This is a genomic window from Nonomuraea sp. NPDC004186 (genome assembly GCF_053603495.1).
On record NZ_JBSGFQ010000068.1, the window covers coordinates 1 to 56,884 of the forward strand.

Below are 56,884 nucleotides of genomic sequence, written 5' to 3' on the forward strand. Positions count from 1 at the left end.
AGCAGGAGCTCTTTTTCGTCGATGTTGTTCTTGGACGGCTCGATCAGCAGCCGGCGCAGTTCCCTGACGTTGCCCGGCAGCGGCACGATCGCCTCGCTGACCTCGCGCCCCGGCGGCGGCTCCGAGGCGTGGTTCGCCTACACCGACGCCGTCACGCCCCCCGAGGTCTGGCGCCACGACGTCCGCACCGGCGAGACCACCCTCTGGTCGGCCCCGCCGGGCCGCGTGAGCCGTCCCGCCGTGCGCAGCCACCACATCGAGTACGCCTCGGCCGACGGCACCCGCGTCCGCATGGTCGTGGTGGCGGGCCCGTCGGCGGGCGGCCCCCGTCCCACGATCCTCACCGGGTACGGCGGCTTCGGCATCCCCCTGCGGCCCGGCTACGCCGCCGACTCCCTGGCCTGGGTCGAGGCGGGCGGCGTGCTGGCCGTCGCCAACCTCAGAGGCGGCGGCGAGGAGGGCGAGGAGTGGCACCGGGACGGCATGCTGGAGCGCAAGCAGAACGTCTTCGACGACTTCGCGGCCGCCGCCGGCAAGCTCATCGCCGACGGCTGGACGACCCCCGGGCAGCTCGGCATCTGGGGCGAGTCGAACGGCGGCCTCCTCGTCGGCGCGGCCCTCACCCAGCGGCCCGGCCTGTTCGCGGCGGCGGTGTGCTCGGCGGGCCTGCTCGACATGGCCCGCTACCACCTCGGCGGCCTCGGCCCCTCCTGGACCGGCGAGTACGGCGACCCCGACGACCCCGAACAGCTCGGCTGGCTGCTCGCCTACTCGCCCTACCACCACGTCAGAAAGGGGACGGACTACCCGGCGACGCTGTTCACGGTCTCGGCGGCCGACACGCGGGTCGATCCGATGCACGCGCGCAAGATGTGCGCCGCCCTGCAGTGGGCGGCCGGCGGGGACCGGCCGATCCTGCTCCGGCACGAGCCGGACGTGGGCCACGGCGCGCGGGCGGCCAGCAGGTCGGTCGCGCTGGCGGCGGACGCCCTCGCCTTCCTGGCCGCGCACACGGGCCTGGAGGTGATCGGCCTAGATCCAGCCTGACTCCCTGGCGATGCGGATGGCGTCGATCCTGCTGCGGGCACCCAGCTTGGCCGTCGTCTTGGACAGGTAGTTGCGTACCGTGCCCTCCGACAGGAACAGCGACGCCGCGATCTCCCCGATCGACGCCCCGTCCGCGGCGGCCCCGATCACGTCCAGCTCGCGCGGCGTCAGCGGCGCCTCGGGCGGCCTCATGGCCGCGATGGCCAGCTCCGAGTCGATGACCCGCTCTCCCTCGGCCACCCGGCGGATCCCGTCCGCCAGCCGGTCGGGCGGGGCGTCCTTGGCCATGAAGCCCCGTACGTGCACGTCGAGCGCCTGCTTGAGCAGGCCCGGCGTGCCCACGCCGGTCAGGATGAGCACCCCGCACTCGGGCAGCTTCGCGTGCAGCTCGCCGGCGGCGGTGAGCCCGTCCTTGCCGGGTAACGCGATGTCGATGACGGCGACGTCGGGCCGGGTGGCCCTGGCCGCGGCCAGGATGCGATCTCCCCTGGAGACCTCGGCCACGACCTCGATGTCTTCCTCATAAGCCAGCAGCGCCACGATCGCCCCGCGTACCAGGTTCATGTCCTCAGCGAGCAACGTTCGAATCACCATGCGTCCTTGCGGTCGGCCGGCTTGCAACGTCTGCGGGCTTCCTAATCCTGACTTATTGACCCGGATGTGAAAAGTCCTGCCAAATAACCGTCAGGCCAAACATGCGCTTTTGTGGAATGGTCATGGACATGGAACCACGCGTACGCCCCCTCCCGCCCGAAGAATGGGACGATTTCACGAAGGCGAACCCGCAGAACGTGTTCACCACGCTGGCCCGCCACCCCGCGCTCTACAAGGAGTGGCTGGGTTTCGGCGGCGCGCTGCTCGACGGCACGCTGCCCGCCCGCGACCGGGAGCTGGCCATCCTGCGCACCGCCTACCACACCGGCAGCGCCTACGTGTGGGCCCACCACGCGCGCCTGGGCAGCGCGGCCGGGCTCACCGACCTGGAGATCGCCTCGGTGAGCCACCCGGACGCCCTCTGGCCGGTCGAGGACCAGCTCATCCTCCAGGTCGCCGACGACCTCCACTCCATCGGCGACCTGACCGACGCCACCTGGACGGCGCTCTGCGACCGCTACGACGAGCCGGGCCGGATCGAGCTGGTCGTGCTGGTGGCCCACTACACCATGCTGGCGCTCGTGCTCAGGACGCTCAGAGTGGAGCTCGAGGAGTGATCATCGTGACGCCCGGCACCGAGCCGATCGAGGCCAGCGCCTTGCCGGCGTCGGCCAGCCCGATCGTGCGGGTGACGAGCTGGTCGGGATGGAGGATCCCGGCCCTGATCATCTCCAGCATCGGCGGGTACGCGTGCGCGGCCATGCCGTGGCTGCCCAGCAGCCGCAGCTCATGGCCGATCACGCGGCCCATCGGCACCGGCGTCGGCCCTCCCGGCAGCAGCCCCACCTGAACGTGGCGGCCCTTGCGGCGCAGGCTCTCGATGGAGGCGGCGCAGGTCTGCGGGCTGCCCAGCGCGTCGATCGACACGTGGGCGCCGCCCCTGGTCAGCTCCCTGACCTGGGCCGCCACGTCCCCGGCCGAACCGTTGACGAAGTGCGTGGCGCCCGCCCGCTCCGCCAGGTGCAACGCGTCGGTGCTGATGTCCACGGCCACCACGCGGGCCCCGGCCGCCGTCGCGATCATCACGGCCGACAGGCCCACGCCGCCGCACCCGTGCACCGCGACCCACTCGCCCGGCCGCACCTCGCCGACCTGCGCCACGGCGCGGAAGGCGGTGGCGAAGCGGCAGCCGAGCCCGGCCGCCGTGGCGTAGTCCATGTCCTCGGGGATCGCGATCAGGTTGACGTCCGCGTGGTCGATGGCCACGTACTCGGCGAACGAGCCCCAGTGGGTGAAGCCGGGCTGCGTCTGCCGCTCGCACACCTGCTGGTCGCCGGTGGCGCACGACGGGCACGAGCCGCAGGCGCAGATGAACGGGACCGTCACCCGCGCCCCCGGCAGCCAGCCGCGCACGTCGGAGCCGACCGCCTCGACGACGCCCGCCAGCTCGTGGCCCGGCACGTGGGGCAGGACCTTGATGTCGGGGTCGTGCCCCTGCCAGCCGTGCCAGTCGGACCGGCACAGCCCCGTCGCCTCGACCCTGATCACCGCTCCGTGCGGGGCGGGGGACGGGTCTGGCAGCTCGCGCACGTCGAGCTCACCGCCGAAGATGTCAAACGCAACCGCTCGCATCTCATGAGCTTAGGGTCAGTTGCCGCAGGTCGCGCAAGGCCTGGTGGGAGGGTGAACCGGGTTCGGTGGTGTAGAGGACGAGGCGGAGGTCGTCGCGGTCGGGCACGGGCATGACCTGGCAGATCGCGTCGATGGTGCCGACCAGCGGATGCGTGACCTGTTTGCGCTGCTCCCTGCGGATCTCGACCTCGTACCTGGCCCACAGCTCGGCGAAGTGCGGGCTGAGCGCGAGCATCTCGGCCACCAGCGCCTGGATCTTGCGGTCGTCGGGGTAGCGGCCCGCGGCGGCGCGCAGGTCGGCGACGGAGGAGCGGGCGAAGCGGCCCTTCTCCTCGTCGCTGAGGTACTCGGCGATGTCGGGGGACATGAAGACCCAGCGGATGACGTTGCGGTCGTCCGGGCTCACGGTGTCGAGGCCGCCCATGAGCACGTTGGCCAGGGGGTTCCAGGCGCGGATGTCGTACCTGGCGTCCAGCACGTACGCGGGGACCTCCTCCATGAACCCGATCAGGTGCAGCAGGCTCTCGGGCACGTCCTCCCTGATCCGGGGCGTCTCCACCGCGTGTCCGGCCAGGTGGAGCAGGTGGGCGCGCTCGTCCCGGCCCAGCATGAGCGCCCTGGCCAGCGCGTTGAGCACCTGCCTGGACGGGTGCGGGCCCCGGCCCTGCTCCAGCCGGATGTAGTAGTCGATCGACATGCCGGCGAGCTGCGCGACCTCCTGCCTGCGCAGGCCCGGCGTGCGGCGCCGCTCGCCGCCCGGCAGGCCCACCTCGGCGGGGGTGACACGGGCGCGCCTGACGCGCAGGAAGTCGGCGAGTTCGTCGCGGTTCATGCCTCCATCCTCAGTGATGTCCGGCCGCGCTTGGGTGGTACCGGTGATACCAGCCTCTCCAGACCTCTCCCGGACCCGTTGTGACCTGGGCGAACGTGGACGCATGACGAAGATTGCCCTCATCACGGGCGCCAACAAGGGGATCGGCTACGAGATCGCGCGGCTGCTGGCCGAGCAGGGTGTCACCACGATCGTGGCGGCGCGCGACGAGGAGCGCGGGCGGGCCGCCGCGGAGCGGCTGGGGCAGCCGTACGTGCGGCTCGACGTGACCGACGAGGCGAGCGTGGCCGCCGCCGCGAAGTGGGTCGAGCAGGAGTACGGCCGGCTGGACATCCTGGTCAACAACGCCGGGATCACCGGCGGCTTCATGGACCCGAGTCCCAGCGCCACCCCCGCCGGGGTGCTCAGGGAGGTCTACGAGACGAACGTGTTCGGCGTGGTGACGGTCACCAACGCGATGCTGCCGCTGCTGCGGGAGTCGGAGGCCGGCCGGATCGTGAACATGACGTCCGAGCTGGGCTCGCTGACCATGGCGATGGACCGGGAGAGCCCCTTCTGGGACGTCAACATCATGCCCTACAACTCCTCCAAGACCGCGCTCAACATGGTCACCGTCAGCTACGCCAAGGAGCTGATCGACACTCCGATCAAGGTGAACGCGGCCAACCCCGGCTACTGCGCCACCGACCTCAACGGGCACAGCGGGTTCCAGACCGCCGAGCAGGGGGCGGCCATCGCCGTGCGGCTCGCGACCCTCGACGCCGACGGCCCCACCGGGGCGTTCCTGGAGGACAGGGGATCTATCCATTGGTGATGTGTCAAGCCTGGTGAATAGGACAGAAGGGGGTGATGGGACGAGATCTAGATAAGGAGCGGTTCTCCGAGGCGGAGTACGCCGCCTTCGGGGAGCGGATCCGGGAGCAGCTCGGCGTCCTGCGCGAGCTGCTCGCCACCCCCGGCTTCGGCCAGGGCCCGGCGACGGTCGGGGCCGAGCTGGAGCTGTTCCTGATCGACGAGCGGGGCCGGCCGCTGCCCCGCAACAGCCAGGTGCTCGAAGCCCTCGGCGACCCCCGCGTGGTGCTGGAGCTGGGCCGCTACAACGTCGAGGTGAACCTGACCCCGACGCCGCTGGCCGGGCGGCCCTTCGAGCGGCTGAGCGGCGAGGTGCAGGAGACGATCGTGAAGGTGGACGGGGCGGTGGAGGGCGGAGGCGCGCTGCCCATCGGCATCCTGCCCACGCTCGACGCCGAGGACTTCACGGTCGGCGCGATGAGCGACCAGAACCGCTACCGGGCCATGAGCAGGGGCATCAGGCGGCTGCGGCTGGAGCCGTTCCTCGTCAAGATCGACGACCTGGAGCTGTCGGTGGAGGACGTGATCCTCGAGAGCGCCAACACCTCCTGGCAGGTGCACATCCGCACGCCGCCCGACCGCTTCGCCCGGCTGTTCAACGCCGCCCAGCTGGCCATCGGCCCGGTGCTGGCCGCCTGCGGGAACTCGCCGTTCTTCCTCGGCAGGCGGCTGTGGGAGGAGACGCGCATCGCGCTGATGGAGGAGGCCGCCGACGACCGGGACGTGCAGCGGCGCGAGCGCAGGGACGGGCGGGTCACGTTCGGCTCCGACTGGGTGCGTGAGGGGGCTTATGAGCTGTTCGAGCGGTACGTGCGGGACTACGACCCCGTGGTGCCCGATCTGAGGGACGACGCGGAGCCGTACGAGGTGCCGGAGCTGCGGCTGCACCAGGGCACGATCTGGCAGTGGAACCGGCCCGTCTACGACCCGGCCGACGGCGGTCACCTGCGGATCGAGATGCGGGCGCTGCCGGCGGGCCCGTCGTGCGCGGACATGGCGGCCAACACCGCGTTCCTGCTCGGGCTCACGCTGTCGCAGGCGGAGCGTGACCTGACCGGCTTCCGGTTCGGGGAGGCGTACCAGAACTTCTACCGCGCCGCCATGCACGGGCTGGACGCCAAGCTCTCCTGGCCCGGCTTCGACGTCGACTTCGAGGCCGCCGACCTGGTGCTCCGCCTGCTGCCCGAGGCGCGGGAAGGGCTGCTCGCGGCGGGGGTGACGCCGTCGGACGCCGACGGCGCGCTGGACGTGATCGCGCAGCGCACCCGGCTGCGCCGCACGGGCGCGGCCTGGCAGCGGGAGGCTCTGGAACGTTTCCAGGGCGACCGGGAACGACTCGTACAGCGTTACCGTGAGCTGTCACTGTCGGGACTTCCGGTGCATTTGTGGCCCTGAAGGCAAACTTCTATCGCACTCCGTCCGTCAAACTAGGTCAAGGGACGGCAAAGCGAGGAAGTTATGGCGGCAACGGGGATGGTACCCACGAACAAGGCACCTTTCGCCTTGCGCAGGGAAACGGGCGACCTGGCCGAAGGGGCGGCGAAGCTGGCGGGGGAGATCGGCGGCGCCGGTGTCGAGGCGGTGCTGGCGCAGGCGAACAGGACGGCGACCCGCAAGGGGGCATCGGGCGCGCTCGGGGCGATGAGCCCGAAACCGTCCGAGTGGTACGCGTTCGACGTCAAGGACCAGGACACGGTCGACTGGTACCCGCAGGGGCTGACCTGCTCGGACGAGTCGGGCTCCATCGGGGTGCCGGCGTTCCTGGCATCCTGGTATTTCAAGCCGGAGGTGGGTGAGCGGGGCATCAGGGTGTCCTTTCTCAGCCCCAAAACCCTGAAATATCAGCATGCGCTGCTGGTCGAGGCGAAGCCTGATGGCTCGTACGGGCCCATCAACATCCACGCGGGTGGCATCGCGTGCGACGGCGACCTGGTCTACATCGCCGACACCAAGCGGGGGCTGCGCGTCTTCGACCTGAAGCATGTGCTCGACCTGCGCACCGCCCAGAACGACCTGGGCGACCCCACGCGGGTCGGGCGGCAGGGCGGCAAGTTCCACGCCTTCGGCTACCGGTACGTGATGCCGCAGACCGACTTCTGGAAGGTCGCGAAGCCGGGGCCGCTCTTCTCGTTCGTCTCGATCGACCGCAGCGGCGGCACGCCGCGGCTGGTCACCGGCGAGTACCGCGAGAACGACCCGGGCGGCTGGGTGGGCCGCTGGCCCCTGGGCCTATCCGGCGGCGAGCCCGAGGACGCCTTCGTGATGGGACAGCCCAAGATCCAGGGGGCCATCTCGTGGGGCGGCAAGTGGTACCTGAGCCAGGCGGCCGGCGCGAACGCCAACGGCAAGCTGCTCGTCCAGACCGACGGCAAGCTGGAGACGCGGGGATTCCCCATCGGGCCGGAGGACCTGACGGTGCAGGGCGGCAAGTTGTGGAGCGTCACCGAGTTCAGGAACCGCCGGATCATCTTCGGCGTGCCCCTCTGACGGTTTTCAGTCCTTGAGGTGCTCGTACAGCACCTCGCGGTAGTGGCGGTCGAAGTCGTCGTAGCGGGCGCGCAGCTCCGCGCCCGGCCAGCCGGTCGGCAGCAGCTCCCGCGGGAGCAGCGGGTCTGCCAGGAGGTGGCGCAGCACGGCGGCCGAGACCAGGAAGCCCTCGGCCAGGCCGCCGGCCCGGTCAAAGGCGCGGTCGAGGGCCCGCTCCAGCTTGCGGGCCTCGGCCGCCCAGCCGTCCAGGTCCCACAGCAGGGGAGTGGGGTCGTCGTGCGGGCGGCCGTCGATCAGCGTGCACTGCGCCGTGACGGCCTCCGGCCACGCGCGCACCAGGTTGGCGGGCCGCATCCAGGTGCCCTCGCGCAGCTCGGCCAGGCGCAGCGCGGTCATCATGGCCCGGAACGCGGCCCGGTCTGCGGGCGCGCGCCGCTCCGCCGTGACCACGGCGACCTCCCACGTGCCGTCCCACGGCCTGGTGTGCGGGTCGCGGCTCTCGTCCTGCCTGGCCTGGCGCTCGGCGAGCCGCTCCGACAGCGTGTAGAAGCGGCCGTCCTGGAGGAGGTCGCCGGCCGCGACCATGCGCGACAGCGCCACCCGTACGGTGCCCTCGGCGATGCCGAACAGCGCGCCGATGCGCACCAGCTGCCGGGCCGGCAGCCGCGGCGGGTGGCTGCCCAGCAGCGCGCTCAGCACGGCCGATCTGGCGCTCAGAGTGTTACGCTCTTCCATCGCGTGTCGAGTATATGTAACACTCGCGAGTATGGGGCGCTATCTCATCGAACCTGTCGACCGCAGCGACCGTTACGCCACCGAGCGCTACCAGGGCGCCGCCGGGCGCAACTGGTGGACCTGCGATCCCACGCTGCGCCTGCTCATGCGGCGCCACCTGGGCGAGGGCTTCGCCTGGGCGGAGCCGCGCCTGGACCGGCTGGGCGCGCTGATGGGCGGGCTCGTGGCCGAGTGCGCCGAGGAGACCGACCGCAACCCGCCGCGGCTGGAGAAGTACGACAAGTGGGGCAGGGACGTCAGCGAGGTCGTCATGCCGCCGTCGTTCCACGCGGCCCGGCGGGCGCTCATGGAGGACAACTTCACCTCTCCGTCCTTCGCCGCCGAGGCCCGGGCCCACGGGGCGAACCCGGCCGCGCTCGCCGCCGCCTGGACGTACCTGCTCGATCAGGCCGACATCGGGATGGGCTGCGCGCTCGGCACCGGAGGGGACATGGTGGTCTCCCTCGCCGAGAAGTACGCGCCCGAGGACGTACGCGATCGGGTGCGAGAGATCTTCGCCAACGGCTACTACTCCGGCGAGGCCGCTCAGATGTTCACCGAGCGGACGGGCGGCTCCGACCTGGCCGCGCTGGAGGCCACGGCGGAGCCCGCGGGCGACGCGTGGCTGCTGACGGGCTTCAAGTGGTTCGCCTCCAACGCCAACGGATCCGCGTTCGTGGTGCTGGCCAGGCGCCCTGACGGGAACGTGTCGCCGTTCCTCGTGCTGTGGGACCGGCGGGACGGAAGCCGCAACGGCGTGCGGATCCGGCGGCTCAAGGACAAGCTCGGCACCCGTGCGGTCGCGTCGGCGGAGGTCGAGTTCAGCGACGCGGAGGCCTTTCCGCTTTCGGGAGAGAGCTCCGGCTCCGGGCTCGGGACCATGATGAAGCTCACCAACGCCTCCAGGCTCGGCGTGGCCATGATGGGCGTCGGCGTGGCCAGGCGCGCGCTCGTGGAGTCGATCTGCTACGCCCGGTCCCGCGAGGCGTTCGGACGGCCGCTCATCGAGCAGCCGCTCATGCGCCGCAAGCTGAGCGAGCTGATCGTCGAGGTCGAGGCCGCCCAGGCGCTCGCCTTCGACGGCCTCGCCGGCCCCCGCCTGCGCATCGCCCCCGCCCTGATCAAGCTGCGCGCCGCCCGCCTCGGCGTGACGGCGGCGAGCGACGCGATCGAGGTGCACGGGGGCAACGGCTACATCGAGCAGTGGCCGGTGGCCCGCCTCCTGCGCGACGCCCAGGTCAACCCGATCTGGGAGGGCGGCGACAACATCCTCTGCCTCGACGTCCGGCGGGCCATGGTGAAGGAGCAGGCCCACCTGCCCTTCCTCGACCGCCTGCGCGACCTGGCCACCTCCGACCTGGTCCACGCCCGTATCGACGACCTCGCCAAGGCCGTCACGGCGTGGGCCGCGCTGGAGCCCTCGGTGGCGGAGGAGCGGCTGTATCCGCTGGCGCAGTTCATGGCCGACGTGTACGCCGCGGCCCTCCTGGAGGACCAGGCCGCCTGGGGGCTCGACGACGGCCGCAAGGCGCTGGTGGCCCGGCTCTACGCCGAGGCCCACCTCGTGGATCACGGCCCGCTGCGCGGCATCGACCGCCCGGCGGAGGGCTCGGAGCTGTTCGACGAGCTCGTTTCGGGGGCTGTCACGCTCTGACGACCGCTGGGGTGGGTCCGCTCACCCCAGCCGGCGATCACCACCAATTCGTGCAGCGAATGGAGGGCGGGTCGTGGCGGCCCCACCTCAAGCACGCTGGTGCGCTGTGCGGCGCTGGTCCTGGTCTGCCCGCTGGAGCTCACCTCGAACGGGCCGCACTGGAGCCAGGTCCTGCCACCGTCCCGGGTCCAGCCCATCCACACGGTGTCAAGCTACTGAGTGTCCCCACCCAGGTGAGCCCACCCGCGGGTGACGCCGGCGGTCACGACCTGGGTCGTGAGCAGTCCTGTGGCGAGCGCGAGGACCGGCCCTCGACGGCGAATACGCCTGTGTTCGAGCAGGTGTGTCCGCCACCCGGAGGGCAACGCCAGGCCGGTGAACTGCCGCCGCTCCAGCAACGACGTGGAAAGGGCGCCCACCGAGTGGCTGAAGCAGCAAGGTCACAACGGCATGGCGGAGATCGCCTTCGCCCGCGCGGATATCAGCGCCTTCCGGCCGTCTGCTTCAGACACTCGCCGCGGGTTGATCCAATCGCGCAGGCCGGGAGCCAGGCGGCAGGGCGCTGAGCTGTACGGCGGGAGCAGCCAAGATCGCGGATCGGTCGCGCTTGGACATCGGAGGGCGGCTCGGCAGGCGAAGACGGCGGTCGAGGCGGGCCACCAGGTCCCGGGGCAGGGCTGCGGTGTATCTCATCCATCGCCATGGTCTTCAACCGCGGGATCGGCTCTTGCCGGAGACTCGGGCACCCGTCACACTCGCAGGACGGTGACCTGGCGGCCGGACGGCGTGGTCGCCTGGTCGAAATCGCCCCGCTCCTTCCAGGGCGGGGCCTCTGGGCGCCGGTCGAAGACCACCAGCACGCCGGTGTCGAGGCTGAGCCGGTCCAGATACCGGTCGAGCTGCGCGAGGCCGTCGGGCAACGGGTCGTCCCCGCCTGCCCGCCAGACCTTCAGCTCCATCGCCTCGCGCTGCATCAGCCGTTCGCCTTCCGGGCCGGTGTAGGGCCAGCGGACCAGCACGTCCAGGCGCTTGGTGCCCGCGGCGTACTCCCGGTCGAGATAGCCTCCGCCGTTGACCAGCCGGTGGAGGAAGGCCATGAGGATGATCTGGCAGGCGGCCTCGTGGTAGCCCTCCTGCCGGATGAGCACCTCGCCGTGCTCGCGCCAGAACACGACGAACTCCTTCAGCAGACGGTCCAGGTCGAAACGGCCGTCCGGCAGTACGAAGCTGCGCGGCTCGGCCATCACGTACTGTTCCGACGGATCTCCCAGCACCCGCAGGATGACCTCCCGATAGATCGGGTTCGCCACCTCCAGCGGCGGTTTCTGCTTGACCAGGCCCAGATCGCGGACGTAGGAGAGGTCGTCGGAGAAGGTGGGATCGACGTTGGGGAACGACCCGGCGACCACGGGCTCCATCACCCGCTTGACCCGGGGATCGTGCAACCGGGCCACCAGCGCGTCCAGATGAGTGGCGCGCGCCCGGATCAACCGCTCCTTGGCCTCCTCCACCTGTCGGGAGGTGATGGCGCCGATCGCCCCAATCTCGAAGATGATCTCATGGGCGAGGGCGTTGACCAGCCACGGTTGTCCCTGGGTCAGCTCGAAGACCCGATCCACCGCGTCCTTGGTGAACTCCTGGCCGGTCGCCTGCGTGTGCTGGTCGTACAACTCGGCGATCTGATCGGCGGTGAAGTCGCCAAGGCGCAGCGACTCGGCGATGATGTTGAACGGGCCGGCCGGGTTCGACCCGTCAGGATTGCCGCCCGAGGCGACCTTGTAGTCACGCACGTTGCGCAACCCGCACAGCACGACGGACGTGGGGAAGGGACGGCCCTCGTGTCGCGCGTTGTGACCGTCACGCAGCTGGCTGAGAATGCTGATCATGCCGGTGCCCTGCAGGGCGTCGATCTCGTCGAAGAACAGCACCACCCGGCGCGGGCAGCGGTGGCACCACTCGCTCAGCGCCGCACCGAACCGACTGCCCGGCGTGACCTGGGGCCAGGGATCCGGCGGCAGCAACTCGTCCGGCCATCCCGACCGCTCGGCGGCCTCGCGGATGGAATCCAGCAGAAGCGACTCCGCCCAGCCGACGTCGTCACGAGCTGCCTTGGCACGCTCGCAGGAGAACATCAGGGCGGCGACGTCGCCCTCGGCGGTGAGCTCGGACGCCAAGGTGCGCAGCGCGGTCGTCTTCCCGGTCTGCCGGGGCGCGTGCAGCACGAAGTAGCGGTCCATGTCGATGAGCGTCCGTGCCTCCGGGAGCCGCTGCGCGGGAGGCACCATGTAGTGGTCCTGCGGGCCGCACGGGCCGGTGGTGTTGAAGTACTTCGCTCGGGGTGGCCGCATGGTCACATTCTGCCACCATCCGCTGGGCCTGTTGCGAGATTCCGAATCAAGACCGCCGAGGCCGTGCTCCGCGTAGCAGCTCGGCGAGCATGCGCCCGATCGCCCTGACGCACGCGATGCGAGCCAACGCGACCCGGTGCAACGGCTGACCGACTTCGCGGTTCGGCTCCGCCAAGACCTCACGCCGGCTGTATGGAAGGCAGTGACCGTCGCCATCCGTCTGGCGGGCTTCGAGGGTGCCCAGGTCGCTTTGATGGAACCTGTCCGTCTGGAGTCTCTTGGCCACCACTGACGGTGAGTTGCTGGCCGGGAACCCCGGCTTGGACGTACGCTCGGCCCGTTCCCCGAGGACTTCCCCGAGGAGGGCCGCATGACCGTACGCGTGGAGCGCGAGGGACCGGTCACCACCGTGGTGATCAGCAGGCCGGAGGCGCGTAACGCGGTCGATCGCAAGACGGCCGACGCGCTGGTGACCGCGTTCCGTGACTTCGAGGGCTCCGATGCCGCCGTGGCGGTGCTGTGGGGCGAGGGCGGCACGTTCTGCGCCGGCGCCGACCTCAAGGCACTCGACAACCACGTCGGCGAGGACGGCGACGGGCCCATGGGCCCGACCAGGATGCGCCTGTCCAAGCCGGTCATCGCCGCCGTGGCCGGGCACGCCGTCGCGGGCGGGCTGGAGCTGGCCCTCTGGTGCGACCTGCGGGTGGCCGAGGAGGGGGCGGTCTTCGGGGTGTTCTGCCGCAGGTGGGGGGTGCCGCTCATCGACGGCGGCACCGTACGGCTGCCCCGCCTCGTCGGCTCCTCCCGGGCGATGGACATGATCCTCACCGGCCGGCCCGTCGAGGGGCGGGAGGCGTACGAGTGGGGGCTGGCCAACCGGCTCGTGCCGACCGGCACGGCCCGGCGGCAGGCCGAGGAGCTGGCCCGCGAGATCGCCCGCTTCCCGCAGACCTGCCTGCGCGGCGACCGGCTGTCGGCGCTGGAGCAGGAAGGGCTGAGCGAGCAGGAGGCGATGCTGAACGAGCTGCGTCACGGGCTCGTCTCGCTGCCCGACGCGGTGGGCGGCGCCGCCCGCTTCGCCGCGGGCGCGGGCCGCCACGGTGACTTCGGCGACCTCTGAGACGTCCGGGTTCGCGCCCACATCTCGAAGAGCATCAGAGCCCACTGTCGCTGATGTTTTGTCGCCCTGCGTTGCTATAGATGGCGTCATCATCTGACATTTCGAGAAACAGGGCGTTCGATGGCATCAGTGATGTTTCGCGATGAGACGGCGACAGGCCGGGAGCTGGAGACGCGCACCGCTCGCAGGCTGGACTGGGAGAAGCAGGCCGACGCCGCGTTCGCCCGCAACGGATTCCTGCTGCTGGTGGGCGACCGGCAGATCGAGGACCTGGGCACCGGGATCGATCTGACCGTCGATCCGGTGGTGTCCTTCGTCAAGCTCGTCACCCTGGTCGGGGGCTGACGTGAACTACGACATTCTTAAGGACTCTCCACTCAACAACCACTACGACTTCGTCTATCTGGCCAATGACCACAAAGAGGTGTTCGAGCGGTTCGACTCCGCCTTCGCCGCTCATCAGGCCTTCAAGGTCGCGGAGTACGACGAGAGCGAGTTACGCCTCTTCGCCGTGTGGGCGCAGATGCGGCTCAGCCTCGGCTGGGACGGCGGCCACGATCACGACGAACGCCGGCTCGACGTCATCCGCGAGGTGATCGGCCACCTGCCGGAGGTTCCCAAGGCGGTGGTCACCCAGCTGTGGAGCGCGGCCAACGGCCTGATGACCTGGCGGCACACCAACTACGCCGAGCTGTACCGGCTGCCACTGGCCGCCACCGCCCGGCTTCCCTACCACGAGCGGCGCGTCGTGCTGAACTCCCTGCCCAGGTGGTTCGCCCAGTACTGGAAGCCCGCCTGGGAGGTCCTCCGCGAGCCGTTGGAGGCGCTGCTCACCGAACCGGAGGCCGGCGATCCCGGCGCCACGGTCCGCAACATCATGTGGGAGGACGACGCGTTCGCCACCCGGATGATCGCCGATCACGCCACCCGCCTCACCGCTCCCGAGGTCCTGCCACTGCTGCGGCACTGGACCACCGCCACCGCCTCCAGACCCAGCGCCAGGTGGACCAGGCGGGCTACCGAGCTGCTGACCCCGCAGGCCGCAGAACTGATCAAAGACATCCTCGGCCAGGTCATCGCCCATCGTGAGGTCACGCTCCGGTACCCCATCCGCGACGGCGAGTGGACCGAGACCGTCTTCCTGCGCGAGCGCACCGCCGTACCGCTGCGCGGCATGGTGTGGACCTGCGAGCTGATCGACAAGCCGTGGGTGACCGCGCTGCTGGGCGACGTCGCCGTGGCGACCGGCACCGGGATCGGCGGCTCCGGTGCCAACGCGCGCAGCGAGATGCTGGCCAACGCCGCGATAGGGGTGCTGGCCCGGCGCGGCGGTCTGGAGGTGGTCGCCCAGCTGGCCCGGGTGCAGGCCAAGGTGCGCAAGAAGACCATCCTGGCGGGCGTGACCAAGACCTTGGACGCGGTCGCCGAGCGGAGCGGGCTGTCGCCCGAGCAACTGCTGGAGCGCACGGTCCCGGCCTTCGGGCTGGGCACCGACGGCACCCGTACCGAACACGGCCTGCGGTTGGCCCTCGATGGCGTCGTGGGCTTCGTCGACCCCTCCGGCAAGATCCGCAAGACGATCCCCAAGGCCGTCCGCGAGGAGCACAAGGAGCTGCTGGCCGAGCTCAAGGCCACCGCCAAGGAGATCAAGAAGGTCCTGCCGGCCGAGCGCTTCCGGATCGAGCGCGCACTGGCCACCGAACGCATCTGGCGCTGGAGCGAGGTGTGCGAGTACTACCTCGACCACCCGGTCACCGGTTCCATGGGCAGGACCTTGATCTGGGAGATCCTCCAGGGACCGGCCGGGCGCCCGGTGCTCGTGGACGGCACCTGGGAGCTGACCGACCCGGCAGGGCGCCGCATCCAGCCCGACTCTGACACCCCGGTGCTCCTCTGGCACCCCATCTCCCACAGCATGGAAGAAGTGCGCGCCTGGCGCGACCACCTCATGGAGTACGGCCTGCGCCAGCCGTTCAAACAGGCATTCCGCGAGGTCTACCTGCTCACCCCCGCCGAAGAGGAGACTCTCGACCACTCGCGCCGCTTCACCGGTCATCTGCTGCGTTACGGTCAGGCGAAGGCGTTGCTGACCGGACGCGGCTGGACCGGGATGTCACTGGGCCACTGGGGCTGGGAGTACGGCTCCGACCAGGCCGAAGCCACCAAGGAGCTCCCCGGCGGCCTGGTCGCCCACTGGGGCTTTCATCTGGATGAGGGCTCGTTCGAGCGAGATGACCTGGGCACGGTGTCCATCTGCGTCAGCGGCGATCTCCACTTCACCGACGCCGGCGGGCGCCGAGTCCCGCTGGCCGAGGTGGCCCCGTTGACGTTGTCGGAGGTGCTGCGTGACGCCGACCTGGCTGTCGGCGTCACCTCCACCGGCCTGGACCCCGAGGGAGACGGTGAGTACTGGCAGTCCTACGGCTTCGGCGACCTGACCGAGACCGCCCGCATCCGCCGTGACGCGCTGACCCGGCTGTTGCCGCGCCTGGCCATCGCCGACCGCTGCACCATCGCCGACCGGTTCCTGCGTGTCCGCGGTGACCTGCGCACCTACAAGATCCACCTCGGCTCGGGCAACATCCTCATGGAACCCAACGACGCCTACCTGTGCATCGTCCCCCGCCGCGGTTCCGGCGACCCGGTCTTCCTGCCCTTCGAGGAGGACGGCGGCATGTTGTCGATCGTCCTGTCGAAGGCGTTCCTCCTGGCCGCCGACACCGCGATCACCGACCCGTCCATCACGCACCAGATCCGGCCCTGAGCGGCGCCGCCCGGCTCTACCCCAGCACGGGGAAGTTGGCTCGGATGACGCCGTGCGGGTCGCGGGAGCGCTTGAGGTCGCGGAGCCGGGCCAGCGACTCGCTCGGGAACGCCGCCGCGGCCTGCTCGCCGCCGTGCAGCATCGTGTACGGCCTGCGCCCGCTGCTGAACGGCACCAGCGCCTTGCCCAGCCGCTCCAGGCGCTCGGCCGTGGCCTCGGTGGGCGCGCCGATCGCGTAGATCAGGTACGGCTCGTCCAGGTGCCCCGCGGCGCCGCCCCCGTCGGCGGGCCTCGACAGCGCGCCGCCCAGGTGCCGGATCTGCACGCTGATCATCGGGTCGATCGGCTCGCCCAGCAGCACGCCGGCCACCTGGTCGTCGAGCCCGGTCAGCAGCTCGCACCGGCTGGTGCCGGGCTGGGGGTCGGTGGGTTCGTCGCAGATGGAGCCCAGCTCGGCGACCGGCAGCAGCCGCCGGTTGTCACTGAGTGCGCCGCCGATCAGCTCGAAGGGCCGCAGCAGCGTGCCCGGGTCCCGGCCCAGGTACGTGCTGTCGATCATGACGAACCCCGGCCCGCCGGGGATCTGCAGCAGGTCGAACCAGACCGTCAGCTCGTCCGGCGCGGTCGCGGTGACCTCGCGGTAGGCGGCCAGCACCTCGGGCGCCCGCTCGATCGGCCACGTGATCCGCCCGCCGTACAGGAAGGGGGCGGGCCGCAGATCGAACTCCATCGCCGTCACGACCGCGAAGTCGCCGCCGCCGCCCCGCAGCGCCCAGAACAGCTCGGGGTCCCGCTCGGCCGTCACCCGGATCCGCCGGCCCCCGGCGTCCACCGCGTCGAAGGCCCGCACGCTGTCGGCGGCGAAGCCGTACTTCCTGCTGAACCAGCTCAGCCCGCCACCCAGCGTGTACCCGGTCACGCTGACCACGGGGGAGCTGCCCGCGAGGCCGGTCAGCCCGAGCGGGCTCGCCGCCGCCAGCACCTCGCCCCACTTCACACCCGCGCCGACGCGCGCCACCCCGTTGTCGATCTCCACTCCGCCCAGGCCGCCGGTCCGCAGCAGGATCGTGCCCTCGGTGTCGCCGGAGGCGCCGTGGCCGCTCGGCTGCGCGGTCACCGCCAGCCCGTGCAGGCGGGCGTAGCCGACCGCGGCCGCCACGTCGTCGGCGTCGGCCGCTTCGACGACCGCGCGCACCCGCTGGTCGACGGCCAGGTTCCACGGCCTGCGCGCCTCGTCGAAACCCTCGTCGCCGGGGAGGAGCACGCGGCCGGTGGTCAGGTTCTTCAGTTCGTTCATGGATCAAGCATGCGTTTCGGCACTTGGGAACTATTTGAGGTTGACTTGGGGTTCGTGGAGTTCAGACTGTTCGGTCCGCTTGAGGTGGACGACGGCGACGGCAACCGGCTCGACCTCGGCACCCGCAAGCAGCGGGCGGTCCTGGCCAGGCTGGCGCTCGAGCCCGGCCGCGTCGTGCCGCTGGACCGGCTGATCGAGGAGCTGTGGGCGGGGGAGGCGCCGGCCAAGGCCACGGCGACGCTGCAGGCGTACGTCTCGCATCTGCGGCGGGTGCTGGAGCCGGACCGCAAGCCGCGTACGCCGCCCCGGGTGCTGCTCACCCGCGAGCCCGGCTACGTGCTGGACGTCACGCCCGGCCAGACGGACGTGGGCCGCTTCGCCGCGTGGGCCGCCGACGGGGCGCGCCTGGTCAGGCAGGGGCGGCACGCGGAGGGCGCGCGGACGCTCGACCGGGCGCTCGCGCTGTGGCGGGGGGAGCCGCTGGCCGAGTTCCCCGATCTGGCGCCGGCGGCGTCCGCGCGGCTGGACGAGCTGCGGCTCGTGGCCGAGGAGGACCGGCTGGAGGCCCGGCTGGCGCTCGGAGAGGCGAGCGTGCCCGACCTGGAGGCGCTGACGGAGGCGCACCTGTACCGGGAGCGGGCGTGGGGGCTGCTGGTGCTCGGGCTGTACCGGGCGGGCCGCCAGGCCGACGCGCTCGCGGCGCTGCGCAAGGTGCGCGCCCTGCTCGCCGACGAGCTGGGCATCGAGCCGGGGCCCGAGCTGAGGCGGCTGGAGCAGGCGGTGTTCGAGCAGGCACCCGAGCTCGACCCGGGCCCCAAGCTCAACCCGGCGCACATCCAGGACCCCGCTCCCGCGCCTGTCCCCGCAGGGCCGGGGTCCGACAGGCTCGTGGCCAGGGAGGGCGAGCTGCGGGTCCTGGAGGAGCTGCTGGCGCGGGCCCGACACGGCAGGGGCGGGCTGGCGCTGGTCACCGGCGAGGCGGGCATCGGGAAGACGAGCCTGGCCAGGGCCGTCGCCGACCTGGCCACGGCCAGGGGCTTCCGGGTGGAGTGGGGCCGCTGCCTCGACGGCGGCACGGCCCCCGCGTTCTGGCCGTGGACCCGCGCGGGCCTGATCCCGCCGTCCCCGCAGGCCGAGCTGTTCGACCTGTACGACGCCGTGCTGGCGGAGCTGCGGACCGGCCCCCTGCTCGTGGTGCTGGAGGACCTGCACTGGGCCGACGCCTCCTCGCTGAAGCTGCTCGGCCACGTCGCCGGCGAGCTGGCCAGGACCTCCGCGCTCGTCGTGGCCACGCTCAGGCCCGAGCCGGGCGACCACCCCGAGCAGCTGCGCGAGACCCTGGGCGCGCTGGCCAGGGAGGGCCGCCGGCTGCCGCTGGCGCCGTTCGACGCCTCGGGCGTGCGCGACTACCTGCGCCTGCGCGACGTGGCGGCCGACCCGCAGGAGCTGCTCGACCGCTCGGGCGGCAACCCGTTCTACCTGACCGAGCTGCTCCGCCTGCCCGAACGCGAGCGCCACCTCGTCCCGCCCGGAGCCCGCGACGTCATCGAACGCCGCCTGGCCCGCCTCCCCGAGCCCACCAGGGACCTGCTCAGAGCCGCCGCGGTCGCGGGCCGGGAGGTGGAGCTGGACCTGCTGACCGCCCTCGTGGACCGCCCCGTCGAGGAGGTCATGTCGCGGCTGGAGCCCGCGCTGGCCGCCGGGCTGCTGGCCGAGATGCCGGCCGGGGTCGCCGACTACCGCTTCTCCCACGCCCTCGTACGGCAGGCGCTCGACCAGGGGCTCACCCGGCTCGGCCGCGCCCGCCTGCACCTGCGGGCCGCCGGGCACCTGGAGACCCTGCCCGGCGCCGACCCGGCGATCCTGGCCGGCCACTTCGCCGCCGCGGCCCGGCTGGGCGGCGCGCCCAAGGCCGTCACGTACGCCGCCCGGGCCGCCGCGCAGGCCGCGGAACGCCACGGCTACCAGGAGGCCGTGCAGCTGTGGGAGCTGGCGCTCGACCACCTGCCGCCCGGCGACTCGCCCGAGCGCTGCCGCGTGCTCACCGAGCTGGGCCAGGCCCGGCGCACCACGGGCGACGCCGAAGGCACCTACCGCGACCTGACCGAGGCCGTCGCCCAGGCCCAGCGGCTCGGCGACCGGGACGCGCTGGTGGCGGCGGTCTCGGTCTTCGGCGGCCTGTCGGTGTGGAACTGGCGCCCGTACGGCATCGTGGACGAGGACATGGTCGCGATCCTGGAGGATCTCCTGGCGGGCGACCTCGACGACCGGTCCAGGGCCGCGCTCCTGGGCACGCTCGGCATCGAGCTGCACTACGGCCCCCGGCGCGCCGAGGGTGAGCGGCTGGCTCTCGACGCGGTCGGCCTGGCCCGCCGCTCCGGTGACCCGATGGTGCTGGCCAGGGCGCTCAACAACTACGTGATCGCGAGCTTCGTACCCGGCCGCAACCCCGAGCGGCTGGCGGCGGCCGAGGAGATGCTGGCCATTCCCGGCCTGCCCAGGGAGGCCAGGCTGGTGGCGCGGGTGCTGCGCATGGCGTGCCTGCTGCGCGCGGGCGAGCTGGCCGAGTGGAGCAGGGACCTGGCCCGCTGCGAGCAGCTGCTGCACGAGGTCGCCCGGCCCGAGCTGGAGGCCATGGTCCGCGTCGCGCAGACCGCCGACCACGCCCTGCACGGCCGATGGGCGGAGGCGGAGGCGCTGGCCGAGCACTTCCCCAAGATCTCCTTCGGGGCGAGCCTGTGGGGCCAGGAGGCCCGCCGCCTCGGCGTCCTCTACACCTGCCGGCGCGGCCAGGGCCGGGTGGCGGAGCTCTTGGACGAGCTGGTGGCCGCGGGCGATCAGCCGCTCATGAGCATGGTGCGCCCGCTCGCCATCCTGGCCTCCCTGGACGTCGGCCGCACCGAACAGGCGCGGCAACTCCTCGGGCGGTGGGGCGTGGACCTGCGGGAGGACTGGTCGGCCGACTTCTTCTTCCCGGTCTGGGGTCTGGTGGCCGCCCAGCTCGGCACCCCCGACCCCGGGGAGATGTACGAGCGGCTGCTGCCGATCGCCGACCAGCCCATCGTCCTGGGCACGGGCAGCGCGGCCCTGGGCTGCGTGCAGGACGTGCTGGCCGAGCTGGCGCTCCGGCTCGGGCGTACGGAGCAGGCGCTCGACCACAATCGGGCGGCCATCGCCAGGCACCGGCAGCTCGGCCTGGCCTACCTGGAGTCGCGCAGCCGCGCCCGCCGCGCCGAGCTGGCGCCCTGAGCCTTGTCGGTGGCCCCGCGTATCGTGACCGTATGCCTGACATCGAGGTCGCGGGTCACGAGGTCCGCGTCACCAGCCCCGACAAGGTGGTCTTCCCGCAGTCCGGCCACACCAAGCTCGACCTGATCCGCTTCTACCAGGCCGTGGGCGAGGCGGCGCTGCGGGGCGTCCACGGGCGGCCGATGGTGCTCAAGCGGTTCGTGCACGGCATCGAGCAGGAGGCGTTCTTCCAGAAGCGCGCCCCGGCCAAGCGGCCCGACTGGATCGAGGTGGCCGAGCTGAAATACCGCTCGGGGCTGAGCGCGGAGGAGGTCGTCTGCACCGACCTGGCCCAGCTGCTGTGGGTGGTCAACCTCGGGTGCGTCGACCTCAACCCCCATCCGGTGCGCGCCGACGACCTGTCCAGGCCTGACGAGCTGCGCATCGACCTCGACCCGGTGCCGGGCGTCGAGTGGGCCGACGTGCTGGCCACCGCGCAGGTGGCGCGCGAGGTGCTGGCCGACCACGGGCTGGTCGCCTGGCCCAAGACGTCCGGTTCGCGAGGGTTCCACGTCTACGCCCGCATCGAGCGGCGCTGGCCGTTCGCCAAGGTGCGCAAGGCGGCCGAGACGGTGGCCCGCGAGGTCGAGCGGCGCGCGCCCGAGCTGGCCACCAGCCGGTGGTGGAAGGAGGAGCGGCACGGCGTGTTCGTCGACTTCAACCAGAACGCCTACGACCGCACCGTGGCCTCCGCCTACTCCGTGCGGGCCGTGCCCGACGCCCGGGTCTCGACACCGCTGACCTGGGACGAGGTGCCCGGCTGCCGCCCCGAGGCGTTCACGATCGACACCGTGGCCAAGCGGCTGGCCGAGGCCGGCGACCCGTGGGAGGACATGGACCTGCACCCGGGCTCGCTCGACGGGCTCTTGGCGCTGGCCGAGGAGCTCGGGCCCGCGCCCAAGCCACCCAAGGGCACGGGGGGCCGGCAGCAGACCATGCCCGTCATCGAGATCGCGCGGGCGGAGCACAAGGAGGAGGCGCTGGCCGGGTTCGAGCGGTGGAAGGCCCGGCACCCGGCGGTCGCCGCCCGGCTGGAGCCCGCCGACGTGCTGGTCGACGGCATGCGGGGGCGCAGCAGCGTGTGGTATCGCATCCGGGTCAACCTCCAGCACGTGCCGGAGGCCGAGCGGCCGCCGCAGGAGCCGCTGGAGGTCGACTACGACCCCTGGCGCGGCACCGGGCCCTCAGAGCGCTGAGCACGTGCCGGGCCCCGGAGCGTTGAGCGGCGCCGGATCCCCGGAGCGTTGAGCACGCTCCGGGGGAGACGCGTCAGCGGCCGGAGATCAGGTTCGCCAGCCGCGCGAACGGCGACGTCGTGGTGCCGTGGTCGTTCTCCTGCCGGTCGGCGGCGCGGAAGAGCGCGTAGATGAGCTGCACTCCCGTCCACCGCAGCGGCTCGGGCTCCCACTGGCGCACCTGGCGGCCCACCCAGGGCAGGGCCGTCAGCTCGGTGTCCTGGCGCAGCACCAGGTCGCGCAGGGTGCGGCCGGCCAGGTTCGTGGTGGTGACGCCGCTGCCGACGTAGCCGCCCGCCCAGCCGAGGCCGGTCGCGTGGTCCAGGTGCACCGTCGAGCACCAGTCGCGCGGCACGCCCAGCACGCCGCACCAGGAGTGCTGGATCCGCGCGTCCGCCGCCGCGGGGAAGAGCTTGACCAGCATCCGCCACAGCAGCGCGACCGTCTGCGGCTGCGTGGCGCCCCGCACGTCGGTACGCGAGCCGTACCGGTAGGGCACGCCCCGGCCGCCGATCGCGATGCGGTCGTCGGCGGTGCGCTGCGCGTAGATGTAGGCGTGCGCCTCGTCCCCGATCAGCTCGTTGCCCTGCCAGCCGATGTGCTTCCACACCTCGGGCGGCAGCGGCTCGGTGACGATCATGGAGCTGTTCATCGGCAGCCACTGCCGGTGCTGCCCGGCCAGCGAGGCGGTGAAGCCCTCGGTGGCGCGGATGACGTAGTCCGCCGTGACGGCCCCGCGCGTGGTGACCGCCGCCGCCTGGCTGCCGTCCCGCCGCGGGATGATCTTCGTGACCGTGGTGTCCTCGAAGATGTCCACCCCGAGCCGGGCGACCGCCTCGGCCAGGCCGACGGCCAGCTTGGCGGGCTGGATACGGGCGCAGTGCGGCGAGTAGGTGGCCTCCAGGGTGCCCGCCACCTGCACGCGCTCGCGCTGCTCGTCGCGGTCCATCAGCCGCAGGTCGCCCTCGCCGTACCCCCAGGTGCGCAGGTCATCGAGCTCGGCGCGCAGCCGGCGCCGCTGGGCCGGGTTCGTCGCGACGTGGATGAGGCCGCCCTTGTGGATGTCGGCGTCGATGGCCTCCTCGCGGGTCACCTCGATGACCTCGTCCACGGCGTCGAACATCGCGTGCTGCAGGTCGATCATCGCCTGCCGGCCGCGCGCCTTGGCGTGCCGCTTGCGCGACCCGGCGAACTCCGCCGACAGCCACCCGCCGTTGCGCCCCGACGCGCCGAACCCGGCGAACTCCTTCTCCAGGATTGCGATCCGCAGCCCCGGCTCGGCCTTCTTCAGGTAGTACGCGGTCCACAGGCCGGTGTAGCCGCCGCCGACGATGGCCACGTCGTACGAGCGCGGCCCCGGCAGTGGGGGACGCCGGTCCGGCAGGCCGATCTGCCGGTACCAGAACGAGACGCCGCCGTTGGCGAAGTCCTTGGTGAGCGGGATGCCTTTCACGTGAGCACAGCCTCCACATCGGGCGAGTCGGGCAGCAGGACGGAGTCGGCGACGCGCCACGTGAGGGTGACCTCGTCGCCGCCACGGGCGTCGCTGAGGCTGCCGGCCTGCTCGCGCACCAGCGCGGACGAGCCGTCGGGCAGCCTCAGCTCCAGCTTCCTGCTGGAGCCCAGGTAAATCTCGCCGGTGACGGTGGCCGGCAGGGCGTTCCATTCCGAATCGGGGGAGAAACCCGCCTCGCGCACGGCCAGCCGCTCCGGGCGTACGACGAGCGCGCCCGCCTTGCTGGCCAGGCTGTCGGACGGGCCGCCGGGCAGGCTGCCGGGCGCCCGCAGCAGCCGCGCGCACACGCCGATGCCGTCGGGCGTGACGTCGCCGCGCAGGATCGTCGACTCGCCGAGGAAGCGGGCCACGAACAGCGTGGCGGGCCGCTCGTACAGCTCCTCGGCGGGCCCGACCTGCTCGATGCGGCCGCGGTTGAAGACCGCGATCCGGTCCGACAGCACCAGCGCCTCGTCCTGGTCGTGCGTGACGTACACGAACGTGGTGCCGAGCTCGCCGTGGATGCGCTTGATCTCGAGCTGGAGCCAGTCGCGCAGCTTCTTGTCCAGCGCGCCCAGGGGCTCGTCCATCAGCAGCACGCGCGGGCTGTAGACAATGGCGCGGGCCACGGCCACGCGCTGCTGCTGTCCGCCGGACAGCTCGCGCGGGTAGCGGTGGCCGTACTCGCCGAGGTGGACGGTGGCCAGCGCGGCCGCGACCAGCTCGGCGCGGCGGGCCTTGGGCACCTTGCGCTGTTTGAGCGGGTACGCGATGTTCTCGGCGACCGTCATGTGCGGGAACAGGGCGTAGTGCTGGAAGACCATGCCCATGTCCCGCTTGTGGGCGGGCGTCGCGGCGATGGCGGTCCCGTCCACGGTCAGCTCGCCGGTGGTGGGGTGGTCGAAGCCGGCGATGATGTTCAGCGTGGTCGTCTTGCCCGAGCCGCTCGGCCCGAGCAGCGTGATGAACTCGCCCGGTTTGATCGACAGCGAGACGTCGTCCACGGCGACGAAGTCGCCGTAGCGCTTGGTCAGTCCGGTCAGCTCGATGCCGGCGCCGCGGGCGGCGAGATCGTTACTGGTGGGCACGTGACCTCCTGGCGACGAAGAAGGTGGCGATCAGGACGAGGCTCGTGGTCAGCACGATGATCATCGTGGCCGCCGCGGCGATGGTCGGGTCGGTCTCGCGGGTGACGCTCGCGTACATCTTCACCGGCAGGGTCTGCAGGTAGGGGCTCTGGATGAACAGCGAGACGACCACCTCGTCGAAGCTCGTGACGAACGCGAACAGCGCGCCCGCGGCCACGCCGGGGGCGACCAGCGGCAGCGTCACGGTGCGGAAGGTGGTCCAGCGGCCCGCGCCCAGGCTGGCCGCCGCGCTCTCCAGCCGCCGGTCGAACCCGCTCAGCGACGCGGTCACCGGGATCATCACGAACGGCAGCGCCAGCACGGTGTGCGCCATGACGAAGCCCATGAGCGTCCCGACGAGCTGCAGCTTCAGGAACACGGCGTAGACGCCGATGGCCAGCACGACCCCGGGCACGATCATCGGGGCCAGCATCGACCCCTGGACCAGCGCGAGCCCGCGCATCCTGGCCCGGGTCAGGCCGAGCGCCGCCGCCGTGCCGAGCGTGGTGGCGACGACGGTGACCAGCAGGCCCACCTCGAGCGAGGTCCACAGGGCCGACATCCAGGCCGGGTCGCCGAAGAAGTGCTCGTACCAGCGGGTGGACCAGCCGTCCGGCGGGAACTTGAGCGACGCCTTCGAGGTGAAGCTGAGCGGCACCACGATCAGCGCGGGGGCCACCAGCCAGACGCCGACCAGCGCGCAGAATGCCCACAGCGCCCCGCGTCCCACCCGGGCGCTCATCCGGTCACCTTCTTCCCGGCGCGGCGCAGCGTGACCGCCAGCAGCGCGATCATGGCCAGCGTGAGCCCGAGCAGGACCACGCCCATGGCGCCGCCGCGCCCCCATTTCAGCAGGCCGTTGACCTGCGTGAAGATCTGCTGGGAGAGCAGCGCGTCGGTGGGGGAGCCGAGCAGCGCGGGCGTGACGTAGAACCCGAGCGCGCTGATGAACACGGTCAGGCACCCCGCCGACACCCCGGGCAGCGACAGCGGCACGTAGACGTCGAGGAACGCCTTGACGGGCCGCGCTCCCATGCTGCCCGCCGCGGTGAGCAGCCGCCGGTCGATCCCGCTCATCACCGCGTAGAGCGGCAGCACCATGAACGGCATCAGCAGCTGCACCATCCCGATCACGACGCCCGTCTGGGTGCGGATCAGGCTGAACGGACCCAGCCCGATGGTCCCGAGCAGGTCGTTCACCACGCCGGTGTCCTGCAGCAGGATCACCCACGCGAAGGTCCGCACCATCAGGCTGGTCCAGAACGGCACCAGCACCAGCAGCGTCAGCACGGCCCTGGCCCGCGGGCCCGCGATCGTCATGGCGTACGCGTACGGGTACGACAGGATCAGCGCGACCACCGTCACCCACAGGGCGGTGGTGAACGTGCGCCCGAGCACCCGCAGGTTCTGGGACTCGCTGAAGAACCAGGTGAAGTTCCCCAGACCGGGCACCGGATCGGTGAACGCGCTGATCACCATCGAGATCAGCGGAAACAGGAAGAAGACGGCGAGCGCCACCAGCGCCGGCAGGACCAGGAGCGCCGGGCGGCGCTCAGGGTCCGCCGGCTGCCTGGCGGCGGCGGGCGGGGCTACCGCCTGCAGGGTGGAGGCCATCCGCGATCAGCCGCCGAGCCAGGCCGACCACTTCTCGATCATCTCCGGCTGGTGTTCGGCCCACCACTTGGAGTCGATCTTGAGTGCCTTCTCCGGGACGCCCGGAGCGGTGGTCAGGAACGCCTGGCCGGTCTGGTCGAGGCTCGGCTTGGCGTCGGTGTTGATCGGCGAGTACGAGGTCAGCTCCGTCAGCTTGGCCTGCTGCTGAGCGCCCAGGTAGTAGTTGATCAGCGCCATCGACGCCTTCGGGTTCTTGGCGTTCTTCGGCACGGCCAGCGAGTCCATGATCGGCATCCACTGGTCCCAGGCGATCTGGAACGGCGCGCCGTTCTTGACGGCGGCGTAGGCCCGGCCGCTCCAGACCATCCCCATGTCCACCTCGCCGGACTCCAGCAGCTGCTGGGCCTCCGCGCCGGTCTTCCAGAAGACCAGGTTGGAGCGGACCGACTGCAGCTTCTTGGTCGCCCGGTCGACGTCCAGCGGATAGAGCTGGTCGGGCGCCACGCCGTCGGCGATCAGCGCGCCCTCGAACGGGCCGGGCGCCGAGTCGCCGGGGTTGCCGGAGATGGCGCGCTTACCGGGGAACTTCGTCGTGTCGAAGAAGTCCTTCCAGCCCTTGGGCGGGTTGGCGCCGAACTTGTCCTTGTTGTAGACGAGCACCATGCCGTACTGCATCGCGGGGACGGTGCACTGGGCGGACAGGCCCTCGGGGACCTTGGACTTGTCGATGATCGAGTAGTCCAGCGGCTGGAGCAGCTTGCCGCACTGGGCATCGGCCCAGATGGAGTCGGCGTCGATCACGTCCCAGGTGACGTTGGAGGAGTCGACCTGGGCCTTGATCTTGGCGTAGTCGGTCGGGCCGTCCTGGAGGATCTTGGCGCCCGACTCCTGGGCGAACGGGTCCACCGCCGCCTTCTGCTGGCCCTCCTGGTAGACGCCTCCGTAGGAGACGAAGGTCATGTTGAGGCCGCTCAGGGCGTCCTTCTTGATCGTGCCCGACTTGGCGGGCCCCGACCCGAGATCGATCGAGGCGGGCGCCGCCGAGCCGGCTCCGCAGGCGGTCGCGAGCAGGAGCGAAGCCGCGACGCCGGCCATGGCGGCCAGTCGCGCTGGGTGCTTCGGCATGGGTTACCCCCTAGGGCAGGTGTAGCTGGGGTTCAGGAGGATGTAGTAGGTGGGGCGACCACCCAGAGGACCTCGGCGGTCTCGTCACTCTCGTTGACGATCCGGTGGGGGACCGACGTGCGGTACTCCACGCTGTCCCCGGGCTCCAGCACGTGTGCGGCGGCGGAGCCGTTGGGTCCGAGCCAGAGAGTGATCCGCCCGCGGATGACCAGGAAGATCTCCTGGGAGTCGCCGTGGGTGTACGGTTCGTCCCCGGTGGACGAGCCCGGATCGAATTCCCCGGCGTACACCTCCACGTTCTGGAGCGGGCGCTGGGAGATCAGGAACTTGCGCGTGCCGGGAGCCGTGTGCAGCTCCGGACGCGCGTCGCGGCGCACCACCCGGTGGCCGACCTCGTCCTCCTCGTTGAACAGATCCGCGACCGTGAGCCCGAGAGCCGAGGCGATTCGCCTGAGCATCCCGATGCTGGAGCTGGTCTGCCCGCGCTCCAGCTGGCTGATGAAGCTCGCGCTCGCCCTGGCCTCCGCCGCGAGTGCGCGCACGGTCATGCGGCGCATGTTGCGGTAGGCGCGGATTCGCGCACCCAAGCGGGCGTTCTCCGACTCCGTCATCGAACCTCTCGATTGGCTGCACTGAACAAGTTGTTAAGTGGCAATGAAAGGACCGTACATAGGTAGCCGAATGCCCATCAAGGGGGCGTTACGTAACGACTACGTAAAGGAGTCAGCCGCGGGTGGGGCGCTCGTAGCCCTCGTCGCCTCCGTAGACGTGCAGGTCGGGGTCCTGCTCCGGCTGGTTGGCGGGGCTGGTGGGCGAAGCGGTGTGCTCCGAGGCGAAGTCGTCGGAAACCTCGACCGGCTGCGGGAAGAGGTGGTCGTGCCAGGTGATCCGGCCCTTGGGCTCGGCGTCGGTCAGCAGCTCGCCGGCGCGCTGGGCCGCGTACAGGCTGCCGGGGAAGCGCACGGGCAGGCAGGGGCGGTGCAGGCCCTTGGCCTCCAGCCAGGTCCTGACCAGTTCGTCCGTGTTGAGCACCTGGGGACCGCCGTACTCGATCTCGTCCATCGCGGGGCCCGCGGCGATCAGCTCGTTGAGGCGGGCCGCCACCTCGCCCGTGTGGACCGGCTGCCAGGGCATCGAGCGGTCCACGGCGAGCACGGGGAGCGACTCGAAGTCGCTCAGCCGCCGGTCGAGCGTCTGCTGGAAGTGGGTGGAGCGCAGGATCGTCCAGCCCAGCTCGCTCTCCGAGATCAGCCGTTCGGCCTCCAGCTTGTGCCGGAGGTGGCCGCTGGCCACGCTGTCGGCCCCGACGCACGAGGCGTACAGCAGGTGCGGGTACCCCGCCTGGCGGGCGGCGGCGACCAGCTTGCGCGTCCCGGCCACGTCCACGGCGCCGCGGCCCTTGCGGCCGCCGGTGGCCAGGTGCGCGATGACGTCCACGTCGCGTACGGCCTCCGCGAGACCGTTGCCGGAGACGAGGTCGCCCCACATCCACTCGACGTTCCCGCGGCTCTCGCGCTTGGTACGGCTCAGCGCCCGCACCCGGTGGCCCGACCTGAGCAATGCGGGCACCAAGGCGCCGCCCAGCGTGCCCGTTGCTCCCGTGACCAGAATGCGCATGACGCCCCTCTACCCGCGAATGCCTAGAAATGACAAGGAATCTGGTAAAAGCGTCTGCGACCTGCGGAGCGGGGTAGAGCGGCTCCCATGGCTCGAATCGCAGCGGAATCCCTGGTAGAGCGGCTCGCCGAGTGGGGTGTCGACACCGTTTTCGGCATGCCGGGCGACGGCATCAACGGCATCATGGAAGGGCTGCGGCGCCACCGTGACCGGGTGCGCTTCGTCCTCGTCCACCACGAGGAGGCGGCCGCCTTCATGGCCACCGGCTACGCCAAGGCCACCGGCCGGATCGGCGTGTGCCTGGCCACCTCGGGGCCCGGTGGCATCCACCTGCTCAACGGCCTCTACGACGCCAAGCTGGACCACGTGCCCGTGCTGGCGATCACGGGCATGCAGGAGACGTCCGTGCTGGGCACCGGCTACCAGCAGGAGGTGCACCTCGACCGGCTGTACGAGGACGTGGCCGAGTACAACATGATGATCACCAACCCGGCGCAGCTGCCCTCGCTGGTGGACCTGGCGATCAGGACCGCCTACGCGCGGCGCGGGGTCGCCCATCTCACGCTGCCCAACGACCTGCAGGTGGCCGAGGCGGGGATGGCCCCGTACCGGGCCGTGGCACCGGCGCGGCCGCCGGAGACCGCGCCCATCTACCTGCGCCCGTCCGGCCTGCCGCGCCAGGAGGACGTCGAATGGGCGGCCGAGGTGCTCAACAACGCCCGGCGCCCCGCCATGCTCGTCGGGCAGGGGGCGCTGCACGCCCGGCAGGAGGTGCTGGCCGTGGCCGAGGCGCTCGGTGCTCCCGTGGCCAAGACGCTGCCCGGCAAGGCGGTCATCCCGGACGACTCGCCGTACACGACGGGCGGGATCGGGCTGCTCGGCACCCGGCCGAGCGAGGAGCTGATGGACGAGGCCGACGTGCTCTTCATGGTCGGCACGAACTTCCCCTACTCCAAGTTCCTGCCGGAGCAGGCGCGGGTGGTGCAGTTCGAGGCGGACCCGACCAGGGCAGGGGCGCGGATCGCGACCGACGTGCCCGTGGTGTGCGACGCGAAGGAGGGGCTGCGGGCGCTGCTGCCACTGCTCACCGCCCGGGACCGCCACGCCCACCTGCGGAAATATCAGGAGATGATGGACAAGTGGCGGGCCGACATGGACGCTCTGGAGAACCCGGACCGGGCTCCCATCGCGCCCCAGTACGTCGTGTCCATCATGGACGAGCTCGCCACCGACGACGCCATCATGACCTGCGACAGCGGCACCATCGCCACCTGGGCCGCCCGGCACTGGACGATCCGCGGCGAGCGCCAGTTCTACCTGTCCGGGACGCTGGCGACGATGGCCCCCGGGCTGCCGTACGCCATCGCCATGCAGCACGCCTATCCCGGACGGCAGGTCATCGCGTACGTCGGCGACGGCGGGTTCACGATGCTGATGGGCGAGTTCCTGACGGCGGTCCAGCAGCGGCTGCCGGTCAAGGTGATCATCAACAACAACAACTCGCTCGGGCAGATCCTGTGGGAGCAGATGGTGCTCGGCTACCCGGAGCACGGGGTGCGCTTCCCGGAGCCGGAGGCCGACTTCTCGGCCTGGGCGAGGTCGTGCGGCGGGTTCGGGGCCAAGGTCACCAAGTCGGAGGACGTCGCCATGGCGATCGGCCAGGCGCTCGCGCACGACGGCCCGGCGCTGGTGGACGTGGACGTGAACCCGAACGAGCCGCCCATGCCGGCCAAGGTCACCTACGAGCAGGCGAAGAGCTTCGCGCAGGCGTTCCTCAAGGGGCAGCCGCACAAGGCGGCCATCGCCACGACCCTGTTCAAGGACCGGATCCAGCGGCTGGGGGAATAGCCGCCGCGATCGCCGCCGCGGTGCTCAGCAGGGGGTCGATCAGCTGGGGCAGCTCGCGGGCGCGCCGCGAGGACAGCACGATGCCCAGGGCCGCCACGGGCCGCCCGTCCACCAGGATCGGCGCCGCCGCCGAGCAGGTGCCCAGGGTCATCTCCTCGTACGTCAGCGCGTACCCCTGGGCCCGCACGACGGCCAGCTCCCTGGCCAGCCGGCCCGGCTCGGTGATCGTGTGCGGGGTGGGCCGTTCGAGCTTGCGCGCCAGGTAGGACTTCACGAACCAGTCCGGCTCGTACGCAAGCAGCGCCTTGCCCACGCCCGTCGGGTGCATCGGCAGCCGGCCGCCCGTCCGCGACACGATCGGCACCGCCCGCCGGCCGTACACCTTGTCCACGTACAGCACCTCGAGCCCGTCGCGCACGGCCAGGTGCACGTTCTCGCGCGTGGTCGCGAACAGCTCCTGCAGCCACGGATGGGCCAGGTCGTGGAGCCGGCCGGGCGCGAGCTGGCCCAGCTCCCACAGCCGCAGCCCGACCCGCAGCCGCCCGTCGGGCGCGCGGCTCAGCGCCTGCCACTCCTCCAGCTCGGCGACCAGCCGGTGCGCCGTGCTCAGCGGCAGCCCGCTACGCCGGGCCACGTCGGTCAGCGTGAGCTGCGGATGGGCGGAGTCGAACGCGCCCAGGATGGCCAGCACCTTGGACGTCACCGAGCGCCCGCCCTCCCGGGCCCCGCCTGCCATGGAGCCATTCTTCCACTGAGTGGAAGGAGAATCTCGGCCAAGCGCGGTCGAGGCAGGATGCTTCCCTCATGCGAACTCAGGTCGGGATCATCGGGGCAGGCCCCGCCGGGCTGCTCCTTTCCCACTTGCTCCACCTGCGCGGCATCACCTCCGTGGTGCTGGAGAAGCGCAGCCGCGACTACGTCGAGCGGCGGGTGCGGGCCGGGGTGCTGGAGCAGGGCACGGTGGACACGCTGGTCGAGGCGGGCGTCGGCGAGCGCCTGCTGCGCGAGGGGCTGCCGCACCACGGCATCGAGCTCAGGTACGGGGGCGCGGGCCACCGCATCGCGTTCGAGAAGCTCGTGCCGGGCAGGTCCATCACCGTGTACGGGCAGCAGGAGGTGGTGAAGGACCTGATCGCGGCCAGGCTGGCGGCGGGCGGCGACATCAGGTTCGAGGTCGAGGACGTGGAGGCGCACTCGCTGGAGCCGGAGCTGGATTCCGGGCCCTATCTGACTTTCGGCGGCGAGCGGCTCGACTGCGACGTGATCGCCGGGTGCGACGGCTTCCACGGCGTGTCCAGGCCGGCCATCCCCGAGGGCGTTCTGAGCGTTTACGAGCGGGACTATCCCTTCGCCTGGCTGGGCATCCTGGCCAGGGTGGCGCCCTCGTCGGAAGAGCTGATCTACACCAGGACCGAGCGCGGCTTCGCCCTGCACAGCATGCGCTCGCCCACCGTCAGCCGCTTCTACCTGCAGGTCCCGGCGGACGCGCGGGTCGAGGACTGGCCGGACGAGCGGATCTGGGCCGAGCTGAAGGCCCGGCTGGAGAGCGTGCCCGGCTTCACGCTGACGACCGGCGAGATCATGGAGAAGGGCGTCACGCCGATGCGGGCGTTCGTGGCCGAGCCCATGCAGTACGGGCGGCTCTACCTCGCCGGCGACGCCGCCCACATCGTGCCGCCGACCGGCGCCAAGGGGCTCAACCTGGCCGTGGCCGACGTCCGCGTGCTGACCGAGGCGCTGGCCGCGTACTTCGCCGACGGCTCGACCGGGCTGCTCGACGGCTACTCCGACGCGTGCCTGAAGCGGGTGTGGCGGGCGCAGCACTTCTCGTGGTGGATGACGACGCTGCTGCACACGTTCGAGGACGAGGACCCGTACGCGCGGCGGCTGCAGCTGTCGTACCTGGACTACGTGACCTCGTCGGAGGCGGCGGCGACCACCCTGGCCGAGAACTACGTGGGCCTGCCGTGAATGATGGCTTGACTGAGGAGGTGGACCGCGTGGGTTCTGACGGCGGCTTGCTCGCCCCGGTCTGGGCGGGGACGCGGGCGGAGGCGATCACCTCGGACGCGGCCTGGCTGCGGGCCATGCTGGAGGCCGAGGGGGCGCTCGCCCGCGCCCAGGCACGGCTGGACCTCATCTCTTCTGAGGCGGCCGCGGCCATCGACAGGACGGCCGCCACGCTGGTGCTCGACCCGGCCGACCTGGCCCGGCGGGCCCGCCAGTCGGCCAACCCGGTCGTGCCCCTGGTGGCCGACCTGCGGCGGGCCGTGCCGGGCGCGGCGTCGTCCGTGCACCGGGGGGCGACCAGCCAGGACATCCTGGACAGCGCCGCCATGCTGGTGGCCACGCGGGCGATCCGCGGCATCGTGGGCGATCTGAGCGCGATCATGCGGGATCTCAGCGAGCTGGCCGAGCGGCACCGGGACACGGTGATGGCCGCGCGGACGCTGGGGCAGCAGGCGGTGCCGACCACGTTCGGGCTGAAGGCGGCGGGGTGGCTGGCCGGTCTCATGCGCGCCCGCGCCCGGCTCCGGGAGCTGCGGCTGCCGGCCCAGCTGGGCGGCGCGGCCGGCACCCTGGCCGCGTTCGCCGAGCACGCGGGCGCGTCTTCCCCGGCATCCGGCGCGTCTTCCCCGGCAGCGGGTGCGCGGGGTGCCGATGCGGGCACCGCGCTGCTGCTGGCCGAGGTGTTCGCCGAGGAGATCGGGCTGGCGGCGCCCCCGATGCCGTGGCACGTGGAGCGCTCTCCCGTCACCGAGCTCGGCGCGGCGCTCACCGCCACGGCCCGCGCGCTCGGCAAACCGGCCACCGACGTCGTCCTCATGGCCCAGACCGAGGTGGGGGAGGTGGCCGAGTCGTCGGCCGGCTCCTCCTCGGCCATGCCGCAGAAACGCAATCCCGCCCTGTCCGTCCTGGTCCGGTCGGCCGCGTTCCAGGTGCCCGCGTACGCGCAGATCCTCGGGCAGGTCGGCGAGCACGAGCGGGCCGCGGGGGCCTGGCAGGCGGAGTGGCTGCCCCTGCGCGAGGCGCTGCGCCTGACGGGTGGCGCGGCCGAGACCGCCGCCGAGCTGGTGGCCGGGCTGCGGGTCTTCCCCGACCGGATGCGGGCCAACGCCGAGCTGACCGGAGGCCGGCTGCTCGCCGAGCGCCTGGCCGCCCACCTCGACCGCAAGGCGCTCGACGAGGCCCTGTCCGCGGAGGGCCCGCTGCAGGACCACGCCGAACTGCTCGATCCTGCGGCTTACCTGGGGGCGGCCCCCGAGCTCGTTGATCGCATCCTCGCCACCTACCGGGAGCAACCGTGAAACTCCACCACCGCATCGACGGCCCGGCCGGCGCGCCGCTGCTGGTGCTCGGGCCCTCGCTCGGCACCACGATGGAGATCTGGCAGCCCCAGCTCCCCGCGCTCACCGAGTCCTGGCGGGTCCTCAGGTACGACCTGCCGGGCCACGGCGGCTCGGCACCGGCCGCGGCCGGGTTCACCATCGACGACCTGGCGCGGGCCGTGCTGGAGCTTGTCGGGGACGAGCGGTTCGCGGTCGGCGGCGTCTCGCTCGGCGGCGCGATCGCCTCCACCATCGCCGTCAAGGCTGCGAACCGCGTGCGCAGCCTGGTGCTGTGCTGCACGTCGGCCAAGTTCGGCGAGCCGGGGCCGTGGCTGGAGCGGGCGGCGCTGGTGCGCGGCAAGGGTCTGGCGGCGCTCGTGCCGACGCTGAGGACCCGCTGGTTCACCCCCGGCTTCGACGGCCAGGGGGTGTTCGACCGGTTCGTGGAGGTGGACGCCGAGTCGTACGCGGCCTGCTGCGAGGCCATCGCCGCCTTCGACCTGACCGGCCGCCTGGGGGAGATCACCGCGCCCACGCTGGTGATCGCCGGCTCCGAGGATCCGGCCACGCCGCTCGATCACGCGCTCACGCTGGCCGGCGACATCCCGGGCGCGTCCCTGACGGTGGTGCCCAGGGCCTCGCACCTGGCCAACGTGGAGCGCCCCGACGCGGTGACCGCCGCCGTCCTGGGCCACCTGCGCCGCGACGAGCCCGCCGAGGACGCCTTCGCGGCGGGCATGCGCACCAGGCGGGAGGTGCTCGGGGACGCGCACGTCGATCGGGCGGTCGCCGCCACCACCGACTTCACCCGCGATTTCCAGGAGCTCATCACCCGCTACGCCTGGAACGACATCTGGAACCGGCCCGGCCTGGACCGGCGCGCCCGCAGCTGCGTCACGCTCACCGCGCTCGTGGCCAGGGGGCAGATGGAGGAGCTCGCCATGCACGTCCGCGCGGCTTTGCGGAACGGGCTCACGCGCGAGGAGATCAAGGAGGTGCTGCTCCAGACGGCCGTCTACTGCGGGGTTCCGGCCGCCAACGCCGCCTTCGCGGTGGCCCGCCGCACGCTCGCCGACATCGACGCGGAGGGCCGCTGACCTTGGGAGATGCTTTAAGGTTGTTTGGTGGTCTTTGAGGAGGGTTGGGCGATTTCGCCCCTGCGCTGGCTGATGAACACGCTGGGCGACGCCCAGCTCGCCCGGATGGACGGCGACCCCGGCCTGGTCGCCGCGGTCGACCAGCACGCGGCGGTGCTGCGCGACGCCATCCCGCTGGACCGGGAGACCCTGGGCGACTACCTGCTGGGCTTCCTCGACGAGCTGCGGGAGCGCGACTGGGTCTTCACCGGCGAGCCGGACGCGGCGGCGCTCCGGCTGACGGCGGTCTGCTGGCTGGCCCGCGAAGCGGGTTTCCTGGAAGACGGCCTCCCCGCCTGACCGATCGGCCCGGGTCAGGCGGGCGGACGGTTCAGTCCGGAGGCATCTCGGAGCGCGGCGGGGTGCTCGGGGTGGTCGGAGCGCCCGGAGCTCCCGGGGTCGCCGGGGTGGTGCGTACAGGCTCCCCCGCCATCGTGCGGGCGTCCTCACGCCCCCGCTGGTACGCCTCCGCGTGCGCCCTGGCCTGCGGGGCCTCCCGCTCGATCCGGCTCAGCCAGCGCTCCCAGCGCTGCTGCATCGGGCGGACGAGCCCGCCACCGATGCCGATCGCCACGATCGCGCCGATGGTGGCGAGGACCGTGATCAGCACCGGGGTCGTGACCGTGGTGGCCACCCCGATCTGGTTGAGCGCGGCGATGATGCCCAGCGCCCAGATGAAGACCGCTGCGGCGGTCGCCACCCAGCGACCGTAGGTGAGCCCGCCGAGCGCGCCGGCGATGATGTCCCTGACTCCCATGGCGATGGCGCCCGCCACCACGATGATCACGATGGCGACCAGGGCCGCGGGCAGCCAGCCCACCACGCTGTTCAGCATCGACGAGATCGGGTTCGGCCCGAACACGCTGAAGGCCAGCTGGAGGGTGACCAGCAGGATCGCATAGTAGACGATCTTGGCGAGCAGGCTCCGGGCGGTGTACTTGCTCTGCTCCAGCCAGCGCCGCACGCCGCTGCGCTCCACCGCCCGGTCGAAGCCGACGCGCTCGAGCACCTTGTCGACGATCTTCTGCAGCGCCTTGGCCACGATCCATCCGATGATGAGGATGACCAGGAACGCGACCAACTTCGGAACGAACGTCGCTATCTGCCGCCAGGCGGCCTCAATGCCTTGGCCTATGTTGATGTCCACGGTTTCCTCCTCCGAGGAGCCACTCCAACGGCGCTACCCGGACATATGCCGTTTATGCACACAGAGCAGTCGAAACTTCGCATAAGGCGACATTTCGGACATGTTCTCCCGGGCTAGGATGATCGACATGCATCGCAGCCGGGTCTATGCCCTTCTGATCGACACCCCCGCGTCCGAGGCCGAGCAGGCGTCGGCGTTCTGGGCCGCGGCGCTGGGGGCCAGCGCGCACCCGCTTCCCGGGTACGAGCAGTTCACCTCGTTGCACGGTGCCGTTCCCGGCCTCGACGTGGCGGTCCAGGCGGTGGACGACGCGCCGAGGCTCCATCTCGACATCGAGACCGACGACGTCGAGGCCGAGACCCGGCGGCTGCTGGCGCTCGGCGCGACGGAGGTGTCACAGTGGCAGGAGTGCCGCATCCTGCGGGCGCCCGGCGGGCACCTGCTCTGCGTGCTGCCCGCGGAGAGCGACCGGTTCGAGGCGGAGGCGAGGACCTGGCCCTGACCCCGGGTCAGGCGGGCTCACCCACCCGTCGCCCATCTGGGTGGTGACGCGATTGACGCCCGCCCCGAACCAAAGGTGCTCGCTTCGCTCGCGCGCTTTTCCAGGCGGGCTGAAGCCCGCCCCCTGTTCGTCCTTACTCCGCTCGGGCGCCTTCCAGAACGCTTTCGCCCCCTGATTGCCCGACAGGAAGCCGGAATTTCTCGGCGATGCGAGGCGAGGCGAGGCCGGCTGGGATCGGCGAAGCGGTCACGCTGGCGCTTGTGGCGGGAGCCTCGGTTGGGATCGTCTCTGGTCTCTTTGCGAAGGTGTGGTTCAAGGACACGCCTGGACGTGCCCATCTCGGTCTCCGAGGAGAAATTCCATCCGGCGCTCATCGCGTCCGAAAGGAGATCATTTTTGGTGCCCGGTTCGGCCTTCCGGTCGGGTCCGTAAGCAAGGCCCGGCCGAATATGGTTCGTCCCGGCCGTTAGGCGACGGATAGGGTGTCTGCCGTGCAGGACGAGGTCTACCACTACAACGAGGACCGCTGGGAAGCCCTTGTGGAGGCGGACGCGTTGTTCACCCGTCCTATGCTCGACCTGGACGCGGAGAAGGCCCAGGCCTATCTGGGCCTGGAGAGGCTGGGTGTCGCCGGCGACCTGGCGGGCCGGAAGGTGCTCTGCCTGGCGGGAGGAGGCGGGCAGCAGTCGGCGGCCTTCGCTCTGCTCGGAGCCGACGTGACGGTTCTCGACATCTCGTCCGGGCAGTTGGAGCGGGACCGCTTGGCCGCCGAGCACTACGGCGTCGGCATCCGTACGATCCAAGGGGACATGCGGGACCTGTCGGCCCTCGACGACTCCTCGTTCGATCTGGTCTGGCATCCGTACTCGCTGACCTTCGTCCCGGACTCCCGGATCGTCTTCCGCGAGGTCGCGAGAGTCGTCGACGAAGGCGGCTGTTACTACCTGATGTGCGCGAACCCATTCTTCTCCGGGCTCACTCACCACTCGTGGAACGGGGAGGGCTACACGCTGAAGCACTCCTACACGGACGAGGCCGCGACCAGCTATCCCGACCAGGCCTGGGTCTACGACCGCAAGCAGGCCAGCCGTCGCATCCACGAACCCAGGGAGTACAGGCAGACGCTGAGCCGGATAGTCAACAGCCTGATCCGGGAAGGCTTCACGCTGACGTTCCTTTCCGAGGTCAGCGGTGACTACCCCGGTGCCGAACCGGGCAGTTGGGCGCACTTCACGGGGATGGCTCCGCCGTGGCTGGAATTCGTCTGGCAGTACTGTCCGGCGTTCTCGGAAGATCAGGGCGTCCGGGGGTAAGCACCGCTCAGCCGCAGCCACGTGTTCAAAGGCATGCGGCGTGGTCCTTTGCGTATCCGATGCCGATCTCGGAGGAGCCATGAAGAGCGTCTATGACAGCGAACGGCTGGCCGCAAGCTATGCCTTCGACCGGCCTCCGGTGCATCAGCAGATTCTCAAGTCGGCTCGCCTGAAGCGCCCGGTCGGACGAGCACTGGATATCGGATGCGGTGCCGGCGTGTCCACTGCCGCGCTCGCACCATTGGCCGAGTATGTGATCGGCTTGGAGCCGGTCCCGGCGATGCTTGCGCACCGACGATCCGTCGCGCCGTCCGCTCGATTCGTCATCGGCGCAGCGGAGGGGCTGCCATTCGCCGCGGCGTCGTTCGACCTGGTCGCCGCCGCCGGCTCGCTGAACTACACCGATCTTTCGTCGGCCCTTGCCGAGGTGGCCCGCGTACTGACTCCAGACGGAACCTTTCTTCTGTACGACTTCTCGCAAGGCCGGTATTCGCGGACAGGCGACGCATTGGCGACGTGGTTCAAGTCGTTCCAGCAGCGGTTTCCATCAGTATCCGGATGGCGGCCGCTGGTCGTACAGGAGTTGCGTCTGGAGGGGACGGGGTTGCGCCTGCTCGATTACGCCGACATTGAGATCCCGATACAGATGTCACTCGGCGACTACCTCCGTTATGTGTTGGGCGAGGTCAACGTCGACAGCGCCATCGCACGCGGGGACGACAGCGCCGAGCAGGCGCGCGACTGGTGTCACCGCACGCTTGCGGAGGTGTTCCGGAACGGGGAGATGACCGTGGTTTTCCGAGGTTATCTGGCCACGCTGGCCCCGACCGGCAACGGCTGCTCCCACGTATGACTTACCGCGAACAGGTGAAACTCCTGCGCCGCCGCAGGAGTCCTTCACCTTCCGGGCGCCCCCCACCGACCGAGCGCGCGGGCTGGGCCGCACCGTCCGGAGGTTCCGCCCGGCACCTTGGCCGACGCCGGCGATGAAGGCCTGTCAGTGGTGGTGGTCGTGCCGGCCGAGGGTCTGCGCGGGGGTCGCGCCGGGGCGGGTCCACTGCGGCACGGGGCGGCTGGTCGGGCCCCAGACGGCGTTCCCGTCCGCGTCCGAGCGCCAGCTCCAGGACGGGCTGCGCCCCTCGGGCCGGCCCTCGGGGTTGTCCTCCCACGCCTCGCCGCGGCCATAGGGCGTCATGTCGAGCAGGCCCAAGGAACCACTGACCCGCTCGTTGCCACGGCCCGTCGTGGAGTAGGTGAGGAACACGCGGTCGCCGTCGCGCAGGAAGCAGGTGAGGTAACCCATGCTGCCGCCGACCGGCTCCTCCACACCGCGCACCGAGTACCAGGGCTGGGTGTAACCCATGAACTCGACGTAGGAGGCCACCTCGTCCCAGCGGCCCGTGGTCAGGATGGCGAACGAGACGCCGCGGGCGTTGAGGTAGACGGCGTCCTTCAGGTGCCAGGCCGTGGTGGTGCAGCCCTCGCACTGCCCCTGGTGCGGCGCGCCGTCGTACCACATGTGCTTGTAGACCACGAGCTCGTCGCGGCCCTGGAACAGGTCCAGGAACGGGACCGGGCCGTCGGGGCCGATGACCTCGACCGTCCCGTCGAACTCCACCATCGGCAGCCGGCGGCGGGCCGCGGCGATGGCGTCGCCCTCGCGGGTGTGGGCCTTCTCGCGGACCAGAAGCTCGTCCCGGGCAGCCTGCCAGGTGGCCAGGTCGACGATGGGCGGGCGACCGGGCAGCGTGGTCGTCATGGGGTCCTCCGTGGTGTCTCATGCTGGGCGCGTCGTAAGACGCCCAACGACGGTCACCAGAACAGACCCGCGGCCAGACCGGAACTCATCGCGGCAGGGGCGCCCGGGGAGCGGCGGTGAGTTTCGCCGGTACGCCTTGCCATCGCCACATGGCAATCACCGTCACGGCCCCTGGCATGTCGCCACCGTACGGCGATGGCGCAGGCACGGTGAGAAATCCCTGGGGCGGCTGTCATCCGGTTCGGGCTCCCCGGCGAGTAGTGATCGGTGATGGAAGGATTCGCTGAGTATGTGACAGCCCGGTCGGGGCGGCTGCGACGTACCGCCTATGTGCTCACGGGTGACTGGGGCACGGCCGAGGACCTGGTGCAGACGACGCTGGCCAGGGCCTGGCAGGTGTGGCGGCGCATCGAGGGCGATCCCGACCCGTACGTCTATCGCATCTTGACCAACACGCACGCCTCCTGGTGGCGCAGACGATGGCGCGGCGAAGTGCCCACGGAGTCGCTTCCCGACACGACCGCCCGCGGCGACTTCGCCGGCGAGCTCGGCGAGAAGGACGCGCTCTGGACGGCGATCAGGGGGTTGTCGGACCGGCAGCGCGCGGTCATCGTCCTGCACTACTTCGAGGACCTGACACTGCCGCAGTGCGCCGACGTGCTCGGCTGCTCGCTGGGCACGGTCAAGACGCAGCTGGGGCGGGCGCTGGCGCGGCTGCGGGTGCAACCGGCGATCGAGCTGATGGAGGTGGAGCAATGAACCATACCGAAGACGACCTGCGCGAGCTGCTCGCCGAGCGCACGGCGTACGGACCGGGAGGGGACGTGGACGTGGCCGAGATCGTATGGAGGGGCAGGCGCGGCAGGCTTGCCCGGTGGGGCGCGGGCGCGGCACTGGCGGGGGCCGCAGCGACCGTGGTGATCTGGACGCTGCCCGGGACGGCGACGACCCCTGCCGCTCCGGTCACCTCGTCGAGCGTGGATTCCGCGGCACCGTCGCGCGCGCCCGATCTGCCGGCCAGTATCGATGGCCTGACCAGGATCGGGGCTGTGCTCACCTCGATGTCCGCGACCGGAATGGACATCAAGGTCAAGCCGGCCAGCCATGCCACCACTGTGGTCGTCACCTGCGCGGACCCGCAGTCGTGGGTGGTCACGGCCGTCGAGGGCGGCCGCGCGGGGCAGGTCAGCCGGTGCCAGGGCGGCATGGCTCGGCACGCCTACGACCGGGGTTCGCTCCCGTCCACATGGTCGGCCGGGCGCCAGTCCATCCGCGTGTGGGTCTTCCCTCCCACCGAACTCATCGGACAGGCGTCACTGGACGGCTGCGCCGTGGCCGACAAGCGGAAGGGAACCTGCGACGGCAGGTACGTGGCTCAGGAGCTGGTCAGGTACGACGTCGCCCTGGAATTGGCCGCCGACCTGGGCGCCAAGCCCGGAACCTGGGCCGCGGGAGTCTATGACGGGAGCTCATCTTCAGGGTGAGGGCGGCAGGCGGCTGAGCCGGGCCGGCGCGGACGTGGCCCAGGCTCGGCCCAATGACTGACCACCAACCGCCCCGGGCAGAGCGGGCCTCCAACAGCGCCGGGCGCATCTGTCCGCCACACGCGTTGGCCGCCGGCCCGCGACGGGACGGCCTCTCCTTGCCATGCGGCAGACGGCCGGACCGCTGGAGGCGACCGCGGTCTCCTGCCGGTCCGCCATCGCGCACCCGGGCCATGTTGCGAACCCCCAGCCCTGCCGAGGCCGGTCGACCCGGGCGTGATTTGATCGACTCGCAGGATCGAAGTCAGCGCGTACCCGGAGCAGTAAGAAACCCCGGATGCTGATCGCACCCGGGGCTTTCTCATGATGGTGGACGATACTGGGATTGAACCAGTGACCTCTTCCGTGTCAGGGAAGCGCTCTCCCGCTGAGCTAATCGTCCATATTGAGTTAGAAACTCAGAGCGGAAGACGGGATTCGAACCCGCGACCCTCACCTTGGCAAGGTGATGCTCTACCACTGAGCCACTTCCGCGTGGTGCTGCCTTTACTTTAGCGGATCCCGAGGGGTCCGCCGGTCGCCGAGGTGGAGACGGGATTTGAACCCGTGTAGACGGCTTTGCAGGCCGCTGCCTCGCCTCTCGGCCACTCCACCCTGGAGTCTTGCTCCGAGCGGAAGACGGGATTCGAACCCGCGACCCTCACCTTGGCAAGGTGATGCTCTACCACTGAGCCACTTCCGCGTTAACCCCTGGCGACGTGCGCCGGGCTACGGGAAAACCATATCGTCTTCCCGGAGTGCCCGTGCGCACTGAGTGGCCCGCGGGGCGAAATTCAGCGGATCAGGCGCACGTCCTTGGCCATGACGAACATCACCCGGTGACCGAGCTGGATCTGGTAGTAGCGGGTTTGTCCGGTCGTGGTGACGTGTTTGGCCGGGCTGAAGGCGCCCGCGGCGTAGTAGGAGCCGGTGATCGTGTCGCCCACCGTGTACGTCTGGCCGGGGCCGATCTTGTACTGGAGCGGGGCCAGCGGCTGGTACGACGCCAGCTTGTAGGCGGACTGCTCGGGGAACGCGCGGCCGTACACCCTGGTCCTCGGCCTGAGAGGAGTCACCAGCGGGCCCCTGGCGGGGACGGCGGTGGGGTCGGAGGGCGGGTTGTGGAACCAGGCCTTCTGGCCGAGGTACCAGATGGCCGTCCAGTCGTCCTGCCGGTCCGCCACCGCGAAGCGCTGGCCGGTGGAGGCGCGGGCGCTGTGGTCGTACACGCTGTACGTGCTGGGCTTGCCCGGATGTTTGCCCTGGTCGTTGACCAGAGGGGACGACTCGCGCGGCTCCTGGTGCAGCCAGACCGTGGCGGCGCCGTGCTCCGGGCACGCCTTGTCCGGCTTGACGGCGACGCAGCCGGTGAAGCGGGGCCGGTTGGTGTCGTACGAGGGCCGGATCATGATGGAGTTACCGCTCTGCACCCCCTTGAGCGGCTTGCCCAGCAGGTCGAAGTAGTGGGACCAGTCCCAGTACGGTCCGGGGTCCTCGTGCATGCCCGCGACCATCTTCGGGGTGGTGCCGGGGACGTTGTCGTGGCCGAGGATGTGGGCCCGGTTGAGCGGGATGCGGTACTTGCCGGCCAGGTATCTGACCAGCTTGGCCGACGAACGGTACATCGCCTCCGTGTACCAGGTGCCCTTGGCCAGGTAGCCCTCGTGCTCGATCCCTATCGAACGGGTGTTGACGTCCCAGTTGCCCGCGTGCCAGGCGATGTCGTTGGTCGCCACGTGCTGGGCGACATGTCCGTCACGGGAGCGGATCGTGTAGTGCCAGCTCACGTACCTCGGGTTGCGGATCAAGGACGGGATGCCCTGGTAGGAGCCCTCCGTGTCGTGAATGACGATGTAGTCGACGGAACGGGACCGGCTCAGGCGGTCGTGGTTGCCGTAGTCCCGGTTCTTCTTCCTGCCGAAGCGCTCGTAGGCGGCGGGTATCCATTCGCAGGAGAGCGAGCTGGGGCACTCCACCTGCCTGCCGCTTCCGGTCTTCTCCACATTTCCGGGCTCCGTCCAGTTCCCGTCCGGGTCGGTCTGATCGTCCGTCCCGGCTTCCTCCCCGAAGAAGGTGTCGTACTGGTCGTCGTACGGGGGCGGTGGGTCGTTGTCGGTCTGCTCGTTGACCACGGGCGGGGCGGCGGCGGAGTCCTTGGCGGTTGCGGGGTCCTTGGCGGTGGCGGCGACGGGGTGGGGGAGGTTGGGCACGGGTTCGAGGCGTACCAGGTGGCCGTCGTCGGTACGCCGCCGCGCCCCCTCCCGCATCACCGAGAACACCTCGTCGGCGAACTCACGTGCCGCGGCCGCGTCCTCCGCGCCCGAGTAGCGGGCGACGGCCGCGTACCAGTCGGCCGGGTTGCCGCTCGGGCGGTCCTGGTACGAGGCCAGGAGGGCGGCGCCGCCCCTGATGTTGGCGGCCGGATCGGTGCGCAGCCGGGCGGGGTCCGCGCCGATGAGGCGCCCGGCCTCGGGCAGCGTGGCGGGCAGCGGCGCCGCGCTCGGCGCCGAGGCGGGAGGGGCTTCGGCGAACGTACGGGGCAGCGGGCGGGCGTCGTCCCCCCGGGCGTCGCCCAGCGCGTCACCGATCGGCCACGCGTGCCCACCCCCGGCCGATGGGGCGACGGCGCTCAAAGGGCTGAGCGTGTCGGCGGGGAACGCGTCCACCAGGTGCATCGGCCCGTAGCCGCCCGCCGTGCTCGGCGACCCGCCGTTCGCGTCCCAGCGGGACTCCAGGTACGAGACGCCGAGCAGCACGCTCTCCGGCACCCCGAACTCCCGGGCGGCCGCGGCGAACTCGGCCTGCCGCCCGGAAGGGTTTGCGGGAGGGAGGGCGCCGGTCCGGCGGCCGGGCGCGCCCCAAGCGAAGAGGCCGGGTGGGCCCGTGAGGGCAGGGGCGGTCCGGTGGCCGGAGCTCGCGAGGGCGAGGCCGGGCGGTCGCGCTGGGGCAGAGCCGGATGCGGGCATGTCCGCGGGCGCGGTGAACGTGCCGGCGGTCAGGGCGGCGGCGAGCCAGAGGCGCATGACATCTCCCCCAGGAAGGTCACGATACGACTACTCACCGTAACCTTTCCCAGAAAGGGATGGGTCAGACGGGTCGGATGATACGCATGAGATCCGCCAGATCGGCTGCGAACTCGGCATCCCAGTCATCAGGCGTCAGATGCCCGGCCAAACGGCGGTGGGCGGGCGCGTCGGCACCGCGGCTGAGCCTGATCTCCCGGGAGGCGTCGGAGAAGCGCCCGCTCACCTCGGAGAGCGCGAACCCCATCACGAACGTGCTCACCAGCCGCTCGATCCGGGGGACGTCGGCCTCCGGCACGCCCGCGTCGAGCAGCGCCTGGTAGAGCTGGTCGACCACCTGGACCCCGTCGGGCGTCGCCGAGGTGCGCAGCAGCAGGAGCGGGAAGATCGACGGGTGCTCGCGGGCCAGTCGCCGGGTGGCCCAGGCGACCGCGCCCAGGCGCTCCTGCCAGGTCTGCCCGGGATCGCCGGGCGCGAGCCGGTCGAGCAGGCGGCCGACGAGGCCGTCGAGCAGCTCATCCTTGTTCCGGAAATATCCGTACAAGGCCATGGGTGTTACCCCGACCCGCTCGGCGACGGCCCGCATGGACAGGGCTTCGAGGCCGCGCTCGTCGGCGATGGCGAGGGCCGCGTCGAGGATTTCCGGCTGCCGGGAGGTCTTGAGCTTCCGCACCGCGCCAGTCTACAGTGTAGAGCAGTCTACGTCGTAGACTGAGGGAAGGAGGACGCATGGGCGGGCTGGTGGAGGCGGCCGGGCTGGTCAAGCGGTACGGCGACGTCGCCGCGCTGGACGGCTTCGACCTGCGGGTGGAGCCGGGCGAGATCGTCGGGCTGGTCGGCCACAACGGCGCGGGCAAGACGACGTTCTTCGAGATCGCCGCCGGGCTGACACGCCCGGACGCCGGGCGTGTCGTGGTGCGGGGCGAGGTGGGGATGGCGCCCCAGCAGCTCGCCCTCTACCCCGGCGTCACCGTACGGGAGACGTTGCGGCTGTTCGGCGGGCTGGCCGGGCTGCGGCGGCGCGCCCTGGCCGGGGCCGTCGAAGCCGTGGCGGAGGAGCTGGCGCTGACCGCGGTGCTCGACCGGCGGGTGAGCGTGCTCTCCGGCGGCCAGCAGCGCCGCGCGCAGGCGGCCACCGCCCTCCTGCCGGACCCGGACGTGCTCCTGCTCGACGAGCCCACGGCGGGCGCCGACCCCGAGACCCGCAGCGCCCTCCTGGCGGCGGTGCGCCGCAGGGCGGACGGCGGCGCGGCGGTCGTCTACTGCACGCACTACCTCCCCGAGCTCACCGAGCTGAAGGCCACGATCGCCGTCGCGCGGAGCGGGCGGGTGATCGCCAGGGGTACGGGCGCCGAGCTGCTCAAGGGGCTGCCGGGCGAGGTCCGCGTCACCCTGGACGACGACGAGATCACGGTCGCGACCACCGACCCCACCGCCACCCTGGCCGACCTGCTGCGCGACCTCGACCGCCCGGTGCGCGGCATCGACATCCGCCAGCCGTCGCTCGACGACCTCTACAAGGATCTTCGCAAGGAGCCCGCAGATGCCGCGTGAGACGTTGCACCGCATCGCCGTCCTGACCGCGCACAACGTGCTCCTGCGCCGGCGCGACCCGGCTCACCTGGTCAGCTACCTGGTCATGCCCATGGTCCTCATGCTCGTCTTCAAGTCGATGCTGCGCGAGCCCGCCCAGGTCGTGACGGGACTGCTGGTCATGTTCTCGGTGCTGTCGATGGCCGACGTGGCCACGGCCGGCCTCGCCGAACGCACCTGGCACACCTGGGACCGCCTCAAGGCCACCAGGGCCCGCGTCCCGGAGATCATGATCGGCAAGGCCCTGCCGGTGTTCGCCGTGCTGGTCCTCCAGCAGGTCGTGCTGCTCGCGTACGGGATGATCGCGGTAGGGCTGCGGCCGGCCGGGACGGCGTGGCCGCCGGCCCTGGGCCTGGCCGTGGCGGCGTGGTGCTTCGCGCTGCTCGGCGTCGGCACGGCCCTGGCCGGGGTGGTGCGCAGCCAGGGGGAGCTGAGCACGCTCTGCAACATCGCCGCGCTGTCGGTCAGCGCGCTGGGCGGTGCGCTGGTGCCGTACGCGATGATGCCCGCCTGGGCGCAGGCCATCGCGCCGATCTCGCCCGGATACTGGGCGACCACCATGCTCCAGGCCGCCGTCAGGGGTGACGTCGCGGGCACGGTCCGTCCCGCGGCCGTCCTCGTCGGGCTCGGTCTCGTCGCCGGCGCCTTCGCCTGGTGGCGCTTCGGCAAGGGCTGGGGCCGCGGCAGCCTGCTCTAGACAGGCGTTCGAGTTAATTCCTGCCCGATTTCGGGCAGGATGTTGAAGTGTCTCGTTCCAGATGCGTAATGTCCTCGTCTGTGTCCCCGGCACGACATCCCTACGAAGACCTCATCGTCCACCTCACCGAGACGAGCCCGCTGGGCCCGGGTGAGGCGGCGAAGGTGATCGCCGACGTGCTGTCGTACTTCTCCGAGTCCGTCGAGGAGTACGTCCGCCGCCGGCACGCCGAGCTGAAAACGGTCGGCCACACCAACGACGAGATCTTCCCCAGGATCGCCGCCGAATTACGCGGTCGGCGGGTCGCGGCACCGGAGCTGTCCCTGCGGCAGCTGCGCAGGATCGTCTACGGATGAAGAGGAGACCTCGATGTGCGGAATCGTGGCCTATGTCGGCCCACGGGACGCGGCGCCCATCCTGCTGGAGGGCCTGCAGCGTCTGGAGTACCGGGGGTACGACTCGGCCGGGGTCGTGGTGTCCAACCGGGGGCTCAAGCTACGCAAGGTCAAGGGTCGTGTGGCGGACCTGGCCAAGGTCGTGCCGGCCAGGTTCAAGGGCACCCTGGGCATCGGGCACACCCGCTGGGCCACGCACGGCGTGCCGAGTGACGAGAACGCCCATCCCCACCTTTCCTCCGACGAGCGCATCGCGGTCGTGCACAACGGCATCATCGAGAACGCCGGCGAGCTGCGCGCGAAGCTGGAGGCCGACGGCGTGGTGTTCGCCTCCGAGACGGACACCGAGGTGCTCGCGCACCTGATCGCGCGCGCCGCCGACGAGAACGACTCCCTGGAGGAGGCGGTCAGGAAGACGCTCAAGAGCATCGTCGGCACGTACGGCATCGCGGTCATCGACCGCGAACGCCCCGGCGAGGTGGTCGTGGCGCGCAACGGCAGCCCGATCGTGCTGGGCATCGGCGAGAAGGAGATGTTCGCCGCGTCCGACGTGGCCGCGCTCGTCCGCTACACGCGTCAGGTCGTGCACCTGGAGGACGGCGAGCTGGCCGTGCTCAAGGCCGACGGCTTCCACACCTTCGCCAGCGACGCCCGCGAGACCGCCAAGGAGCCGCTGACCGTCGACTGGGACGCCGGCCACTACGACACCGGCGGCTACGAGCACTACCTGCTCAAGGAGATCTCCGAGCAGCCCGAGACGATCACCCGTACGATGAGCGGCCGGCTCGACGAGCGCTTCCACGTGGCCCACCTGGGCGGGCTCAACATGGACGCCCGCGAGACGCGGGGCTTCCGCCGGGTGAAGATCATCGGCTGCGGGTCCGCGTACTACTCGGGACAGATCGGGGCGCAGCTCATCGAGGAGCTGGCCCGCATCCCGTCCGACGCCGAGCCCGCCAGCGAGTTCCGCTACCGCAACCCGGTCGTCGACCCCGACACGCTCTACGTCGCCATCAGCCAGTCGGGCGAGACGTACGACACGCTCGCCGCCGTGCAGGAGCTCAAGCGCAAGGGCGGCCGCGTCATCGGCATCGTCAACGCGGTCGGCAGCGCCATCGCCCGCGAGGTGGACGGCGGCATCTACCTGCACGCGGGTCCCGAGGTCTCGGTGGCCTCGACCAAGGCGTTCACCTCGACGTCGCTGGCGTTCGCGCTGCTCGCGCTGCACCTGGGCCGGGTGCGCGACCTGTCGCCCGCCGACGGGCGGCGCATCGTCGACGGCCTGCGCAGGCTGCCGGGGCAGATCGAGGAGATCCTCACCCAGAGCGACAAGATCGCCGAGCTGGCGCAGAAGTACGCCAAGCACCCGAGCATGATGTTCGTGGGCCGCGTGCGCGGCTACCCGGTGGCCAGGGAGGGCGCGCAGAAGCTCAAGGAGATCTCGTACGTGCACGCCGAGGCGTACCCGGCCAGCGAGCTCAAGCACGGGCCGCTCGCGCTGATCGGCCCCGACATGCCGACGGTCGCCATCGTCCCCGACGACGAGCTGCTCGACAAGAACCTCACCACGCTGGGCGAGATCCGCGCGCGCGGCGGGCAGGTGCTCATGGTCGGTCACCGCGAGCCCGACGTCAAGCTGGCCGACGACGTGATCGTGATCCCCAAGAACGAGATCGAGCTGGACCCGATCCTGCTCACGATCCCGCTTCAGCTGCTCGCGTACTATGCCGCGGTGGCGCTCGGCCGGGATGTGGACAAGCCTCGCAATCTCGCCAAGAGCGTCACGGTTGAATAAACAGGCTAATTTGGCCTCAAACCTCGTTATCTTGCTGCGGACGACATAAATTCGATACGTGCGGCAGTTCGACGCTGAGAGGCCCAATCTCGCACGCATGTACGATTACATGCTCGGCGGGAAGGACAACTTCGCGGTCGACCGCCAGGCCATCGAGCAGCTCGCCGAGCTGATCCCGGAGGCGGTCCCGCTGGCCCGCGCAAACCGGGCCTTCCTCCAGCGTGCCGTGCGCTACGTGGCCGCCGCCGGGGTACGGCAGTTCCTCGACCTCGGCAGCGGGCTGCCGACCCAGGGCAGCGCGCACGAGGTGGCGCCCGAGGCCCGGGTCGTCTACGTCGATCGCGATCCGGTCGTCGCAGCACACGCCACGGCCCTGCTCGGACACTCGGGCAGGGCCGCGCTCGTCGAGGCGGACCTCCTGGATCCCGACGCGGTGCTGGCGGGAGCGGGCGGGTTCCTGGACCTGCGCCGGCCGGTCGGGGTGCTGCTCGTGTCGATCCTGCACTTCCTGCCGGATTCGGCGCGGCCGCAGCAGGCTCTGGCGACCCTGCGCGAGCGGCTGGCGCCGGGCAGCTACCTGGTGATCACCCACGCCACCTCGATGGGCCGTCTGGAGGACGGGCAGCGCTACCGGGGCGCCTCCTCGGACGATCCGAGCGGCGGCACCGACCGCACGCCCGCCGAGATCCGCGCCTTCTTCGGCGACTTCCCGCTGGAGCCGCCGGGCCTGGTGCAGGCCGTCGACTGGCGTCCCGACCGGCCCAAGCTGGTGGGGGACTGGTCGCTGCCGTCGTCCCTGATGGCCGGGGTCGGCAAAAAGCCACTATGAGAGATATGTGTATCTCTGCGTATTGTGTCGATAACTTAGAGTGAGCGATGACTCGCGATGCTCGGGGGAGAGGCACATGCGCCGTCGGCGGTTCTTCGCATGGGGGCTGGGCCTGGCCGCGTGCGCGGCCGGCTGCGGGACGGAGCGCTTCGCCGGGACTGCGGCGGGCCTGCGCGCCCGATACTCGATCGGCCCTCAGGGGCGCCGCTGGGAGCGCGTCGGGCAGGCGTTCGCCGGCGCGGCCCGGACGGCCGGATACGAGACCGGCGCGGGCACCAGGATCATGGTGAGCGGGCTGCCCGCGCTGGCCGCCGCCGAGCTGAACAACGGCCAGACCCTCCTCGACACCGCGACCCCCCTGTCCAGGCTCACCGGCGAGGTCGAGGTCGTGGTCGTGCCCGTCCACTCGCCGTTCGGGGACTTCGAGGCGTTCGGCGCCCACCTGCTCGCCAGTCCGGGCCAGACGCAGCTGGCGGGCGGGCCCCAGGGGGAGCCCGACCACCTGCTGTTCGGCCTGATCGCCAGGGGGCTCGGCGCCGACACCCGCCAGCTCGAGTACACCGGCTACCCCAGCAGCCAGGAGGCCGTCACCGCGTTGCTGTCCGGCAAGGCCGCGGCGGCCGCGGGCCCGCTGGCCGACTGGCGCGCGAGCATCAAGGCCGGCCAGGTCAAGGCGCTCGCGGTGTCCTCGGCCAGGCAGGTGCCCGGCCTCGACGCGCCGACGCTGCTGGAGTCCGGCGTACGGGTCGACTTCGTGGACTGGGCGGCGGCCTTCGGGCCCGAGCGCATGACGGATGAGAGCCGCGAATCGGCCATCCGCATGTGCGAGGACGTGACCGGATCGGCCGACTGGGAGGCGGCCTGCCGGTCCGCGGGCTGGATCTCGATCCCGCTCAGCGGCGCCGACTTCAAGCAGTGGCTGGGCTCCGAGGTCGAGCGCACCCGCGCCGTCCTGCGGGATCTCGGTCTGCTCGGCACCACCAAGGCCACAACATGCTGGGGTAGTTGCGGGAACGGCCACTAGATGTAGGATCCTGCTCGTCGCTGGTTCGCCTCTCCGGAGGCGGAGCAAAAGGGAACCCGGTGTGATTCCGGGGCTGCCCCGCAGCGGTGAGCGGGAACGACCGCCGTCAGGTGCACTGGAGCGATCTGGGAAGCGACGGCCAGTAGGAGCGATGCGCGCGCCCGCGAGCCCGAAGACCTGCCAGCGGTGTGCCCGGGCCGCCCGCCCGGCACGAAGTGACCATGGCCTCGCGGGAGGGCCGGGGAGCGAAACGGCCGGGGGATGATCCGTGCCGCCGTGCTCTCGCGCGCCCTCACGGGGGACGAGCTCGCGAGGAGAGAGCACGTGACGCAGATCATCGAGGTCGATCGCCGCCTGGCCATCGAGGAGGCCGCCGCCCGGGTCATCACCGACCCGGCCAACTCCCGGGTCGCCGCCCGGCTCCTGGCCGAGGAGATCGCCGACGAGGCCGCCGCGCACGGGGTGCGGACGTTCTCCGAGTCCATCGCCGCCACCCACGCGGCCGGGCTGATCCAGGACGGGCTGGCGGAGTTCGTCGCCGCGCACGCCGCCGAGCTGGACGCGCTGGTCTCCGTGGCGGCGGACGACCGGTTCGAGTATTTCGGGTTGCGCACCGTCTATGACCGCTACCTGCTGCGCCACCCCGAGACGCGGGCGGTGCTGGAGCGCCCGCAGCACTTCTTCCTCCGCGTGGCCTGCGGCCTGTCGGAGTCGGTGGCGGAGGCCGCCGAGCTCTACGCGCTCATGTCCACGCTGTCGTACCTGCCCAGCTCGCCCACGCTGTTCAACTCGGGCGCGCGCCGCCCGCAGCTGTCGTCGTGCTTCCTGCTCGACTCGCCGCGCGACGAGCTGGAGGCGATCTACGACCGGTACGGGCAGGTGGCGCGGCTGTCGAAGTACGCCGGAGGCATCGGCATCGCCTGGACCCGGGTGCGCTCGCGCGGCTCCCTGATCCGGGGCACCAACGGCCACTCCAACGGCATCGTCCCGTGGCTGCGCACGCTCGACTCGTCCGTCGCGGCCGTCAACCAGGGCGGGCGGCGCAAGGGCGCGGCCTGCGTCTACCTGGAGACCTGGCACGCCGACATCGAGGAGTTCCTGGAGCTGCGCGACAACACCGGCGAGGACGCCCGCCGCACCCACAACCTGAACCTGGCGAACTGGGTGCCCGACGAGTTCATGCGCCGGGTGGAGGCGGACGAGGTCTGGTCGCTGTTCGACCCGAAGGAGGTGCCCGACCTCACCGACCTGTACGGTGACGCGTTCACGCGGGCGTACCGCGCGTACGAGGCCGCCGGGCGACATGTCCGGCAGATCCCGGCCAGGACCCTGTACGGCCGGATGATGCGCACGCTCGCCCAGACCGGGAACGGCTGGATGACCTTCAAGGACGCCGCCAACCGCACCTCCAACCAGACCGGCCGCCCCGGGAACGTCATCCACCTGTCGAACCTGTGCACCGAGATCCTGGAGGTCACCAGCGACGCCGAGACCGCAGTCTGCAACCTCGGCTCGATCAACCTGGCCGCCCACCTCCTGACCGGTGACCTGGCCGGTGACCTGGCCGGTGACCTGGACTGGGACCGGCTGCGCGGCACCGTGCGAACGGCCGTGCGCTTCCTGGACCGGACCATCGACCTGGGCTTCTACCCGACGCCCGAGGCCGAGGCGGCGAACAAGCGCTGGCGGCCCATCGGGCTCGGCGTCATGGGCCTGGCCGACGTGTTCTTCACGCTGCGGCTGCCGTTCGACTCGCCCGAGGCGCTGGAGCTGTCCACCAGGATCGCCGAGGAGATCGCGCTGGCCGCGTACGACACCTCGGCCGACCTGGCGGCCGAGCGCGGCCGGCACCCGTCGTACGCCGAGACGCGGGCGGCCGGGGGAGTGCTGCACCCGGACCACTACGTCACGAGCACGCGGCGCTGGGACGCCGTGCGGGAGAAGGTCGCCCGCACCGGCCTGCGCAACTCGCTCATGATCGCCGTCGCGCCCACCGCCACGATCGCCTCCATCGCCGGCTGCTACGAGTGCATCGAGCCGCAGGTGTCCAACGTGTTCAAGCGCGAGACGCTGTCGGGAGAGTTCCTCCAGGTCAACCGGTATCTGGTGGCCGATCTGCAGGCGCGCGGGCTGTGGACGCAGCAGCTGCGGGACGACCTCAAGCGGGCCGACGGCTCGGTCCAGACGGTCCCCGGCATCCCCGACGACCTCAAGGTGCTCTACCGCACCGCCTGGGAGCTGCCGCAGAAGGCGCTGATCGACCTGGCCGCCGCGCGCCAGCCGTACATCGACCAGTCCCAGTCCCTGAACCTCTTCATGGCCAGCCCGACCATCGGCAAGCTCTCGTCGATGTACGCCTACGCCTGGAAGCGGGGCCTGAAGACCACGTACTACCTGCGCTCCCGGCCCGCCACCCGCATCGCCCAGACCACCGTCCAGGCGGTCCCCGCAGAGGCCGCCGCGGAGGCGATCGCCTGCTCCCTGGAGAACCCCGAGACCTGCGAAGCCTGCCAGTAAGGAGACTGTTGTGCTGCTCGACCCAGGTATGGACCTCACGCTGCGGCCCATGCGCTACCCGGACTTCTACGAGCGCTACCGCGCGGCCATCCGCAACACGTGGACCGTCGAGGAGGTGGACCTTCACACCGACCTCGCCGACCTGGCCAGGATGACGCCGCAGGAGCGGCACCTGATCAACCGGCTGGTCGCGTTCTTCGCCACCGGCGACTCCATCGTGGCCAACAACCTCGTGCTCAACCTCTACCAGCACGTCAACGCCCCTGAGGCGCGCCTCTATCTCAGCAGGCAGCTGTTCGAGGAGGCCGTGCACGTCCAGTTCTATCTGACGCTGCTGGACACGTACCTGCCGGATCCCGCCGAAAGGGTGAAGGCCTTCGCCGCGATCGACCACATCCCCTCGATTCGCGACAAGGCGGAATTCTGCTTCAAGTGGATCGACTCGATCAACGAGCTGCAGCGCCTGGAGACGCGGGACGACCGCCGGCGTTTCCTGCTCAACCTCATCTGCTTCGCCGCCTGCATCGAGGGCCTGTTCTTCTACGGGGCCTTCGCGTACGTCTACTGGTTCCGCTCCCGGGGCCTGCTCGGCGGCCTGGCCACCGGGACGAACTGGGTCTTCCGCGACGAGTCCATGCACATGGAGTTCGCCTTCAGCGTGGTGGAGACCGTGCGGGCCGAGGAGCCCGACCTTTTCGACGATGAGCTGGGCAAACAGGTTACCCTCATGGTGGAGGAGGCCGTGGCCGCCGAGCTGGCCTTCGCCGAGGACCTCTGCGGGGACGGCATGCCCGGCATGGGGGTCGCACAGATGCGCCAATACCTGGAATACGTCGCCGACCAGCGGCTGGCCAGGCTGGGCCTGCCCACGAGGTACGGCTCGGCCAACCCCTTCGCGTTCATGGAGCTGCAGGACGTGCAGGAGCTGGCCAATTTCTTCGAACGGCGTGTCTCTGCGTATCAAGTGGCAGTTGAGGGCAATGTGACCTTTGACGAGACTTTCTAGACATTGGGGGCATAGGCGTGCAGTCTCCAGCAGGCTGGCCGATTCTCGTAATCTCGGTGATCGGCTCGATCCTCCTGGTTGAGCTGGTCCGGAGGGTGCTGAACAGGGCCGGACGCAAATGGGCGTTCCCCCGGCACCTGGTGGAGCACTGCACGTGGTCCGCCTTCACCGTGGCGGTCGTGGCGGCCTTCAACCTGGCGTTCGCGCCGGGGATGTTCGGCGCGAGCGCGGACGCTAAGGCCGTCGCGGCCACCGTCAACCGGGTGCTCGGCCTGGCCACCATCGCCGCCGTCACCTGGCTGATCGTGCAGGCCACGTACGCGCTGACGGACGTGGTGCTCGACCGGCTGGTGCTGGTCGAAGGGGAGCGCAACCGCCGGGCGCGGCGGATCATGACGCAGATCGGGCTGGTCCGCCGCATCGCCGCCGCGGTCATCGTCGTGATCGCGATCGGCGCGATGCTCTTCTCGTTCCCGCAGGTCCGCGCGCTCGGCGCGGGCATCCTGGCCTCGGCGGGCATCGCCGGCGCCATCGTCGGCATCGCCGCCCAGCCCACCATCGGCAACGCCCTCGCCGGCCTCCAGCTGGCCTTCAGCGACGCGCTCCGGCTCGACGACGTGGTCGTCGTGGAGAACGAATGGGGCCGGATCGAGGAGCTGACCCTCACCTACGTCGTCGTGCGCCTGTGGGACGAGCGCCGCCTGGTCCTGCCGGTGTCGTACTTCACCCAGAACCCGTTCGAGAACTGGACCCGGCACGGCAGCCGCGTCCTCGCCGTCGTGTTCCTGCGCGTGGACTGGTCGGTGCCGGTGCCCAAACTCCGGGAGGCGCTGTACGAGTTCCTGCAGGGCAACCCGCTGTGGGACCAGAAGGACTGGACGCTCCAGGTCACCGACGTGCTGCCGAACGGCCTGGTGGAACTGCGCGCCCTGATGAGCGCCGCGGACTCGCCGTCCTCGTGGGACCTCAAGTGCGACGTACGCGAGTTCCTGGTCAACCACGTCAGGGACAACTACCCCGAGTCCCTGCCCCACTTCCGCGTGGAGACCCCGGAATCGCGCGCGCAGAAATAAATATGTGGCACCGCCGCCGATCATTCCTTTACCGTGGACATTGTCCAGCCGCACGAAAGAAAGGCAGCGAAGTGAGCTACCCCCGACTGTGGCAAGGGCTTTCCGGATAACCGAGCCGATTATCGGAAAGCCGTCTCGGAGTGCACCGGGGCGGCTTATTTGTTGACGACCGAGTGTGGGGCAGTTTGGTCAGCCCGCCTGCCTTGGGAGCAGGAGCACCGCAGGTTCGAATCCTGCCACTCGGACAGCGGCCCTGAAAGAAGAGGGCTGCGGGCCACGGCCTGACCGGCGGGATTGGCGCCCCCCGGCCGGACCCGGCCCCCGCCCCGGGCCGGCCCACGCCAGCCAAGCCCGGGGCCCAGCCGCTCTGGCCCAACTGGCAGAGGCGCCGTCTTCAGGAGGCGGAGGTTCAGGGTTCGAATCCCTGGAGCGGCACAGGTGACCTTTCGTGTCGTCTGCCGGGCCGCTGCTCCATGGAGGGGCGTGAGGATCCGCCTGTCTCCCCGCCGGAACGTGATTCCATCAGCGCCCACGGCTGCGTCGAAGGCGCCGAACCATGGCGTGCCGGGTTGCGTCGAACCACATGTGGGTCATGTGAGAAGCCGCGCACTCGCCCTTGCCATGGCCGTGGGGGCGGCGCTGCTCCTGGCCACTTACGGTGGTCAGGTGCCGGCCGCGCCGCCGTTCGACACGCCGTATGCCGCGGCTGCCACGATCGAGGACATCGCCGAGCGCCTGCGCCGCCACGTCGATGACAGGCACCTGCTCGACGGGCAGCGAGTCGCGACGTCGCCCGCCGTGCCTCTGATGCTGGCGTGCCAGGAGGAGAGCGGTCTGAGGCCGCCGATGGGCGTGCCCGCCTACAGTGCGGAGTTGAGGGTGGCCGAGTTGCCGAGGTCGCTGACATTGAGGCTCTGGGTCGTCCCGCCGGAGCGGTCGCGGCCGCTGGCGGATCTCGCGGGCCGCGCGGCGCGGCGGTGCGCGGACGAGAACGACAGCACCGTCACGCTGCCCTTCGACCGCGAGGGCTGGCGTGGGACGCAGCTCATGAACACGGCCGCGCGGAGTCCGGACATGGGGGACGTGTCGACCGAGGCCTACATCGTGGCCGCCCGCGGCCAGTTCCTGACCGAGGCGTCGTGGTGGTGGCCCATCGAGCAGGGCGAGACCGAGGACTCGCACTGGGTGGGTCAGGGTGTCGCGGCGTCCGTGTCCGCGCTGACCGCCGTCGGAGGCCGCTGGGATGGCCCCATGCCCGTTCCGTCCCCGCGGCCGGGCCTGGGAGCGCTGGCCGCGGCCCTGCCACGGCCCTCGGCGTACGGGCCGGACGTCGCGCCCTGGACCGGCGAGGATGATCGGTCCGATCTGACATGCACGTACGACCTGTTCTACAAGAACCTGCCTGCTGCGGTTCCCGTGGCCGGCAGGGTCCTGACGGGACGGGTCACCGTGCGCGAGGAGGTCCTCGTCATG

General features: G+C 71.0%; 49 protein-coding genes, 6 tRNA genes and 1 riboswitch (1 of these 56 cut by a window edge). Of the genes, 33 read left to right on the forward strand and 22 right to left on the reverse strand.

The window, feature by feature from the left end:
- On the forward strand, positions 1–1,047 hold a 1,047-nt coding region (locus ACWEPL_RS41025; RefSeq protein WP_452439378.1), incomplete at its 5' end, for a prolyl oligopeptidase family serine peptidase.
- On the opposite strand, the gene ACWEPL_RS41030 is transcribed toward ACWEPL_RS41025, so the two are convergent.
- Positions 1,033–1,641, reverse strand: a complete 609-nt coding sequence (locus tag ACWEPL_RS41030) for a response regulator (RefSeq protein ID WP_397365424.1) — start codon at positions 1,639–1,641, stop codon at positions 1,033–1,035. The genes ACWEPL_RS41025 and ACWEPL_RS41030 overlap by 15 nt on opposite strands.
- Before the next feature lie 122 nt (positions 1,642–1,763).
- On the opposite strand from ACWEPL_RS41030, the gene ACWEPL_RS41035 reads away from it, so the two are divergent.
- Complete coding sequence (locus ACWEPL_RS41035; protein WP_363965269.1) at positions 1,764–2,258, forward strand: carboxymuconolactone decarboxylase family protein; 495 nt, start codon at positions 1,764–1,766, stop codon at positions 2,256–2,258.
- On the opposite strand, the gene ACWEPL_RS41040 is transcribed toward ACWEPL_RS41035, so the two are convergent.
- A complete protein-coding gene (locus ACWEPL_RS41040) occupies positions 2,236–3,273 on the reverse strand; it encodes a zinc-dependent alcohol dehydrogenase family protein (RefSeq protein ID WP_452439379.1) in 1,038 nt (345 codons plus the stop codon). The two genes, ACWEPL_RS41035 and ACWEPL_RS41040, sit on opposite strands and share 23 nt — an antisense overlap.
- A gap of 1 nt (position 3,274) precedes the next feature.
- A complete protein-coding gene (locus ACWEPL_RS41045) occupies positions 3,275–4,105 on the reverse strand; it encodes a helix-turn-helix transcriptional regulator (RefSeq protein ID WP_452439380.1) in 831 nt (276 codons plus the stop codon).
- A gap of 103 nt (positions 4,106–4,208) precedes the next feature.
- Between ACWEPL_RS41045 and ACWEPL_RS41050 the strand changes: the two genes are divergently transcribed.
- The 3 genes from ACWEPL_RS41050 (at position 4,209) to ACWEPL_RS41060 (ending at position 7,444) form a co-directional block, all read left to right on the forward strand.
- Complete coding sequence (locus tag ACWEPL_RS41050; RefSeq protein ID WP_452439381.1) at positions 4,209–4,919, forward strand: SDR family oxidoreductase; 711 nt, start codon at positions 4,209–4,211, stop codon at positions 4,917–4,919.
- Positions 4,920–4,954: 35 nt separating this feature from the next.
- The gene (locus ACWEPL_RS41055; protein WP_452439382.1) at positions 4,955–6,352 is read left to right on the forward strand and encodes a glutamate--cysteine ligase; all 1,398 of its coding nucleotides are present in this window, start codon (positions 4,955–4,957) and stop codon (positions 6,350–6,352) included.
- Between the two features lie 108 nt (positions 6,353–6,460).
- Entirely contained in the window at positions 6,461–7,444 is a 984-nt protein-coding gene (locus tag ACWEPL_RS41060) for a hypothetical protein (RefSeq protein ID WP_452439383.1), read from the forward strand.
- A gap of 6 nt (positions 7,445–7,450) precedes the next feature.
- Here ACWEPL_RS41060 and ACWEPL_RS41065 read toward each other — a convergent pair whose 3' ends face one another.
- Positions 7,451–8,179 carry a PaaX family transcriptional regulator C-terminal domain-containing protein gene (locus ACWEPL_RS41065; RefSeq protein WP_350722106.1) on the reverse strand — a complete coding sequence of 243 codons (729 nt, stop codon included), beginning with the start codon at positions 8,177–8,179 and terminating at the stop codon, positions 7,451–7,453.
- A 31-nt stretch (positions 8,180–8,210) separates the two neighbouring features.
- Here ACWEPL_RS41065 and ACWEPL_RS41070 point away from each other — a divergent pair, with 31 nt between their 5' ends.
- The gene (locus ACWEPL_RS41070) at positions 8,211–9,872 is read left to right on the forward strand and encodes an acyl-CoA dehydrogenase family protein (protein WP_452439384.1); all 1,662 of its coding nucleotides are present in this window, start codon (positions 8,211–8,213) and stop codon (positions 9,870–9,872) included.
- A gap of 749 nt (positions 9,873–10,621) precedes the next feature.
- Here ACWEPL_RS41070 and ACWEPL_RS41075 read toward each other — a convergent pair.
- On the reverse strand, positions 10,622–12,220 hold the full coding sequence (locus tag ACWEPL_RS41075; protein WP_452439385.1) for an AAA family ATPase: 1,599 nt from the start codon (positions 12,218–12,220) through the stop codon (positions 10,622–10,624).
- A gap of 370 nt (positions 12,221–12,590) precedes the next feature.
- On the opposite strand from ACWEPL_RS41075, the gene ACWEPL_RS41080 reads away from it, so the two are divergent.
- From ACWEPL_RS41080 to ACWEPL_RS41090, 3 genes are all read left to right on the forward strand, one after another.
- A complete protein-coding gene (locus ACWEPL_RS41080; protein WP_452439386.1) occupies positions 12,591–13,340 on the forward strand; it encodes a crotonase/enoyl-CoA hydratase family protein in 750 nt (249 codons plus the stop codon).
- A gap of 129 nt (positions 13,341–13,469) precedes the next feature.
- Positions 13,470–13,685 (forward strand): hypothetical protein, encoded by a 216-nt coding sequence (locus tag ACWEPL_RS41085; protein ID WP_452439387.1) that lies wholly within the window; start codon positions 13,470–13,472, stop codon positions 13,683–13,685.
- A gap of 1 nt (position 13,686) precedes the next feature.
- Entirely contained in the window at positions 13,687–16,104 is a 2,418-nt protein-coding gene (locus ACWEPL_RS41090; protein ID WP_452439388.1) for a DUF4132 domain-containing protein, read from the forward strand.
- Between the two features lie 16 nt (positions 16,105–16,120).
- On the opposite strand, the gene ACWEPL_RS41095 is transcribed toward ACWEPL_RS41090, so the two are convergent.
- Positions 16,121–17,401, reverse strand: a complete 1,281-nt coding sequence (locus ACWEPL_RS41095; RefSeq protein ID WP_355195069.1) for an FAD-binding oxidoreductase — start codon at positions 17,399–17,401, stop codon at positions 16,121–16,123.
- A gap of 54 nt (positions 17,402–17,455) precedes the next feature.
- Here ACWEPL_RS41095 and ACWEPL_RS41100 point away from each other — a divergent pair, with 54 nt between their 5' ends.
- Both ACWEPL_RS41100 and ligD read left to right on the forward strand, forming a co-directional pair.
- A complete protein-coding gene (locus tag ACWEPL_RS41100) occupies positions 17,456–20,650 on the forward strand; it encodes a BTAD domain-containing putative transcriptional regulator (protein ID WP_452439389.1) in 3,195 nt (1,064 codons plus the stop codon).
- A gap of 32 nt (positions 20,651–20,682) precedes the next feature.
- Positions 20,683–21,885, forward strand: a complete 1,203-nt coding sequence (ligD, locus tag ACWEPL_RS41105) for a non-homologous end-joining DNA ligase (RefSeq protein ID WP_452439390.1) — start codon at positions 20,683–20,685, stop codon at positions 21,883–21,885.
- 73 nt (positions 21,886–21,958) lie between these two features.
- Here the strand turns inward: ligD and ACWEPL_RS41110 are convergent, their stop codons facing one another.
- From ACWEPL_RS41110 to ACWEPL_RS41140, 7 genes are all read right to left on the reverse strand, one after another.
- Positions 21,959–23,377 (reverse strand): NAD(P)/FAD-dependent oxidoreductase, encoded by a 1,419-nt coding sequence (locus ACWEPL_RS41110; protein ID WP_363965241.1) that lies wholly within the window; start codon positions 23,375–23,377, stop codon positions 21,959–21,961.
- Positions 23,374–24,507 (reverse strand): ABC transporter ATP-binding protein, encoded by a 1,134-nt coding sequence (locus ACWEPL_RS41115; protein WP_452439391.1) that lies wholly within the window; start codon positions 24,505–24,507, stop codon positions 23,374–23,376. The genes ACWEPL_RS41110 and ACWEPL_RS41115 overlap by 4 nt, the downstream gene beginning before the upstream one ends.
- Positions 24,494–25,288: an ABC transporter permease gene (locus tag ACWEPL_RS41120; protein ID WP_192786195.1), complete on the reverse strand. Its 795-nt coding sequence runs from the start codon at positions 25,286–25,288 to the stop codon at positions 24,494–24,496. The genes ACWEPL_RS41115 and ACWEPL_RS41120 overlap by 14 nt, the downstream gene beginning before the upstream one ends.
- Positions 25,285–26,160, reverse strand: coding sequence for an ABC transporter permease (locus ACWEPL_RS41125; protein ID WP_350722086.1), 876 nt, complete (start codon positions 26,158–26,160; stop codon positions 25,285–25,287). Before ACWEPL_RS41125 ends, ACWEPL_RS41120 begins: the two co-directional genes overlap by 4 nt.
- 6 nt (positions 26,161–26,166) lie before the next feature.
- Positions 26,167–27,285, reverse strand: a complete 1,119-nt coding sequence (locus ACWEPL_RS41130; protein WP_363965234.1) for an ABC transporter substrate-binding protein — start codon at positions 27,283–27,285, stop codon at positions 26,167–26,169.
- Positions 27,286–27,317: 32 nt separating this feature from the next.
- Entirely contained in the window at positions 27,318–27,896 is a 579-nt protein-coding gene (locus ACWEPL_RS41135) for a helix-turn-helix domain-containing protein (RefSeq protein ID WP_319711353.1), read from the reverse strand.
- 112 nt (positions 27,897–28,008) lie between these two features.
- The gene (locus ACWEPL_RS41140) at positions 28,009–28,902 is read right to left on the reverse strand and encodes an SDR family oxidoreductase (protein ID WP_363965232.1); all 894 of its coding nucleotides are present in this window, start codon (positions 28,900–28,902) and stop codon (positions 28,009–28,011) included.
- An 87-nt stretch (positions 28,903–28,989) separates the two neighbouring features.
- On the opposite strand from ACWEPL_RS41140, the gene ACWEPL_RS41145 reads away from it, so the two are divergent.
- A complete protein-coding gene (locus ACWEPL_RS41145) occupies positions 28,990–30,750 on the forward strand; it encodes a thiamine pyrophosphate-dependent enzyme (RefSeq protein ID WP_452439392.1) in 1,761 nt (586 codons plus the stop codon).
- Here the strand turns inward: ACWEPL_RS41145 and ACWEPL_RS41150 are convergent.
- Entirely contained in the window at positions 30,719–31,486 is a 768-nt protein-coding gene (locus ACWEPL_RS41150; protein ID WP_355195084.1) for an IclR family transcriptional regulator, read from the reverse strand. The two genes, ACWEPL_RS41145 and ACWEPL_RS41150, sit on opposite strands and share 32 nt — an antisense overlap.
- A gap of 68 nt (positions 31,487–31,554) precedes the next feature.
- On the opposite strand from ACWEPL_RS41150, the gene ACWEPL_RS41155 reads away from it, so the two are divergent.
- From ACWEPL_RS41155 to ACWEPL_RS41170, 4 genes are read left to right on the forward strand one after another with little or no spacing between them, the layout of a single operon-like run.
- Complete coding sequence (locus tag ACWEPL_RS41155) at positions 31,555–32,721, forward strand: 4-hydroxybenzoate 3-monooxygenase (protein ID WP_452439393.1); 1,167 nt, start codon at positions 31,555–31,557, stop codon at positions 32,719–32,721.
- A 29-nt stretch (positions 32,722–32,750) separates the two neighbouring features.
- On the forward strand, positions 32,751–34,058 hold the full coding sequence (locus ACWEPL_RS41160) for a lyase family protein (RefSeq protein WP_452439394.1): 1,308 nt from the start codon (positions 32,751–32,753) through the stop codon (positions 34,056–34,058).
- A complete protein-coding gene (gene pcaDC, locus ACWEPL_RS41165; protein ID WP_363965222.1) occupies positions 34,055–35,176 on the forward strand; it encodes a bifunctional 3-oxoadipate enol-lactonase/4-carboxymuconolactone decarboxylase PcaDC in 1,122 nt (373 codons plus the stop codon). The genes ACWEPL_RS41160 and pcaDC overlap by 4 nt, the downstream gene beginning before the upstream one ends.
- 27 nt (positions 35,177–35,203) lie before the next feature.
- Positions 35,204–35,515: a DUF6401 family natural product biosynthesis protein gene (locus ACWEPL_RS41170; RefSeq protein WP_452439395.1), complete on the forward strand. Its 312-nt coding sequence runs from the start codon at positions 35,204–35,206 to the stop codon at positions 35,513–35,515.
- Positions 35,516–35,546: 31 nt separating this feature from the next.
- Here the strand turns inward: ACWEPL_RS41170 and ACWEPL_RS41175 are convergent, their stop codons facing one another.
- A complete protein-coding gene (locus tag ACWEPL_RS41175; protein WP_452439421.1) occupies positions 35,547–36,356 on the reverse strand; it encodes a mechanosensitive ion channel family protein in 810 nt (269 codons plus the stop codon).
- Between the two features lie 133 nt (positions 36,357–36,489).
- Between ACWEPL_RS41175 and ACWEPL_RS41180 the strand changes: the two genes are divergently transcribed.
- The 3 genes from ACWEPL_RS41180 to ACWEPL_RS41190 all read left to right on the forward strand — a co-directional run bounded on the left by ACWEPL_RS41180 (position 36,490) and on the right by ACWEPL_RS41190 (position 39,030).
- Positions 36,490–36,864: a VOC family protein gene (locus ACWEPL_RS41180; RefSeq protein ID WP_452439396.1), complete on the forward strand. Its 375-nt coding sequence runs from the start codon at positions 36,490–36,492 to the stop codon at positions 36,862–36,864.
- A gap of 491 nt (positions 36,865–37,355) precedes the next feature.
- Positions 37,356–38,177, forward strand: coding sequence for a class I SAM-dependent methyltransferase (locus ACWEPL_RS41185; RefSeq protein ID WP_452439397.1), 822 nt, complete (start codon positions 37,356–37,358; stop codon positions 38,175–38,177).
- 79 nt (positions 38,178–38,256) lie between these two features.
- Positions 38,257–39,030, forward strand: a complete 774-nt coding sequence (locus ACWEPL_RS41190) for a class I SAM-dependent methyltransferase (protein ID WP_452439398.1) — start codon at positions 38,257–38,259, stop codon at positions 39,028–39,030.
- Positions 39,031–39,174: 144 nt separating this feature from the next.
- Here the strand turns inward: ACWEPL_RS41190 and ACWEPL_RS41195 are convergent, their stop codons facing one another.
- Positions 39,175–39,936, reverse strand: coding sequence for a DUF899 domain-containing protein (locus tag ACWEPL_RS41195; RefSeq protein WP_452439399.1), 762 nt, complete (start codon positions 39,934–39,936; stop codon positions 39,175–39,177).
- Between the two features lie 270 nt (positions 39,937–40,206).
- Between ACWEPL_RS41195 and ACWEPL_RS41200 the strand changes: the two genes are divergently transcribed.
- Together ACWEPL_RS41200 and ACWEPL_RS41205 are read left to right on the forward strand one after the other, a co-directional pair.
- Complete coding sequence (locus ACWEPL_RS41200) at positions 40,207–40,695, forward strand: SigE family RNA polymerase sigma factor (RefSeq protein WP_452439400.1); 489 nt, start codon at positions 40,207–40,209, stop codon at positions 40,693–40,695.
- The gene (locus ACWEPL_RS41205) at positions 40,692–41,420 is read left to right on the forward strand and encodes a hypothetical protein (RefSeq protein WP_452439401.1); all 729 of its coding nucleotides are present in this window, start codon (positions 40,692–40,694) and stop codon (positions 41,418–41,420) included. The genes ACWEPL_RS41200 and ACWEPL_RS41205 overlap by 4 nt, the downstream gene beginning before the upstream one ends.
- A 367-nt stretch (positions 41,421–41,787) precedes the next feature.
- Here ACWEPL_RS41205 and ACWEPL_RS41210 read toward each other — a convergent pair.
- From ACWEPL_RS41210 to ACWEPL_RS41235, 6 genes are all read right to left on the reverse strand, one after another.
- Positions 41,788–41,862: transfer RNA gene (locus ACWEPL_RS41210), tRNA-Val, on the reverse strand.
- Between the two features lie 20 nt (positions 41,863–41,882).
- Positions 41,883–41,954 (reverse strand) — tRNA-Gly (locus ACWEPL_RS41215).
- Positions 41,955–42,003: 49 nt separating this feature from the next.
- Positions 42,004–42,074: transfer RNA gene (locus ACWEPL_RS41220), tRNA-Cys, on the reverse strand.
- Between the two features lie 16 nt (positions 42,075–42,090).
- Positions 42,091–42,162, reverse strand: a tRNA-Gly gene (locus tag ACWEPL_RS41225).
- Positions 42,163–42,253: 91 nt separating this feature from the next.
- The gene (locus tag ACWEPL_RS41230) at positions 42,254–44,482 is read right to left on the reverse strand and encodes an N-acetylmuramoyl-L-alanine amidase (RefSeq protein ID WP_452439402.1); all 2,229 of its coding nucleotides are present in this window, start codon (positions 44,480–44,482) and stop codon (positions 42,254–42,256) included.
- A 64-nt stretch (positions 44,483–44,546) separates the two neighbouring features.
- Entirely contained in the window at positions 44,547–45,155 is a 609-nt protein-coding gene (locus tag ACWEPL_RS41235) for a TetR/AcrR family transcriptional regulator (protein WP_452439403.1), read from the reverse strand.
- A 56-nt stretch (positions 45,156–45,211) separates the two neighbouring features.
- Between ACWEPL_RS41235 and ACWEPL_RS41240 the strand changes: the two genes are divergently transcribed.
- The 12 genes from ACWEPL_RS41240 to ACWEPL_RS41295 form a co-directional block, all read left to right on the forward strand.
- Positions 45,212–46,036: an ATP-binding cassette domain-containing protein gene (locus tag ACWEPL_RS41240; protein WP_452439404.1), complete on the forward strand. Its 825-nt coding sequence runs from the start codon at positions 45,212–45,214 to the stop codon at positions 46,034–46,036.
- Positions 46,026–46,772: an ABC transporter permease gene (locus ACWEPL_RS41245; protein WP_452439405.1), complete on the forward strand. Its 747-nt coding sequence runs from the start codon at positions 46,026–46,028 to the stop codon at positions 46,770–46,772. The genes ACWEPL_RS41240 and ACWEPL_RS41245 overlap by 11 nt, the downstream gene beginning before the upstream one ends.
- Positions 46,773–46,852: 80 nt before the next feature.
- A complete protein-coding gene (locus tag ACWEPL_RS41250; protein WP_394491059.1) occupies positions 46,853–47,128 on the forward strand; it encodes a hypothetical protein in 276 nt (91 codons plus the stop codon).
- Positions 47,129–47,141: 13 nt separating this feature from the next.
- On the forward strand, positions 47,142–48,962 hold the full coding sequence (gene glmS, locus ACWEPL_RS41255; RefSeq protein WP_350722052.1) for a glutamine--fructose-6-phosphate transaminase (isomerizing): 1,821 nt from the start codon (positions 47,142–47,144) through the stop codon (positions 48,960–48,962).
- 58 nt (positions 48,963–49,020) lie between these two features.
- Positions 49,021–49,791: an SAM-dependent methyltransferase gene (locus tag ACWEPL_RS41260; protein WP_363965197.1), complete on the forward strand. Its 771-nt coding sequence runs from the start codon at positions 49,021–49,023 to the stop codon at positions 49,789–49,791.
- A gap of 76 nt (positions 49,792–49,867) precedes the next feature.
- Entirely contained in the window at positions 49,868–50,815 is a 948-nt protein-coding gene (locus ACWEPL_RS41265; RefSeq protein WP_452439406.1) for a tripartite tricarboxylate transporter substrate-binding protein, read from the forward strand.
- Positions 50,816–50,819: 4 nt separating this feature from the next.
- A riboswitch (cobalamin riboswitch) is annotated at positions 50,820–51,014 on the forward strand.
- Between the two features lie 125 nt (positions 51,015–51,139).
- Entirely contained in the window at positions 51,140–53,332 is a 2,193-nt protein-coding gene (locus tag ACWEPL_RS41270; RefSeq protein ID WP_452439407.1) for a ribonucleoside-diphosphate reductase subunit alpha, read from the forward strand.
- A gap of 10 nt (positions 53,333–53,342) precedes the next feature.
- A complete protein-coding gene (locus ACWEPL_RS41275) occupies positions 53,343–54,338 on the forward strand; it encodes a ribonucleotide-diphosphate reductase subunit beta (RefSeq protein WP_363965193.1) in 996 nt (331 codons plus the stop codon).
- A gap of 56 nt (positions 54,339–54,394) precedes the next feature.
- Entirely contained in the window at positions 54,395–55,411 is a 1,017-nt protein-coding gene (locus tag ACWEPL_RS41280) for a mechanosensitive ion channel family protein (RefSeq protein ID WP_363965191.1), read from the forward strand.
- Positions 55,412–55,580: 169 nt separating this feature from the next.
- A tRNA-Pro gene (locus ACWEPL_RS41285) sits at positions 55,581–55,656 on the forward strand.
- 116 nt (positions 55,657–55,772) lie between these two features.
- Positions 55,773–55,846 (forward strand) — tRNA-Leu (locus tag ACWEPL_RS41290).
- 159 nt (positions 55,847–56,005) lie between these two features.
- Positions 56,006–56,884: the 5' portion of a hypothetical protein gene (locus tag ACWEPL_RS41295; RefSeq protein ID WP_452439408.1), read on the forward strand. The gene runs 381 nt beyond the window's last position; the window shows 879 of its 1,260 coding nt (coding positions 1–879); the start codon lies at positions 56,006–56,008; its stop codon lies beyond the right edge, outside the window.

What these genes read in the sequence shown, in the direction of transcription:
- ACWEPL_RS41190 (WP_452439398.1), top strand. Translation starts at nt 38,257, where the DNA reads ATGAAGAGCGTCTATGACAGCGAACGGCTGGCCGCAAGCTATGCCTTC.
- ACWEPL_RS41150 (WP_355195084.1), bottom strand. Translation starts at nt 31,486, where the DNA reads ATGGCAGGCGGGGCCCGGGAGGGCGGGCGCTCGGTGACGTCCAAGGTG.
- ACWEPL_RS41080 (WP_452439386.1), top strand. Translation starts at nt 12,591, where the DNA reads ATGACCGTACGCGTGGAGCGCGAGGGACCGGTCACCACCGTGGTGATC.
- ACWEPL_RS41195 (WP_452439399.1), bottom strand. Translation starts at nt 39,936, where the DNA reads ATGACGACCACGCTGCCCGGTCGCCCGCCCATCGTCGACCTGGCCACC.
- ACWEPL_RS41125 (WP_350722086.1), bottom strand. Translation starts at nt 26,160, where the DNA reads ATGGCCTCCACCCTGCAGGCGGTAGCCCCGCCCGCCGCCGCCAGGCAG.
- ACWEPL_RS41035 (WP_363965269.1), top strand. Translation starts at nt 1,764, where the DNA reads ATGGACATGGAACCACGCGTACGCCCCCTCCCGCCCGAAGAATGGGAC.
- ACWEPL_RS41030 (WP_397365424.1), bottom strand. Translation starts at nt 1,641, where the DNA reads ATGGTGATTCGAACGTTGCTCGCTGAGGACATGAACCTGGTACGCGGG.
- ACWEPL_RS41245 (WP_452439405.1), top strand. Translation starts at nt 46,026, where the DNA reads ATGCCGCGTGAGACGTTGCACCGCATCGCCGTCCTGACCGCGCACAAC.
- ACWEPL_RS41045 (WP_452439380.1), bottom strand. Translation starts at nt 4,105, where the DNA reads ATGAACCGCGACGAACTCGCCGACTTCCTGCGCGTCAGGCGCGCCCGT.
- ACWEPL_RS41135 (WP_319711353.1), bottom strand. Translation starts at nt 27,896, where the DNA reads ATGACGGAGTCGGAGAACGCCCGCTTGGGTGCGCGAATCCGCGCCTAC.
- ligD (WP_452439390.1), top strand. Translation starts at nt 20,683, where the DNA reads ATGCCTGACATCGAGGTCGCGGGTCACGAGGTCCGCGTCACCAGCCCC.
- ACWEPL_RS41065 (WP_350722106.1), bottom strand. Translation starts at nt 8,179, where the DNA reads ATGGAAGAGCGTAACACTCTGAGCGCCAGATCGGCCGTGCTGAGCGCG.
- ACWEPL_RS41040 (WP_452439379.1), bottom strand. Translation starts at nt 3,273, where the DNA reads ATGCGAGCGGTTGCGTTTGACATCTTCGGCGGTGAGCTCGACGTGCGC.
- ACWEPL_RS41095 (WP_355195069.1), bottom strand. Translation starts at nt 17,401, where the DNA reads ATGAACGAACTGAAGAACCTGACCACCGGCCGCGTGCTCCTCCCCGGC.
- ACWEPL_RS41240 (WP_452439404.1), top strand. Translation starts at nt 45,212, where the DNA reads ATGGGCGGGCTGGTGGAGGCGGCCGGGCTGGTCAAGCGGTACGGCGAC.
- ACWEPL_RS41055 (WP_452439382.1), top strand. Translation starts at nt 4,955, where the DNA reads ATGGGACGAGATCTAGATAAGGAGCGGTTCTCCGAGGCGGAGTACGCC.
- ACWEPL_RS41145 (WP_452439392.1), top strand. Translation starts at nt 28,990, where the DNA reads ATGGCTCGAATCGCAGCGGAATCCCTGGTAGAGCGGCTCGCCGAGTGG.
- glmS (WP_350722052.1), top strand. Translation starts at nt 47,142, where the DNA reads ATGTGCGGAATCGTGGCCTATGTCGGCCCACGGGACGCGGCGCCCATC.
- ACWEPL_RS41205 (WP_452439401.1), top strand. Translation starts at nt 40,692, where the DNA reads ATGAACCATACCGAAGACGACCTGCGCGAGCTGCTCGCCGAGCGCACG.
- ACWEPL_RS41230 (WP_452439402.1), bottom strand. Translation starts at nt 44,482, where the DNA reads ATGCGCCTCTGGCTCGCCGCCGCCCTGACCGCCGGCACGTTCACCGCG.
- ACWEPL_RS41130 (WP_363965234.1), bottom strand. Translation starts at nt 27,285, where the DNA reads ATGCCGAAGCACCCAGCGCGACTGGCCGCCATGGCCGGCGTCGCGGCT.
- ACWEPL_RS41120 (WP_192786195.1), bottom strand. Translation starts at nt 25,288, where the DNA reads ATGAGCGCCCGGGTGGGACGCGGGGCGCTGTGGGCATTCTGCGCGCTG.
- ACWEPL_RS41155 (WP_452439393.1), top strand. Translation starts at nt 31,555, where the DNA reads ATGCGAACTCAGGTCGGGATCATCGGGGCAGGCCCCGCCGGGCTGCTC.
- ACWEPL_RS41140 (WP_363965232.1), bottom strand. Translation starts at nt 28,902, where the DNA reads ATGCGCATTCTGGTCACGGGAGCAACGGGCACGCTGGGCGGCGCCTTG.
- ACWEPL_RS41200 (WP_452439400.1), top strand. Translation starts at nt 40,207, where the DNA reads ATGGAAGGATTCGCTGAGTATGTGACAGCCCGGTCGGGGCGGCTGCGA.
- ACWEPL_RS41070 (WP_452439384.1), top strand. Translation starts at nt 8,211, where the DNA reads ATGGGGCGCTATCTCATCGAACCTGTCGACCGCAGCGACCGTTACGCC.
- ACWEPL_RS41075 (WP_452439385.1), bottom strand. Translation starts at nt 12,220, where the DNA reads ATGCGGCCACCCCGAGCGAAGTACTTCAACACCACCGGCCCGTGCGGC.
- ACWEPL_RS41180 (WP_452439396.1), top strand. Translation starts at nt 36,490, where the DNA reads ATGCATCGCAGCCGGGTCTATGCCCTTCTGATCGACACCCCCGCGTCC.
- ACWEPL_RS41265 (WP_452439406.1), top strand. Translation starts at nt 49,868, where the DNA reads ATGCGCCGTCGGCGGTTCTTCGCATGGGGGCTGGGCCTGGCCGCGTGC.
- ACWEPL_RS41050 (WP_452439381.1), top strand. Translation starts at nt 4,209, where the DNA reads ATGACGAAGATTGCCCTCATCACGGGCGCCAACAAGGGGATCGGCTAC.